Source organism: Streptomyces sp. NPDC048295, assembly GCF_040652135.1.
Lineage (GTDB): Bacteria > Actinomycetota > Actinomycetes > Streptomycetales > Streptomycetaceae > Streptomyces.
Genome location: NZ_JBEZLL010000017.1, coordinates 1 through 56,522 on the forward strand (window position 1 = coordinate 1; position 56,522 = coordinate 56,522).

52 protein-coding genes (1 of these 52 running past the window's edge) are annotated in these 56,522 nt (G+C 70.5%); 13 read left to right on the plus strand and 39 right to left on the minus strand.

Features of this window, described 5'->3' with window-relative positions; translation table 11 throughout:
* Positions 1–147: 147 nt before the first annotated feature.
* From AB0D53_RS24095 to AB0D53_RS24110, 4 genes are read right to left on the minus strand one after another with little or no spacing between them, the layout of a single operon-like run.
* Positions 148–813, minus strand: coding sequence for a response regulator transcription factor (locus AB0D53_RS24095; protein ID WP_362449874.1), 666 nt, complete (start codon positions 811–813; stop codon positions 148–150).
* The gene (locus AB0D53_RS24100; protein ID WP_362450239.1) at positions 810–2,090 is read right to left on the minus strand and encodes a histidine kinase; all 1,281 of its coding nucleotides are present in this window, start codon (positions 2,088–2,090) and stop codon (positions 810–812) included. Before AB0D53_RS24100 ends, AB0D53_RS24095 begins: the two co-directional genes overlap by 4 nt.
* Before the next feature lie 46 nt (positions 2,091–2,136).
* A complete protein-coding gene (locus tag AB0D53_RS24105) occupies positions 2,137–2,955 on the minus strand; it encodes an ABC transporter permease subunit (RefSeq protein ID WP_362449876.1) in 819 nt (272 codons plus the stop codon).
* The gene (locus tag AB0D53_RS24110; RefSeq protein ID WP_362449878.1) at positions 2,952–3,890 is read right to left on the minus strand and encodes an ATP-binding cassette domain-containing protein; all 939 of its coding nucleotides are present in this window, start codon (positions 3,888–3,890) and stop codon (positions 2,952–2,954) included. Before AB0D53_RS24110 ends, AB0D53_RS24105 begins: the two co-directional genes overlap by 4 nt.
* Before the next feature lie 150 nt (positions 3,891–4,040).
* Here AB0D53_RS24110 and AB0D53_RS24115 point away from each other — a divergent pair, with 150 nt between their 5' ends.
* Positions 4,041–4,607 (plus strand): GNAT family N-acetyltransferase, encoded by a 567-nt coding sequence (locus AB0D53_RS24115; RefSeq protein ID WP_329814487.1) that lies wholly within the window; start codon positions 4,041–4,043, stop codon positions 4,605–4,607.
* Here the strand turns inward: AB0D53_RS24115 and AB0D53_RS24120 are convergent.
* The 8 genes from AB0D53_RS24120 to AB0D53_RS24155 form a co-directional block, all read right to left on the minus strand.
* Complete coding sequence (locus AB0D53_RS24120) at positions 4,599–6,167, minus strand: type VI secretion protein (protein ID WP_362449881.1); 1,569 nt, start codon at positions 6,165–6,167, stop codon at positions 4,599–4,601. The genes AB0D53_RS24115 and AB0D53_RS24120 overlap by 9 nt on opposite strands.
* A 1-nt stretch (position 6,168) precedes the next feature.
* Positions 6,169–7,587, minus strand: coding sequence for an ATP-binding protein (locus AB0D53_RS24125; RefSeq protein WP_362449883.1), 1,419 nt, complete (start codon positions 7,585–7,587; stop codon positions 6,169–6,171).
* 52 nt (positions 7,588–7,639) lie between these two features.
* Positions 7,640–9,190, minus strand: a complete 1,551-nt coding sequence (locus AB0D53_RS24130; protein ID WP_362449887.1) for an SCO6880 family protein — start codon at positions 9,188–9,190, stop codon at positions 7,640–7,642.
* Positions 9,187–10,545, minus strand: coding sequence for a hypothetical protein (locus tag AB0D53_RS24135; protein ID WP_362449889.1), 1,359 nt, complete (start codon positions 10,543–10,545; stop codon positions 9,187–9,189). The genes AB0D53_RS24130 and AB0D53_RS24135 overlap by 4 nt, the downstream gene beginning before the upstream one ends.
* Positions 10,535–11,404 carry a hypothetical protein gene (locus AB0D53_RS24140; protein WP_362449891.1) on the minus strand — a complete coding sequence of 290 codons (870 nt, stop codon included), beginning with the start codon at positions 11,402–11,404 and terminating at the stop codon, positions 10,535–10,537. The genes AB0D53_RS24135 and AB0D53_RS24140 overlap by 11 nt, the downstream gene beginning before the upstream one ends.
* A gap of 179 nt (positions 11,405–11,583) precedes the next feature.
* On the minus strand, positions 11,584–11,892 hold the full coding sequence (locus AB0D53_RS24145) for a hypothetical protein (protein WP_018101695.1): 309 nt from the start codon (positions 11,890–11,892) through the stop codon (positions 11,584–11,586).
* 303 nt (positions 11,893–12,195) lie between these two features.
* On the minus strand, positions 12,196–12,822 hold the full coding sequence (locus AB0D53_RS24150) for a DUF402 domain-containing protein (protein ID WP_362449893.1): 627 nt from the start codon (positions 12,820–12,822) through the stop codon (positions 12,196–12,198).
* A gap of 91 nt (positions 12,823–12,913) precedes the next feature.
* Positions 12,914–13,348 (minus strand): hypothetical protein, encoded by a 435-nt coding sequence (locus AB0D53_RS24155; protein ID WP_362449895.1) that lies wholly within the window; start codon positions 13,346–13,348, stop codon positions 12,914–12,916.
* A gap of 176 nt (positions 13,349–13,524) precedes the next feature.
* Here AB0D53_RS24155 and AB0D53_RS24160 point away from each other — a divergent pair, with 176 nt between their 5' ends.
* Positions 13,525–17,622, plus strand: a complete 4,098-nt coding sequence (locus AB0D53_RS24160; RefSeq protein WP_362449897.1) for a hypothetical protein — start codon at positions 13,525–13,527, stop codon at positions 17,620–17,622.
* A 209-nt stretch (positions 17,623–17,831) separates the two neighbouring features.
* Here the strand turns inward: AB0D53_RS24160 and AB0D53_RS24165 are convergent, their stop codons facing one another.
* The 3 genes from AB0D53_RS24165 to AB0D53_RS24175 are packed head-to-tail and all read right to left on the minus strand — an operon-like array spanning position 17,832 to position 21,925.
* Positions 17,832–18,692: an immunity 49 family protein gene (locus AB0D53_RS24165; protein ID WP_362449899.1), complete on the minus strand. Its 861-nt coding sequence runs from the start codon at positions 18,690–18,692 to the stop codon at positions 17,832–17,834.
* An 18-nt stretch (positions 18,693–18,710) separates the two neighbouring features.
* Positions 18,711–21,503: a hypothetical protein gene (locus tag AB0D53_RS24170; RefSeq protein ID WP_362449901.1), complete on the minus strand. Its 2,793-nt coding sequence runs from the start codon at positions 21,501–21,503 to the stop codon at positions 18,711–18,713.
* Positions 21,500–21,925, minus strand: coding sequence for a DUF6507 family protein (locus tag AB0D53_RS24175; protein WP_362449903.1), 426 nt, complete (start codon positions 21,923–21,925; stop codon positions 21,500–21,502). The genes AB0D53_RS24170 and AB0D53_RS24175 overlap by 4 nt, the downstream gene beginning before the upstream one ends.
* A gap of 408 nt (positions 21,926–22,333) precedes the next feature.
* Here AB0D53_RS24175 and AB0D53_RS24180 point away from each other — a divergent pair, with 408 nt between their 5' ends.
* On the plus strand, positions 22,334–22,975 hold the full coding sequence (locus AB0D53_RS24180; RefSeq protein ID WP_362449905.1) for a hypothetical protein: 642 nt from the start codon (positions 22,334–22,336) through the stop codon (positions 22,973–22,975).
* 31 nt (positions 22,976–23,006) lie between these two features.
* On the opposite strand, the gene AB0D53_RS24185 is transcribed toward AB0D53_RS24180, so the two are convergent.
* The 4 genes from AB0D53_RS24185 to AB0D53_RS24200 form a co-directional block, all read right to left on the minus strand.
* Positions 23,007–23,240: a DUF397 domain-containing protein gene (locus AB0D53_RS24185; protein WP_362449907.1), complete on the minus strand. Its 234-nt coding sequence runs from the start codon at positions 23,238–23,240 to the stop codon at positions 23,007–23,009.
* Positions 23,233–23,424: a DUF397 domain-containing protein gene (locus tag AB0D53_RS24190; protein WP_362449909.1), complete on the minus strand. Its 192-nt coding sequence runs from the start codon at positions 23,422–23,424 to the stop codon at positions 23,233–23,235. The genes AB0D53_RS24185 and AB0D53_RS24190 overlap by 8 nt, the downstream gene beginning before the upstream one ends.
* Before the next feature lie 103 nt (positions 23,425–23,527).
* Positions 23,528–24,133, minus strand: a complete 606-nt coding sequence (locus AB0D53_RS24195; RefSeq protein ID WP_362449911.1) for a hypothetical protein — start codon at positions 24,131–24,133, stop codon at positions 23,528–23,530.
* Between the two features lie 8 nt (positions 24,134–24,141).
* Positions 24,142–26,238 (minus strand): polymorphic toxin-type HINT domain-containing protein, encoded by a 2,097-nt coding sequence (locus tag AB0D53_RS24200; RefSeq protein ID WP_362449913.1) that lies wholly within the window; start codon positions 26,236–26,238, stop codon positions 24,142–24,144.
* A gap of 310 nt (positions 26,239–26,548) precedes the next feature.
* Here AB0D53_RS24200 and AB0D53_RS24205 point away from each other — a divergent pair, with 310 nt between their 5' ends.
* Positions 26,549–27,139 (plus strand): TetR/AcrR family transcriptional regulator, encoded by a 591-nt coding sequence (locus AB0D53_RS24205; protein ID WP_362449915.1) that lies wholly within the window; start codon positions 26,549–26,551, stop codon positions 27,137–27,139.
* A 48-nt stretch (positions 27,140–27,187) separates the two neighbouring features.
* Here the strand turns inward: AB0D53_RS24205 and AB0D53_RS24210 are convergent, their stop codons facing one another.
* From AB0D53_RS24210 to AB0D53_RS24250, 9 genes are all read right to left on the minus strand, one after another.
* On the minus strand, positions 27,188–28,417 hold the full coding sequence (locus AB0D53_RS24210; RefSeq protein WP_362449917.1) for a DUF4185 domain-containing protein: 1,230 nt from the start codon (positions 28,415–28,417) through the stop codon (positions 27,188–27,190).
* A 90-nt stretch (positions 28,418–28,507) separates the two neighbouring features.
* Positions 28,508–29,497: an esterase family protein gene (locus AB0D53_RS24215; protein WP_362449919.1), complete on the minus strand. Its 990-nt coding sequence runs from the start codon at positions 29,495–29,497 to the stop codon at positions 28,508–28,510.
* 111 nt (positions 29,498–29,608) lie between these two features.
* On the minus strand, positions 29,609–30,604 hold the full coding sequence (locus AB0D53_RS24220; RefSeq protein ID WP_362450241.1) for a hypothetical protein: 996 nt from the start codon (positions 30,602–30,604) through the stop codon (positions 29,609–29,611).
* 106 nt (positions 30,605–30,710) lie between these two features.
* The gene (locus AB0D53_RS24225; protein ID WP_362449921.1) at positions 30,711–31,184 is read right to left on the minus strand and encodes an RICIN domain-containing protein; all 474 of its coding nucleotides are present in this window, start codon (positions 31,182–31,184) and stop codon (positions 30,711–30,713) included.
* Between the two features lie 114 nt (positions 31,185–31,298).
* Positions 31,299–32,684, minus strand: coding sequence for a serine/threonine-protein kinase (locus AB0D53_RS24230; RefSeq protein ID WP_362449923.1), 1,386 nt, complete (start codon positions 32,682–32,684; stop codon positions 31,299–31,301).
* Positions 32,653–33,498 carry a serine/threonine protein kinase gene (locus AB0D53_RS24235; RefSeq protein WP_362449925.1) on the minus strand — a complete coding sequence of 282 codons (846 nt, stop codon included), beginning with the start codon at positions 33,496–33,498 and terminating at the stop codon, positions 32,653–32,655. Before AB0D53_RS24235 ends, AB0D53_RS24230 begins: the two co-directional genes overlap by 32 nt.
* A gap of 295 nt (positions 33,499–33,793) precedes the next feature.
* On the minus strand, positions 33,794–34,066 hold the full coding sequence (locus tag AB0D53_RS24240; protein ID WP_362449927.1) for a hypothetical protein: 273 nt from the start codon (positions 34,064–34,066) through the stop codon (positions 33,794–33,796).
* 8 nt (positions 34,067–34,074) lie between these two features.
* Entirely contained in the window at positions 34,075–34,344 is a 270-nt protein-coding gene (locus AB0D53_RS24245) for a hypothetical protein (protein ID WP_362449929.1), read from the minus strand.
* Positions 34,345–34,588: 244 nt separating this feature from the next.
* The gene (locus AB0D53_RS24250; RefSeq protein WP_362449931.1) at positions 34,589–35,344 is read right to left on the minus strand and encodes a DUF4232 domain-containing protein; all 756 of its coding nucleotides are present in this window, start codon (positions 35,342–35,344) and stop codon (positions 34,589–34,591) included.
* Between the two features lie 1,378 nt (positions 35,345–36,722).
* Here AB0D53_RS24250 and AB0D53_RS24255 point away from each other — a divergent pair.
* From AB0D53_RS24255 to AB0D53_RS24275, 5 genes are all read left to right on the plus strand, one after another.
* Entirely contained in the window at positions 36,723–36,878 is a 156-nt protein-coding gene (locus AB0D53_RS24255) for a hypothetical protein (protein ID WP_362449933.1), read from the plus strand.
* A gap of 300 nt (positions 36,879–37,178) precedes the next feature.
* Positions 37,179–39,488, plus strand: coding sequence for an alpha/beta hydrolase (locus tag AB0D53_RS24260; RefSeq protein ID WP_362449935.1), 2,310 nt, complete (start codon positions 37,179–37,181; stop codon positions 39,486–39,488).
* On the plus strand, positions 39,485–40,087 hold the full coding sequence (locus AB0D53_RS24265) for a hypothetical protein (RefSeq protein WP_362449937.1): 603 nt from the start codon (positions 39,485–39,487) through the stop codon (positions 40,085–40,087). Before AB0D53_RS24260 ends, AB0D53_RS24265 begins: the two co-directional genes overlap by 4 nt.
* A gap of 216 nt (positions 40,088–40,303) precedes the next feature.
* Complete coding sequence (locus tag AB0D53_RS24270) at positions 40,304–41,266, plus strand: bifunctional lytic transglycosylase/C40 family peptidase (protein ID WP_362450244.1); 963 nt, start codon at positions 40,304–40,306, stop codon at positions 41,264–41,266.
* A 284-nt stretch (positions 41,267–41,550) separates the two neighbouring features.
* The gene (locus AB0D53_RS24275) at positions 41,551–42,282 is read left to right on the plus strand and encodes a phosphatase PAP2 family protein (protein ID WP_362449939.1); all 732 of its coding nucleotides are present in this window, start codon (positions 41,551–41,553) and stop codon (positions 42,280–42,282) included.
* A 63-nt stretch (positions 42,283–42,345) separates the two neighbouring features.
* Here AB0D53_RS24275 and AB0D53_RS24280 read toward each other — a convergent pair whose 3' ends face one another.
* On the minus strand, positions 42,346–43,974 hold the full coding sequence (locus tag AB0D53_RS24280) for an FAD-binding oxidoreductase (RefSeq protein WP_362449941.1): 1,629 nt from the start codon (positions 43,972–43,974) through the stop codon (positions 42,346–42,348).
* A gap of 111 nt (positions 43,975–44,085) precedes the next feature.
* Positions 44,086–44,319, minus strand: coding sequence for a hypothetical protein (locus AB0D53_RS24285; protein ID WP_362450261.1), 234 nt, complete (start codon positions 44,317–44,319; stop codon positions 44,086–44,088).
* A 132-nt stretch (positions 44,320–44,451) separates the two neighbouring features.
* On the opposite strand from AB0D53_RS24285, the gene AB0D53_RS24290 reads away from it, so the two are divergent.
* Positions 44,452–45,360, plus strand: a complete 909-nt coding sequence (locus AB0D53_RS24290; RefSeq protein WP_362449943.1) for a hypothetical protein — start codon at positions 44,452–44,454, stop codon at positions 45,358–45,360.
* A gap of 132 nt (positions 45,361–45,492) precedes the next feature.
* A complete protein-coding gene (locus tag AB0D53_RS24295) occupies positions 45,493–45,687 on the plus strand; it encodes a hypothetical protein (protein ID WP_362449945.1) in 195 nt (64 codons plus the stop codon).
* A gap of 31 nt (positions 45,688–45,718) precedes the next feature.
* Here the strand turns inward: AB0D53_RS24295 and AB0D53_RS24300 are convergent, their stop codons facing one another.
* The gene (locus AB0D53_RS24300) at positions 45,719–46,069 is read right to left on the minus strand and encodes a metal-sensitive transcriptional regulator (protein ID WP_329814405.1); all 351 of its coding nucleotides are present in this window, start codon (positions 46,067–46,069) and stop codon (positions 45,719–45,721) included.
* A 200-nt stretch (positions 46,070–46,269) separates the two neighbouring features.
* Between AB0D53_RS24300 and AB0D53_RS24305 the strand changes: the two genes are divergently transcribed.
* Together AB0D53_RS24305 and AB0D53_RS24310 are read left to right on the plus strand one after the other, a co-directional pair.
* Positions 46,270–46,890, plus strand: coding sequence for a DUF47 family protein (locus AB0D53_RS24305; RefSeq protein ID WP_072488031.1), 621 nt, complete (start codon positions 46,270–46,272; stop codon positions 46,888–46,890).
* Positions 46,891–46,895: 5 nt separating this feature from the next.
* A complete protein-coding gene (locus AB0D53_RS24310; RefSeq protein WP_362449948.1) occupies positions 46,896–47,894 on the plus strand; it encodes an inorganic phosphate transporter in 999 nt (332 codons plus the stop codon).
* Positions 47,895–48,052: 158 nt separating this feature from the next.
* Here the strand turns inward: AB0D53_RS24310 and pstB are convergent, their stop codons facing one another.
* The 8 genes from pstB to AB0D53_RS24350 form a co-directional block, all read right to left on the minus strand.
* Positions 48,053–48,829, minus strand: a complete 777-nt coding sequence (gene pstB, locus AB0D53_RS24315; RefSeq protein WP_072488029.1) for a phosphate ABC transporter ATP-binding protein PstB — start codon at positions 48,827–48,829, stop codon at positions 48,053–48,055.
* Positions 48,830–48,857: 28 nt separating this feature from the next.
* Positions 48,858–49,943 (minus strand): phosphate ABC transporter permease PstA, encoded by a 1,086-nt coding sequence (gene pstA, locus AB0D53_RS24320; RefSeq protein WP_362449950.1) that lies wholly within the window; start codon positions 49,941–49,943, stop codon positions 48,858–48,860.
* On the minus strand, positions 49,940–50,935 hold the full coding sequence (gene pstC, locus AB0D53_RS24325) for a phosphate ABC transporter permease subunit PstC (protein ID WP_362449952.1): 996 nt from the start codon (positions 50,933–50,935) through the stop codon (positions 49,940–49,942). The genes pstA and pstC overlap by 4 nt, the downstream gene beginning before the upstream one ends.
* Before the next feature lie 156 nt (positions 50,936–51,091).
* Complete coding sequence (gene pstS, locus AB0D53_RS24330) at positions 51,092–52,228, minus strand: phosphate ABC transporter substrate-binding protein PstS (RefSeq protein ID WP_362449954.1); 1,137 nt, start codon at positions 52,226–52,228, stop codon at positions 51,092–51,094.
* Positions 52,229–52,453: 225 nt separating this feature from the next.
* Positions 52,454–52,879, minus strand: coding sequence for an NUDIX hydrolase (locus AB0D53_RS24335; protein WP_362450246.1), 426 nt, complete (start codon positions 52,877–52,879; stop codon positions 52,454–52,456).
* A gap of 35 nt (positions 52,880–52,914) precedes the next feature.
* The gene (locus tag AB0D53_RS24340; protein ID WP_362449956.1) at positions 52,915–53,913 is read right to left on the minus strand and encodes a CHAD domain-containing protein; all 999 of its coding nucleotides are present in this window, start codon (positions 53,911–53,913) and stop codon (positions 52,915–52,917) included.
* Positions 53,900–56,155, minus strand: a complete 2,256-nt coding sequence (locus AB0D53_RS24345; protein ID WP_362449958.1) for an RNA degradosome polyphosphate kinase — start codon at positions 56,153–56,155, stop codon at positions 53,900–53,902. Before AB0D53_RS24345 ends, AB0D53_RS24340 begins: the two co-directional genes overlap by 14 nt.
* 271 nt (positions 56,156–56,426) lie before the next feature.
* Positions 56,427–56,522: the 3' end of an ABC transporter permease gene (locus AB0D53_RS24350; protein ID WP_362449960.1), read on the minus strand. The gene runs 873 nt beyond the window's last position; 96 of the gene's 969 nt are visible here — the last part of the coding sequence; the start codon falls outside the window, past its right edge; its stop codon occupies positions 56,427–56,429.

The window sequence follows — 56,522 nt, forward strand, 5'->3', positions numbered from 1 at the left end:
ACTGCAGGGGGGACCCTGTGGGAGAGTAGGACGCCGCCGAACTCCTTTTACGGGAAAGCCCCGTGCCCTTGTGGCACGGGGCTTTTCTGCGTTTACAGACATGTACCGGTCGCCCAGAAGACCGGTGCCTCCCGTTCTGCTGTGTTCTCAGGCGGCCGTGACCAGGTGGGTGTCATAGGCCAGGATGACCGCCTGGACGCGGTCACGGGATCCGGTCTTCGCGAGGATGCGCGTGACATGTGTCTTCACCGTCGACTCGGCGAGGTGGAGACGTTCGGCGATCTCCGTGTTGGACCAGCCCCGGCCGATGACGGTGAGGATTTCTCTCTCCCGCTCGGTGAGGGAAGCGATGCGTGCGTCCAGGGTGGCGGGGCCGCCGGGAACGGTCGGGAGATGCTGGACGTACGCGTCCAGCAGGCGGCGGGTGAGGCTGGGGGCCACCACCGCGTCGCCGCAGGCCACGGCACGGATGCCGGAAAGGAGTTCCTCCGGCAGCGCGTCCTTGATGAGGAAGCCGCTGGCGCCGGCGCGGAGGCCGTCGTACGCGTACCGGTCGAGGTCGAAGGTCGTGACGATGAGGACGCGGGTGCGGGCACCGGTCCTGACGATGCGGCGGGTGGCCTCGATGCCGTCCAGGAGCGGCATGCGGATGTCCATCAGCGCTACATCCGGGCGATGTTGCTGAACGAGGCTCAGGGCTTCGACGCCGTTGCCGGCCTCACCCACGACGGTCATGTCGTCCTGGCTCTCCAACAGCATGCGGAAGCCGAAGCGTTGCATCGGCTGGTCGTCCGCGATGAGCACGGTCGTCACGAGGGTGTGTCCTCCAGAGGAAGTCGGAGTCGTACCTGCCAGCCGCCCACGGAAGCGGATTCCGGCAGTGGGCCCGCGTCGAGCGTGCCGTCGTACAGGGACGCCCGCTCACGCATTCCGGTGATCCCCTGTCCGCCGCTCCCGGGACCGCGACGGCCGGTGGTGCCCGTGTCCGTGATCAGGGCCTCCAGTTCCGTCGGCCGGTAGGTCAGGGTGACCTCCGCGGTCGGTGACGGGTCCGTGCCGCCGTGCTTCAGGGTATTCGTCAGGGCCTCCTGCACCACCCGGTAGACCGTCAACTGCCGCCCCGCGGTGGGCGGGGCGGCCGGGGGCGTGCCGTGGGTGCGCAGGCGTACGGGGAGGCCCGCCGTCCGTACGCCGGTGAGGAGTTCGTCCATGTCGTCCAGGGTCGGCTGCGGGGCGCGGTCCGCCTCGGCGGGATGGTCGCGCAGGACGCCGAGCAGACGGCGGAGTTCGGTGAGGGCCTGGCGGCCCGTCGTGCCGATGGCCTCCAGGGCCTGGGCGGCCCGTTCCGGGCTCTTGGCCGCCGCGTAGGCGCCGCCGTCCGCGAGGCCCGTGATGACGGACAGGTTGTGGCCGATGATGTCGTGCATCTCCCGGGCGATGCGGGTCCGTTCGGCGGCGGCCGCGAGCCGGGCCTGCTGGTCGCGTTCCAGCTCCAGCCGGCGGGCCCGGTCGACGAGGGCTTCCGTGTACTCCTTGCGCGTACGGACCACGATCCCCAGCAGTGCCGAGAGCGCGAACGCCCAGAGGTGGGGGACGACCAGCGGGTCCCAGCTGTGCGGGCGGTGCACCGCGCCGGCCACCAGCGGGGCGGCCACCAGGGCACCCGCCCACGCCAGCGCCCTTCCGGGCAGCCGCAGCGCGATGTTGAAGACGACGATCTCCTGCAGGAAGGCGGCCTGGATGACGGCGCCGGACCAGGCGTTCACCAGGGAGACCGGTGCCATGAACGCCAGCACGGCCGCCGGATGGGTGCGCCGCCACAGCAGCGGGACGGAGAACGCCACGCTCATCAGCAGGACCAGCGTCCCGGACACGTTCGGATCGAGGGCCACGGTGCGCCAGCCGCCCGAGGTGACGTCGAGTACGGCGAAGAGCACCCAGGAGCCGGTCAGCAGCCCGTTCCAGACCAAGGGGCGGCGCAGATCGAATGCGCGGACGCGCTGGAGCAGGCGCTGGAGATGCCCGGTGATCCGGGTGGTGCCGGGAGTGATGTCCGGGCCGGGGGCCTTCGCTGCCGGAGCCCGGCTCATGTCGTCGTCCGTCACGCGTCCATCCTCGCCGTCGGCCGCCGTCGGGTCACGCGTCGCGTCGGCGCAGCAGCACGGCGGCCGCGCCCAGGCTCGCCGCGGCCCACAGGCACAGGGCCAGCAGGGCGCCGCCCGTGGAGACATCGCCTTCGAGCGGGGTGGCCGAACCGAGGACGCCGGCCGCCTGGGTCGGGAAGTACCTGATGGCGCGCTCCACCGCGTCGTACGGGAGCATGGACAGGACCTCGGGCAGGATCAGTACGCCGCCGATGTAGGCGCCGATGGCCCCCGGCACGGAGCGGAACAGGGCGCCGAGTCCGAGTGCGACCAGGCTGAGCAGGGTGATGCCCGCGGAGTTGCCGACGATCGCGCCGAACACGCCCGGGTCACCGAGCGAGGCCGCCTGGTCGGTGTCGTGGAGGAAGAACTGTGCGACGAGGAAGGTGACCAGGGCGGTGGTGAGCATCGCGGCGAAGACCGTGGCGGCGAAGACCGCCGCCTTCGCCCACAGGACCGGGAGTCTGCGGGGGACCGCGGCGAGCGAGGCGCGGATCAGGCCCGTCGAGTACTCGCCCGCGGTGACCAGGATGCCCAGGACCACGGTGCACAGGGTGCTGAGCACCGAGCCGTAGAGGACCAGGACCACGGTGTCGATGTCGGAGTCGCCGCCGTCGCTGGTGTACGTCGTGCCCATGACCACACCGACGGCGAGCATCAGGACGGCCGCCGACCCCAGGGTGATCCAGGAGGAGCGCAGGGAGCGGAGTTTGTGCCACTCGGAGCGCAGGACCCGGGCGGTGGTGACCCGGTACGGGTGCTGCTGTGCCGGGTGCGTCCGGCGGTCGGGGTGGGCGGCTGCGGTGCTCATGCGAGGGCTCCGGTCGGTTCGGCGGCGGTGATCCGGTACTCGACCGACTCCTGGGTCAGGTCCATGAAGGCCTGCTCCAGGGAGGCGGTACGCGGCGTGAGTTCGTACAGCGGGATGGCGTGGGCGGCGGCCGTGCGGCCGATGTGTGCCGCGTCCGTACCGCGGATGTCCAGCTCGTCGGGGGAGGCGGACCGGTCGGTGGTGATGTCGATGCCGGGGCCGGTGAGGAGGGCGCGCAGGGCGTCGGCCTGCGGGGTGACGACCTTGACCGAGGCGCCACCGGCCGTGGCGACGAATTCGGTGACCGTGGTGTCGGCGAGGAGCCGGCCGCGCCCGATGATGATCAGGTGGTCGGCGGTGAGCGCCGTCTCGCTCATCAGGTGCGAGGAGACCAGGACCGTACGTCCTTGTCGTGCCAGGGATCTGAGGAGGTTGCGGATCCACAGCACGCCCTCCGGGTCGAGGCCGTTGACGGGCTCGTCCAGGATGAGGGTCGCCGGGTCGCCGAGGAGCGCGGCTGCGATGCCGAGCCGTTGGCCCATGCCGAGCGAGAAGCCCTTGACGCGTCTGTGGGCGACCGCGGTCAGCCCTGCCAGGTCGAGTACGTGCTCGACGCGGTCGCGCGGGATGCCACGGGTGTGGGCGAGCGCCATGAGGTGGTTGAAGGCGGTGCGGCCGGGGTGGACGGAGCGGGCCTCCAGGAGCGCGCCGACCTCGGTGAGCGGTGCGCTGTGGGCGGTGTATGCCCGCCCGCCGATGGTGGAGCGGCCCCGGGTGGGCGCGTCCAGGCCGAGCAGCATGCGCATCGTCGTCGACTTCCCGGCGCCGTTGGGGCCGAGGAATCCGGTGACGGTGCCGGGCCGGACCGTGAAGTCGAGGTCCTGGACGACGGTGTTGTCCCCGTATTTCTTGGTGAGTTCGTATGCCCTGATCATGTGGTCGACGCTACGGAGCGGGCTCGCGGCCGGCGTCGGACCTGGGGCGGGACGTGGCGGTGCGCGTAGTACCGGGGTACGACGTCACGTGGTCGCGCGGTGCGGGAAATGGTGTTGGCGCAGGTCGGACGGTAGGGGCAGGATCGGTGGATGGAACATGTGATTCGAGCCGTGCGTGCCGACGAGTGGCCCCTGGTGAAGGAGTTGCGGCTGGCCGCGCTGCGGGATCCGGTCGCGCCCGTGGCCTTTCTGGAGACGTACGAGCAGGGCGCGGCCCATTCCGACGCGTTCTGGCAGGACCGGGCGCTCGGCGCGTCCGAGGCCGGGAGCGGTGAGGTGCGGCAGTTCGTCGCCGTCGCGCCGGACGGGCGGTGGGACGGCGGTGTCACCGTGCTGATCGAGCGGCCGGACGCGGAAGTGCGGTTCGGGGAGGCCGCGGGCGTCCACCAGGCGCATGTGGTCGGCGTGTACGTGCGGCCGGAGGCGCGGGGCGCGGGTCTGGCGGAGGAGCTGTTCCGGGCCGGGACGGAGTGGGCCTGGTCGTCGGCGGAGCCGCGGATCGAGCGGGTGCGGCTGTATGTGCACGAGGACAACGCGCGGGCGGCGGCGTTCTACCGGCGGATCGGGTTCGCGGCGACCGGGGGCTCGGTGCCCGTGCCGGGCGACCCGTCCGCGCGGGAGATCGAGTACGCGGTGGAGCGCGTTCCGTCAGGGTGAGGCGGGGAGCTCCTGGGACCAGCGGGCGCGGGCCTGCTCCTGGGAGCGGAGGAGCGCCAGGGCGGGCAGCCCCGTGTCCTGGCCCGTCGCCAGCAGTTCCGGGAGCCGGGGGAGGGGCGCCACCGCGGCGACGTCGTCGAGCACCAGCGTCATTGGTGGGTCGAGCCGGCCGGCGGATGACCGTGCGGCCATGCGGCGGCCGTGCTCGACCACGTGTGAGGCCAGTGCCGTGAGCAGGGGCATGGCTCCTGGTCCCGAGCGGGGGTCCTCGATCGGTTCACCGACCACATAGAGGGTGCCCCCTTCGGCCGCGAAAGATTCCAGCGCGAGCGAATCGGCCCGGTTCGGTGTGCAGGCCTCGCGGATGTGGACCGAGGACAGCGCGCCGAAGGCTCGTACCGTCAACTCCTGTGCCATTTCGCGTCGTTCGGGATGTGCGGTCAGTGCCGACTCCAGCAGCCCGGCGAGTCCGGAGGCCGCCTTGGGGTGGGTACGGAGCAGGCGCACGGGTTCGTGGGCGCTGCCGCCGAGTGCCCAGCGGTGGACCTGGCGGAAGGGTCGGCCGTCGATGGCGGCGGCGTGCAGCCAGCACCGCAGGAGTGTTTCCGCGGTGTCGGCGGTCGCCGCGTCCATACGGGCCTGCGGCCGGACCGGGGCCAGGAGCGCGGTGGAGCGGGCGGCGGCGGTGTCGGGCTGTTCGCAGCCCGCGGTGGGGGACCAGTGCAGGCGGGCCGGGGTGTCGCAGAGGTGGCCGGGGTCGTAGACGAGAACCGGGCCGAGCTTGGCGCGGGCGTCCTTCGTCTCGCCCCAGACGGTGGGGTCGGAGGTGACGACGAGCGCGGGGCCGCCGGCTTCGAGGATGGCCTGGACGACGGTGGGGCGACGCGTCGCGGCCGGTCCGTAGATGACGAGGGGGGCGCGGGGGGAGGGGAACGAGGGAGACGCGGGAGACGCGGGGAGGACGGGGGCGGGGGCCGCCGCTCCGGTTTCGACCTCGGTTACGACTCCGGGTCGGACTCCGGTTCCGGTCCCGGGATCGGCTTCGATGGGGGCGGTGGTCTCGGCCGGTGTGCGTTCCATGGGGGCGGTCGCGGTCGCAGCCAGGGGCTCGGCGGCGGGCGGTTGTGCCTGGCGGTGGGGTTGCCGCTGCCGGGGCGGTACGGGAACGTCCCCGTCGCCGTCCTCGTACCGCTGGTTCCGCTGCCGCGCCCGTACCTCCCGCCAGCGGGCCACCACGCCCAGCGCGAACACCGTCAGCACCACCAGCACCATCAGCTCGCCGATGAACAGGCCCCAGAAGAGCCCGTACCCGGACAGTTCGCCTGCCGGGGTGTTCGGCCAGGCGGCCGGGAGGTCGTGCGGTGCGGTGACGAGGCGGCGTATCGACAGGGGTGTCTCGGCGAGCGTGACCCCTTCCGGCCAGGCGCCGTGCGCGAACAGCCCGGCCAGACCGGTGGCCGTCCACGCCAGCAGCGTCAGTCCGAGCAGGAAGGCCAGCAGCCCGATCAGCAGGCCGTCCGGGATACCGCCGCCGGTACGTTCCTCAGCGCGCCCCGCCATGTCATGCCACCGTTGACTCGGACGACTCGTTCAGCCGTTGTTGGTGCTCGATCCGTGCGGCGCGCTCCTCCGCCTCCAGGTCCGCGGCGCGTACGTCCTCGGGGAGGAGCTCGGCGGTGGAGGACTCGGTCATCGCGCGGTCGGTGAAGACCAGGGGGCGCTCCGCCTCGGTGATCAGGTGTTTGACCACCTGGACGTTGCCGTTGACGTCCCAGACCGCGATGCCCGGGGTGAGCGTCGGGATGATCTCGACCGCCCATCGGGGCAGGCCGAGCACGCGCCCCGTCGCTCTGGCCTCGTCGGCCTTCTGGGCGTAGATCGTGCGGGTCGACGCCATCTTGAGGATCGCCGCGGCCTCGCGGGCCGCCGCTCCGTCGACGACGTCGCTGAGGTGGTGGACGACGGCCACGAACGACAGGCCGAGCCGGCGGCCGAACTTCAGCAGGCGCTGGAAGAGCTGTGCCACGAAGGGCGAGTTGATGATGTGCCAGGCCTCTTCCACCAGGAAGATGCGCTTCTTCCGGTCGGGCCTGATCCAGGTGTGCTCCAGCCAGACTCCGACGATCGCCATCAGGATCGGCATCGCGATCGAGTTGCGGTCGATGTGCGAGAGGTCGAAGACGATCAGCGGGGCGTCGAGGTCGATGCCGACGCTGGTCGGTCCGTCGAACATGCCGCGCAGGTCACCGTCGACCAGCCGGTCCAGGACGAGGGCGACGTCCAGGCCCCAGGCCCGTACGTCGTCTATGTCGACGTTCATCGCCTCGGCGGACTCGGGCTCGGGGTGGCGGAGCTGGTCGACGATGTCGGTCAGGACCGGCTGCCGGTCGGTGATCGAGTCGTTGACGTACGCGTGGGCGACCTTCAGCGCGAAGCCGGACCGCTCGTCCAGGCCGTGCCCCATCGCGACCTCGATGATCGTGCGGAGCAGCGCGAGCTGGCCGGTGGTGGTGATCGAGGGGTCGAGCGGGTTGAGCCGGATGCCGCCGTTGAGGGCGGCGGTCGGGTCGAGGCGGATCGGGGTGAGGCCGAGCTCCTGGGCGATGAGGTTCCACTCGCCGACGCCGTCCTCGCCCTGGGCGTCCAGGACGACGACCTGGCGGTCGCGGAAGCGGAGCTGGCGGAGCACGTACGTCTTCTCCAGCGCGGACTTGCCGTTGCCGGACTCGCCGAGCACCAGCCAGTGCGGGGCGGGCAGCTGCTGCCCGTACAGCTGGAAGGGGTCGTAGATGTAGCCCTTGCCGGAGTAGACCTCGCGGCCGATGATCACGCCGGAATCGCCGAGGCCGGGGGCGGCGGTGGGCAGATAGACGGCCTGGGCCTGTCCCGTGGACGTGCGGACGGGCAGCCTGGTCGTCTCCACCTTCCCGAAGAGGAAGGCGGTGAAGGCGTCCGACAGCGCGGACAGCGGATCTCGCATGGCGTGACCGACCTCCCTTTCGGTTCTCTCGGTTGTCTCGGTCGCTGTGCCGTCAGCGGCGGATGCCGGTGGCGAACGGCAGGGTGTTCACGAAGGCGCGGTGGTGCTCGCGGTCGCACCACTCCAGCTTGAGATACGACTTGCCGGCCGAGGCCCGGATCGTCCGCTTGTCGCGGGCGAGGGCCTCCGGCGAGCGCGACGACACGGTGATGTACCCCACGAGATTCACGCCCGCCGCGCCGCTCGCGAGATCTTCACCCCGCTGGTCGAGGCGGCCGTGCGCGGCGATGTCGCGCGGGTCGACGGTGCGGTTCATCTTGGCCTGACGGCTGGCTTCCGCCTCGTCGTTGGTCTTCTCGGTGAGCATCCGCTCGATGGCGACCTCGGTGGGTTCGAGGTCCATGCAGACCGCGACCGTACGGATCACATCGGGGGTGTGGACGAGGAGCGGGGCCAGGAAGTTGACGCCGACGGGGGTCATCGGCCATTCCTTCACCCAGGCCGTGGAGTGGCACCAGGGGGCGCGGGTGACCGACTCGCGGGTCTTGGCCTTGAGGAACGTGGGCTCGACCGCGTCGAGTTCGGCCGGCCAGGCGTTGCGCTTGGTCATGGCCTGGATGTGGTCGATGGGGTGGTCGGGGTCGTACATCGAGTGCACGAGGGAGGCGAGCCGGCTCTGGCCGAGCGGCTGGCGGACCCGGATGTCGGCCTCGGCGAGGCGGGCGCAGATGTCGGTGAGCTCGCGTGCCATGACGACGGCGAGGCCCGCGTCCCGGTCGAGCCTGCGGCCGGCCTGGGGGCGGGCGGCACGGGCCATGGCGTTGGCCTCGGCGGCCAGCTCGCGGGTGTAGTGCATGCAGGCCACGAGGTAGGCGCGGTGCTGCTCGCTGGAGGTGGAGACCATGGACTGGAGCTGGTCGTACGAATCCTGGAGCCAGCCCGGGGAGGTCTTGTCGCCGCGCTGGGCGACGTCCTTGGCGTGCGCGTCGGGGTCGGCGGGCAGGGTGCGGGCCAGCATCTGGATGCGGGTCACGAAGCCGTCCCCGTTGGCGACGTGCTTCAGCAGCGTGCCGAACCGGTCGACCAGGGCCTCCTGGTCCTCGCTGTCGCGCAGCCCGACGCCGGGACCCTCGATCTCGATCGCGGCGGTGACGGTGCGGCGGTCGGCGTGCAGGAGCACGGCGATCTCGTCCGGGCCGAAGGGGGCGGCGAGCCAGTTGATCCGGCCGATGCCGGGGGGCGGTCCGATCTCGACCTCGCGCCCATCGGCGCCGACGCCCGCCTCCATGGCGCCGGAGCGGTAGGTCGTACCGCGGCGCAGGGAGCGCTTGTAGCTGCGGTTGATCTCGAACCATTTGTAGAAGGTGCGGTGTTTGTACGGGACGTACACGATCGCCAGGGCGAGCAGGGGGAAGCCCACGAGCAGCACGATCCGCGGGCCCAGGTAGGGGACGGCCAGGCCGCTCATCATGCCGAGGAACGCGCCGACGATGATCAGGGCGATCTCGCCGGTCTCGCGGTTCTTGCCGACGATCGCGTTCGGCCGGGCGCGGCCGATGAGATACGTACGGCGGGGCGCGATCGTGTGGGACGGAGTCGTCAACGCCCTCCACCTCCCGTGCTGTTGTTACCTGAACTGCCTGATCCGCCACCTCGGTGGGAGCGGCTGCCGTGGGGGGTGCCGGAGGTCGGCCCCGATCCGCCGCGCGGTGGAGGCGCGGGAGAGGGGACGGATCCGCTTCCGCCGGGGTTGCGGGAGCTGTGCGCGGCGACACCGCCGCTGACCGCGTTGGGGGGCCTGCCTCCGCCGTTGCCACCGTCGCCGCCGCTCTGGCCGCCGCGGCTGCTGTGGGTCTTGATGCCCTGGGAGACGAGGGCGGCGGGGGAACTGACCAGCGCGGCGGCCTGGGAGCCGTCGGTGGCCTGCTTGCGGTTGGTGCGGGCGCCCTGGATCTCGTCGCCGAAGCCGGGGACGAACCGGTAGATCATCGCGGAGGCGAAGATCGCCAGCAGGATGATGGCGAGACCGGACACGACGGCGGAGAAGGCGTTCGGCCCGTCGTTCTGGGAGAGCGCACCGGCCAGCCCCAGGACGACGACGATGACCGGCTTCACCATGATCACCGCGATCATGATGCCTGCCCAGCGCCGGACGTGGCCCCACATGTTCTTGTCGACGAGCCCCGCGTAGACGACGGTGCCGAGCAGGGCGCCGACGTAGAGCAGGGCGGCACGGATGACGAGCTCCAGCCAGAGGACGCCCGCGGCGAGGATCGACACGAGCGAGACGACGATCAGCATGATCGGTCCGCCGCCGATGTCGGAGCCCTTCTTGAGGGCTTCGGCGAACGACCCGAAGAAGACGTCGCTCTGCCCGCCGGAGGACGTGGCGATGACATCGGTGACGCCGTCGGTCGCGGAGACCACCGTGTAGAGGATCAGCGGGGTGAACGCGGAGGCGAGGACCGTCAGCCAGAGGAACCCGACGGCCTCGGAGATCGCGGTGGTCAGCGGCACACCACGGATCGCCCGCTTGGCCACGGCGAGCAGCCACAGGACGAGCGTCAGGACGGTGGAGGCGGCGAAGACGATCGCGTACTGCTGGAGGAACTTGGTGTTCGTGAAGTCGACGTTCGCGGTGCCCTTCACGGCCTCGCTGAGCTTGCCGACGATCCATGCGGCGGCGTCGGCGCAGCCGCGGGCGAGGGAGGTGAGGGGGTCCTGGGAGCTGTCGAGGGTGGAGGGCGGGCTTTTGGAAGAGCCGGCGTCGCCTCTTTCGCAGTAGTCCTTGGCGAGCCCGACGATGAGGTCGCAGGCGTCGTCGCTCTTGCTGGGGGATGGTGTGGGCGACGGGGAAGGGGCTGCGGCGGCCTGCGAAGCCAGCAGGACCACTGTGGCCGGCAGGCTGCCGAGGATCGCCAGGAAGGGGCGCGCGCTCGGGTGGTGGCTAGCGGGCATAGGTGAAGCCTCCGTATCCCTGAACCGCACCAGCGATCTCGTCCGCGGTCGATGCCCTGTTGTCGCCGTTGACGGGCGTGGGGCCCTCGGTCTGGCTCGACGACTCGATGCGCCAGTCGCCCCCGACCCATCTGAGCTTCTCGGAAATGGTGAACCACGTTGCGGTGACAGGCTTAGTGGAGCCCTGCCCGGCCATTCCGACGAGACCTGTGCACCAGACTTCGACAGTGGCTGTGTCGTCGCCCTTCTCGACCACCTTCGTGCCGACCGGGACCGTCCGGGAGACGAAGGCCAGGCCACTGGGGGTGGTGCCGTCCTCGTTGAGACCGACGTTCTTGAGGAAGTCCGGCGAGTAGGCCTTCGTCAGGGCGGCCAGCAGATTGTCCACGACGGCCGGGTCGTGGGTGGACTGAATGATGCTCCGCCGAGTGTCTGTGTTGAACATTTCGGCGGACCCCAGCGCCACCGCGTAGTTGGACGCCGCGCTCTGCGCCCCCTGCTCGTCGTGGGCGAACCCTGACGGGATCGACCCGTTCTTCCCCGTCACCGGCTTCGTTCCCGTAGCAGCCGTGGACGACGACTCCGGCTTGCTCCCCCTGCTCCCCGAGCCGTCGCCGTCTTTCCCGGTGCCCCCACCCATGTTCGCGAACGCGATAGCCGCGATCAGGAGGACGACCACGCCGACCACCGTGACCAGGGAGCGGGACGTGCGGGCGGGGCGGCGGGGGGCGCCGTAGCCGTCGCCGCCTCCGCCGTCGGGGAGGCGGGTACGGGTCTGGCGCGTACCGCCGATGGTGCTGTATGCATCGTCGTTACGACCTGAGTCGTTGCCGTAGCCGCTCTCGTCGCCGTGGCTCATGCCGCGTACGCCCCCTCAACCGTTGCCTGAACCGGGTAGTACGACGGTAGCCGTGCGGGTTTCCGCGCGGGCGCGGTGTGGTGACTCGACATCAGGGAGACGCAACCTCTGCCGGTGGGCACGACGGACGGATGGTGTGGGAGTGGGCGGGACTGCCCCTGGCGTGGAATGACAGCCGGTCAGACGGCCATTCCGTAGACGATGGTGAACAGGGTTCCGAGGGACCCGATGATGAACACACCGGTCAGACCGGCAACGATCAGCCCCTTGCCCTGCTCCGCGCTGAATGTGTCGCGCAGTGCCGTCGCGCCGATGCGCTGCTTCGCCGCACCCCAGACCGCGATGCCGAGGCAGAGCAGGATGGCGATGGCCATCACGACCTCGATCATTACGCGGGCCTCGTTGCCCAAGGTCCCGAACGGCCCCCAGTTCGGGGCGATTCCGCCGATGATGGTGGTGATGTCGCCCTTTTCAGCTGCCAGGATCATGTAAGTCACCGCCCCTGTTGGGTAGTTCATTGCCCCTGCCAGACGGCACGGGTCGCTCTCTATCTTCGCTGATGAAACTGCTCTCGTACGACGGCTTGACAGCTCTCTTTACCCGGATCTCGCACATTTGGCCGGTCCGGCCGCCCTGACCTGCAGATCGAAATGGGGTGTGACCGAATATGTATGGTCACTCTGTGTATCACGGGGTGTGACCCCGGGCAATGATTGCCATCCCGCCACCCTGGCCGAGAATTTTGCACATGCCCTGGTCAGCGTGGCGATCCTGGTCGGAGCGGGCGGCGGTCAGAGCAGTGGGTGGCGGGGAACGGGCGGCCGGGGCGGTGTTGTCCAGGTGGGCGGTGGCCGGAAATCGCACCAGGTGCCGTCGAAGGGAAACGTTCCGGCCTCGGCAAGTCGGACAACCGAGGTGCCCTCGTCCCGGATCGCGGACGCCTCGTCGGCCGTCCAGTAGACGGGATGGCCGGTTTTCGCGGCGAAGGACTCCTCGTCCTTCCACTTCCAGGTCCGGTCCGGTGCCACGTTGATGTCGAGTTCGTGGTCGGTGATGTCGATGTCGTCACCGTGATGGATCCGGCGCTCCAGATTTACGTACCAGCCGCGGAACTTCCGTCCACGTCCGAAGAGCCAGAGGACCGCGTGGGCGGCGTCGGCCGGCTGGTAGAAGAGCGCGTTGCCCATCGGCCATCGGCCGGCGACCACCGGGTAGCCCCCGGCGGGACGGTCGTCCGGTGCGATGTCCCGCAGATGTCTCCCGCGCGGAAGCTTCGTGCGCCACATCGGTGTGCCGCTCTCCATCCACACCAGCTGGCCGGCGTCGGTGCGCTCGACGAGGCGTACGGGCACCGACGCGCTCAGGTGGCCGCCGATGAAGAAGTTCCAGCGGAGGATCCTGCCCGGCTCGTCGTTCATGCCGTTGATCATGCCCGCGCCGCGCCGACCGGACACGTTGTCCGATCACTTGACCCGGAGTCACCTAGCAGGAGTAGAACGTGCTTGCGCCTCAGTCGGCGACGATGCCCCGGGCCTCAAGGATTTCGGCCTTGAACGGGATGCCCGGGCCGCAATCGCGGGTGCCCACGACCCGCCGCAGGTTCGGCAGCAGGTCGAGGTCGTCGAGCGAGCCCACGTCGAACAGCTCGTCCTCGCCGTCCCAGACCGGAGAGCACTCGTAGTACACCTGGTGCCCGCCGTCGACGAGGAGGCTGTCCACCGTCGCGAGCAGTTCCTCACTGATCTCCAGAGCCTCGAAGTGGGCGCGGGCCTCTTCGAGCACCGTGTAGGCGAGGTCGTTGTCGAACGCGTAGAGCTGTGCGTCGCCGATTCCCTTGGCGCTCAGACATTCGTCGATGCTGAAGGCCGGGGTCAGCGTCTTGTCCTGGTACATGAGCTTCTCGATGACCAGCAGCTTGAAGTTGAAGTCGCGGAAAGCGGGCATGGCGGGGACCCTACACAGGCCCTCCGACAACAGGCCCTCCGACAACAGGCCCTCCGACATCGGGCTCTCCGACAACGGACCCTCCGGCTACGGATCGGTCGACAACAGGTCCGTCGACAACAGGTCGGTCGGCGAGGGGCGGTTCGTTGTCAGTACCGCCTGCCAGACTCGTACACATGACCAGCAGCACCGGAACTCCCGTTCCGCTCCCGGCCAATCACCGTATCTCCGAGACGTACGTCGACTGGGCGCGCGCCCGGGTCCCCGGTGCCGAGGCCGGTGCCCGTGACGTGCTGGAGCAGGCGGACCGGGGCCGGCACAGGGCCTGGGAGAAGCCGGGGCGGTTCGTGGACGACGCGGGGCGCCTGGCCCGGGGGCTGCCGGCCGCTCATCTGCCGTGGTTCTGGGACACCATCGGCCACTGGATGCTGGAGACGCACCGCCGCTCCGCCGCCCGTGCGTATGCGAACGCGCGCGCTGCGGAGCGGACCCACGGGCTGCCCGTCGACTCCGACTGGCGGTGGGCGAACCTTCAGCTGTTCGCCCGCTTCGGCGCGCTTCCCGCCACCGAGCTGGGCGGCGCCCCGGCCTGGCTGGCCGAGGTGTTCGAACCGGGCCACGCGCACCGCGAGTTCGTACGGCTGCTCGCCGTCTGGGCCGCGTCGCCGGGCGAGCTCCCCGCCGATCTGGCCCGCCGGGTCCGGGATTCCGCGCGTGCGGCCGGTCTCGGCGCCGGCGAGGAGGCGCGGGCGCTGGGCGAGGTGCTCGCCTCCGCCTGCGGAAAGGCCGTGCCGGACCGGCTGCTCGACGCGGCGCTCGGCCCGCTCGCCGCTCATCCGCCGGCCGACGACCGGGCCACCGCCCTGCTCGACCTGTTTCCCGAATCGAAGAACGACGCGGCCGCCTGGCTGCGGCTGCTCCTCGGCTGCGGGGTCGCCGACGCCGCCGCGGCCGGCCGGATCATCCCGGAGGGCGGCCTCGGCGAGTGGCTGCGGCGGTACGCCACCCAGTACTCCCATCGCAGGTCCGGCGGCGGGGTGTGCCGCCAGGCCATGCCCGCCGAGCTGTTCGACCTGGTCGCCCGGTTCGCGCCGCTGCTGAAGGAGGACGGCACTCCGGTCCGGCTCCACGAGGACCGCTACCGGTGGCCGCATCTGGACGCCGACCTGCTCGATGTCTGCCTCGCCGAGGGGATCCCCGTCCACGACCCCGGCCCCACCATCTCCCTGGAGTTCTGGGACAAGGAAGCGCGGCGCGACCTCAGGGCCCTCGCCGCCGACCCGGTGTTCGGTTCCCGGCTCGAAGGCACGGTGCACGCCGGGCTCCGGTCCGGCGGCGGTTCCGCCATCAGCCGGCTCCCGCACAATCCGGGCATCGCGGCCGAGGTGCACGGCCGGATCGAAAAGCTCCTCGACGCGCTGCGCGGCGGCGGGCTCGCCGCCGCCGACGAGGCCGTCGAGGAGCTGCACGGCCTCCTCGACCGGCCCACCGCCATCGCACTGGACGGCATCGAGGAGGCTCTCGAAGCGCTGGACCTCACCGGCCCGCTGGCCCGCGCCCTGCGTTCCGGCCTGCCCGAGGAGCTGGGCTGGGCCGCCCTGGAGGAGGCCCTCGCCGAATTCCGGCCGGACGAGACGGTGCACACCACCTGCACCTGGCCGGTGCTCACGGTGTACGGGGAGACCCGCGCGTTCGCCGTCGACCACGAAGGACGGCGTGGCGAGCACACCCTGGAGCTGCCGGAGGGCGCCGGCCGTCCCACGGTGCACTGGGTCGGCGGCCAGTTCCTCGTCGCCTGGACAGGCTCGGGCGACGAGAACGGGGTCAGTACGGCGTACTGGTCCGCCAGCCCCGCCGACACGTTCGAACCGGAGCAGTCGTACGGGCTGCGCCCCTACGGTGGCAGCATCCAGGGCGGCCTCGGCTACCAGTTCCAGACCCCGGACGGCGGCGGCCGGTTCGACGGCGAGCACGTCCTGCGCCCCGGCGACACCGCGGGCATCGGACACCGCGACTACCAGATGCACGACGGCCGGGACTTCTGGAGCACCGAGGTGTTCAGCGAGGACCGGGGCAGCAGGGGATGGGCCCGACTGGACCCCGCCACCGGTGTGCCCACCGCCGACCGCACCCTGCCCGACTTCCACCACTCCGACGCGTTCCCGGACGGCCTCAGGCCCTTCCCCGACCACCGCATCCTCGCCGAACTGCCGCCCGGCGCCCCGCCGTCCCCGCTCGGCCAGGACGGCCGCCTCACCGGCTGCCGGGTCCTCTACCGGACCCCGTACGCGGGCCCCTCGCCCCGCGCGTTCGTGCTGGAGTCCGCCGACGGCCGTACCGCGTCCTACCGCACCACCGTCTGGGGCCGCCGCCCCTGGGGCATTCTCGCCATGCCGGCCGGTGGTGAGGACGCCGTCGTGGTCGGCAGCACCACCGTCCGCTGCCATGCCGCCGAGGACAACTCGCTGCTGTGGCAGGTCCGGGGCTTCCCCGGCAGCCGCCACCGCGGACCGGTCCGGGCCACCCTCGGCGAGCAGGCCGGGCCCGTACCGCCGCCCGCCTTCTGGCACTTCCTCACCCCGCGCGACGAGCCCTCCTCCCGCACTCTGCGCGCGGTCACCGACGCGGCGGTACGCGAGCTGCTGTCGTCCGGTGCCGAGGACGCACTGCCCGGGGTGGCCGATCCCCGGATCCGGCAGGGCGTCGCGCGCGCCGCCGGTCTCGCCGCCGATGTGCTGCGACGCCGCGAGGAGCTGTCGCACCGGGTGGCCGTCATGCGCGCCGGACCGGTCGTCGAGCTGCCCGACCCGGTGCCCGACACGCGGCTCGTCCCGGCCCTGCACGGCCTGCTGGCCCAACTGCGGGGCTACGAGGAACGGCCGCCGCAGCCGCATCCAGCCCTCCTCACCGCGGTGGCCGCCGACGGCCGGTATCTGCGCGGCGAGATCGACGACGAGGTACGGGTGCTCGCCCCGCCCGCCCCGCCGTCCGAATGGGAGGTACTGACCGGCCGGACCGATGCCGTGGCCTGGCGGGCCGCCGTCGCCGCCACCCCGGACGAGCACCGGCAGGCACTGACCGCGCTGCTCGATGTGTGGAGCCGTCAGCCGTTCGCGGTACGGGGCACCACCTGGCGTACCGGCCGTGCTCCCGAGCCCGCGATCGCCGAACTCCGCGCGTCCGGCGTCCCGGTGGTCTACGGCCCGGTCCGCAGCGACCTCGTCCCCTTCCTCCAGCGCGCCAACGACCCGGCGCCCGCCGATCCCGAGGAGTGCGAGACCCGCACCGTCACGGGCGACGAGACCACCCGGATCCCGCGCCTGCTCGCCCTCCTCGCCGAACGGGGCCCGCTGCCGGTGCCCGAGGAGGCCGTGGACCTGTTCCGGTGGCGTACGGGGGTGCCGCGCGCCATCGCCGCCCTGGTCCTCGACGGTTTCGCAGGCAGCGACGACTACGCGGTCCACCTCAAGCTGTGCCGCGCCAAGCCGTACAAGGCCGACCGGTCCCTGGTGCACGAGTACGAGGTCGCGCGGATGAACCTCCGCCCCGAGGGCCGGCGCGCGGTGCTCGCCGCCGCCGTCCCCGCCGACCCGGCGGACCTCTGGGCTCCCGGCGGGATGGCCGCCGCCGCGGACCGGATGGCCGCCGAATGGGCCGAACGGCTCGCGGTCACCGCGTACGCCGACGACGGCAGCCATGCCGCCGCGCTGGCCAAGGACCACGGCCTGCCCGGGACCTGGGCCACCGCCCTGCTCACCGGACGCCTGGCGGAAGCGCCGCTGGACGCCGAGGGGATACGGTCCGCCGTCACCGCCCTCACCTGGGCGTTCACCGAGCGACCGGTGGGCGACCCGGCCGCGGAGGGCGCCCGCGCCCTGCTCGACCGGCTCACGGACGTCCCCGCCGACCAGCTCACGGCCCTGCGCGCGCTGGCGGACCGCTCGGCGGCCACCCCGGTCCCGCCGGGCCAGTACGAGGCCAACCCGCTCTTCAGCGTGCCGGCCCTGGTGGACGAGGTGGCCGTGTCTCTCGGTGTCGGCCGTGACGCGGCGGCGCTCCACCTCCAGCTGCACGCCTTCGACCGCCCGGCGGACCGTACCGTACGCCGCTGGAACACCTGGACCCTCGACCACCACCGCGCCGTCCGCAAGGAACTCACCGCGGCGAAGGCCCCGCGCCCCGCGTCGACGACCCCGGCTGCCGCAGTCCCGCCACCCGCGCACGAACGGTTCGCACGCACCTGGGCGGAGGCCGGATCGCCTGCTCGGCCATGACGGCCCGCCCGGCGCCGTCCCCGCCGACATCGCTGGTCAACTCGCAGGCTCGCAGCGAGGCGTCGAGGCCGTGCGCCATGCCTGGGCGCCCCGCTCGACGAAAAGGCATCCGTCGGCCGCCCGGATCCGGCTCCGCGGCGTCTCCGTGTTCCCCGTGGGGAAGGCAGGACGGGGAGCGGCCGAGTCCACTGCGTCGCTCCTTCTGGGGGCTACGCGTCGAATTCGCCGCGCCACGCGAAGTCCAGCAGGGCGTTCGGCAGGTAGCCGGACTCGACCTCGATCGGAATGCCGTTGGCCTTCGCCAGGCACGCCACTGCCAACGGGGCGATGGCCACGACCCCTTCGATGGTCTGGGCGCGGTCCTCGTTGGCGGTCCAGTACTCCTTGTGCCAGCGCAGGGCGTCGTTCAGCGCCTCGTTGAAGCCCGCGGAGTCGTTGCGCAGGTAGCGGTAGAACATCATGATCGGCGGGTACTCCAGCTTGCCCATGGTCTCGGCGTCGAGGATGTGGGTGGCCTCGGGAGCACTCAGGTCCACGGCCCGCACCAGGTGCTGGCTGACGTCGTCACGCCGCAGCCAGAAGCTCTGGAGGGTCTCCACCCAGGAGTAGACGTACTCGTCCAACACGCCACCGCAGTCGCGCAGCAGCGACAAGGGCACTCGCGCCAGCATGTCGAGGCGGGCCGTCTCCCGGCAGATCAGAGCCAGGAAGAAGGCGTTGAGCCAGGTCCCCGCATTGAGGTAGAACTGCGGACCGGTGGGTGCGAGATGCCGCTCCTCCTGACGGATTTTGCAGGTCACCGTCTCCTGGTCGGTGGACGCGGCCGCGAAGACCGCCGAGTACACCTGCATGGCCAACAGCCAGGACTCCCAGGTCTCCAGCATCACTGCATCAGGGTCCCCGACACAACGGATGCGCGCTACGTTCAGGGATGTCGTCAACGACGCACTCCTGGCGCCATGCGAGGTCTCGATGGTCTGCAGTGAACCGGCCAGGGACTTCTCCATGACGGGGACGACCGCCTCCATCGCAACCGTCGGATAGCTCTGCCGGGACACGCTCGTGACCACTGATCTCCCCTGTCGGATTCAGATCTTGAAGTATTCGAGGACCGCTCCAGCGTACGTACCCTTGCCCTCGACGGCCTTCACCATTGCATACTCCAGGTTTCCGATATCGAGTGCTGGCCTCAGCTCGGCCGCCAGATCGGCATTGGTCCATTTCCTCCCTGTGCTGTCGGTCACCGAAAGCGCAGGGCGGGCTTCCATTTCAGCGATGATGGTCTCCAGGTAGTGCCTGGTGCCTTGCTTCACCATCAAGTTCAGGGCGGCACCCTTGCCCCTGCGCCAGATGAGTCCCGAACCCGGCGCCTTCGCCTCGATAATCAAGAGCTTGCCGTCCGGCCGCCGGTACAACTGGTCGAACATGTTGGCGCCGTTGGGTGTCTTCGGTAGAGGCTGTTCCACCGCGTCCTTGAACCGCTCGGGCACCACGTGCAGCCGCGCGGCGTCCTCGCCCAGACGCTCGGAGTAACCGCTGTTGTTGGACGTCTGATCGTCGAAGTGATCAATGAACCGGTTCCGGGCACGCTCTACTTCCGCCAGCGTCTGCTCGGTCGGAGCGGCCTTGTGCGCACGCTCGGCGTTGGACAGGTCCACGGAGACCTTGCGGTCCTTCGCGACATCGTCGAAGTGGTCGATCTGGTCGACCGGGGTGCTCCCGCGGGCCAGTGGGTCACGACCGTACTTGGTTTCCGACGGGGCCGAGGGCAAGTCGTGCTTGGAGATCCAGGACCCGTCGCTGTCCTTCGCGAGGATGGGCAGGTCGACCCCATCGATCTGGGTGTGGATGCTGTGGCGATGGCCGTCCGACCGGTAGTACAGGTCGAACCAGGACTTGTCTGGGTCGTTCGCTCGCCGGACGAATTCGTCCTGCTTGACCTTGATCTCCTCGGAGGTCGGTTGCCGACTGCCCGATGGGTGCGCCGACTGCGCCGCATCACCCGCGCCATGCGCCGCGCCGCCCTGGCCACCTGAGCCCTGAGTCTCCCGGAGGTGGGCGTTGCCGCCCGTGGATGGAGGCTCGTGGTGACCACCGCCGCGGGGGCCGTCCGTGCCGGAAGGGCCGTCACCGTGGCCGGTACCCGAGGGGCCGTCGGGGTGGCTGCCTCCCGTGGAGGGGGTCTGGTCGCCCCGGTGCAGCGGGTCGTTGCCGTGGCCGCCGCCGCGGGCGGTGTTGTCCAGGTTGTTCGTGGGCATGTGGTCGCCCGCATGGCCACCGGAGGTGTGGCCACCCGGGGTGCCGTCGCCCCTGCGGAGCGGATCGGAGATGTCGGAGCCCAGGCGGATCGCGTCGTCGCCGCGGCCGCCGACGCCTACCAGTTCGTGCTCCGGGACCCCGACCGTGGCCGGGGAGTCCACGTTCGGGGCGTCGACGCGCGGGATGTCCGCGCCCGCGTCCGGCTTGCCCGTCGGGGCGTCCTTCGCGTGGTGGGTGATCGTGCCGTCCGCGTCGTAGATGTTGCCCTTGGGGTCCATGAACTGCGACGGGCCGTCCACCGGCAGCTTCATCGTGCCCGGCGGAAGGGCAGTGGTGCCCGCGGGGAGCCTGATGTTGCCGTCGGGGAGCTTGATCGCCCCGTCCGGGACGGCCGAGCTCGGCGGGAGATGGATCGTTCCGTCGGGGAGGCGGACGGCACCTTCGGGGAGAGCGATCGCACCGTCCACGTCGATGCTCGGAACCTCGAACTTGCCCATGCCCTTCAGCCCGGCCATCACGTCGCTGATCTTCGACAGTCCCGCGCCCGCGCCCTTGAAGACGTAGGTCATGGGGTCGACGATCCGGCCGGCCTTGCCTGCGAAGGACAGGGCCTTGGCCGCCATGCCGGCCTTGCCCGCGCCCGCTGCCGCGCTGCCGGTGCCGCCGGTGAAGACGGTGGTCAGCACGTTGAAGGTGACCGCTCCGGCGGCGCGGGAGGGGTTGCTGCCCCATTGGTCCCACGCCACGAGCGCCTTGCCGGTCTCCTTCATCGCGGTGCGCGAGTCCCTTACCCAGGAAGGGAGTTTGTCGTCGGGCAGTGCCCAGAAGACTGCGTTCACACCAGGGGTGATGGCGATCGTCACTCCGGTGGCGAGTTTGGCCAGACCGGTCCATGCCTGTTTCGTGGCGTCCCAGCCGTCGACGCCGACCAAGGTGCCCAGGCCCTTGATCGTGCCCCAGACGCCGTCGACGAGGAAGCCCTTGCCGAAGTCGTAGGCGTGCTCCCACACCTGCCACCAGGGTGTCGACTCCTCGACGGCCTCTCCCCAGGGCAGGCTCTTCGCCTGCTTGAGGGTTTCGGCGTCGTACCCGTAGGTGCCCTTCTTGCCGGAGCCGTCACCGGTTTTCAGGGCCGTGCCGCCGACCAGGGCGACGATTTTGGCATGACAGGCCCGTTCCACCTCCTGGAACGCGGCCCAGGCCTCGGCTATCTCGCCACGGCGCCGGTTGTTCTCCTCGACCAGGTCACCGTCCTCGCGCCACTTGTCGTCGCCGTCGACCTTGACCCGGAAGGCGACGGCGTCCCGCTTCAGTTCCTTGAGCTTCTCCACCAGCGGAAACGCGTCGTCCGAGTAGGTGCCCAGTGCACCGGCGATGACGCACAGGTCCGAACTCAACGTGAGACCGGTCGCCGCGACCGGGGAGGTCGTCGCGAACAACTGCTCCGCCTCGGGAGCCTTGTAGAAGGCACTCAGCCCGCCGAAGCTGCTGTGCACATCCCCGGCAGCCGTCGCGATCGCGGCCCCGTGGCCCGACAGCGCCGTCACCTTCGTGTCGAGCAGCGCCAGATCACCGGTGAAGACCGGTATGCCGACCGGATCGACCGGCCCGGGGCCGCTCATGGTCGGTTCCCGGTGTGGCGCAGGAGATCCAGACGCACGGCCCGTGCGGCGTTCTGCGCGTGCTCGGCCGCCTCCATATCGCCCCGGCAGTACGCGTTCGTGGCCTCCACCGCACCCAGCACCGAGGCCTCGGTGCGCTCGGCCATGGACCGGAAGTCCTTGTCGCGTTCGGTCAGGTACTCGCCCAGGGCCGCGGCCACCGGACCCATCGCCGCGCGTGACAGCGGGGCCTGCCCCACAGCCACCGGGCCCTGCAGAGGCGTGGCCGCCTGCGCACCCGGCACCGCCGTACCCGCAGCCTGCGCAGCCTCCGACACTGTCGCCATGAGCGCCGTCAGGGCCTTCTGCAGATCACCGGCATGCGTACCGACCACCCTCAACTGCCCCTGCACACCTTGCGGCCGGATGTCCCACCCCACCACGAAAAGTCCCCCTTGTTGCGCCGTGCTGAAGCCGGCCGATGACCCGCTCCAACGCCACAGCAGCTGACCCAGAACGGTGCGAACGACTGTTCGCGTGATCATCCCTATCAATCGGGCATCACTGGCGCAATCAGCAATTCGTCAATCGGCCGCTGCTGGGGCACTCATGACGTGGCGCTATGTGCCGATGACAGCCCTGACCGGTACCGGGAGAGGTGTTTGCAGCAATGGAAGAATGCAGAGTCGCCGCTGTCCGGGTGCGGGCGGTTGGGCGGTGAGGACTCACCGCGCGAAGGCCCCCGCGCCCCGCGCTGACGCCGGCGCACGAACGGTTCGCACGCACCTGGGCGGAGGTGCTGTAGCTGACGGATGATGGAGCCCGTCCCGTCGGAAGCGAGGCTCAACGCGATGAAGCGCAAGACCAGATTTCTCCTGGCGGGCCTGGCCACCGTCGGTGGCGCCGTCGCGGGAGCGGGCCTGCTGCACAACCGCCGTCCCGGACGCAGGGAACACCTCCACATCACGGTCTTCAGCGAGCCCGGCTACCGGGGCCGTAACAAGAGGCTGACCTGGAGCGGCGGCGAGCGCGAGGTCGTCCCTCTCACCCGGGTACAGCTGCCGTGCATCGGCTCGATCAGGCTGGAGCGGTTCGTGTACCGCTTCCAGGCCGAGGTACAGCCACCGGACATGTACATCCTGCGGCAGGCCCTCATCGAGCGACTGGACCGCACGGACCCGGAGGCCGGCATGTTCGGCTTCATCGCCGTGAACCAGCTCGCCGGCATGTTCTCGGTGGGCCTGTGGGAGCCGGTCCGCGAATCCGAGGCGCGGTCCGGAGTGCGGCTCTGGGCCGGACGCCCCGGCACTCCGCCGTCCGCACACGGCCCTGTGGTCCCTTCCGGCAAGGCTGCGACCTCCGGCGAGGCGGCCGTTCCCGGTGCCCGGCCCTGGCACGACATCCTGGCCGACACGCCCGACCTCGGCTCCTGGAGCACCCGCACCCGCTACCTCGAACTCGGCTACCACGACGGGAGCAGCCCCCACAGCTGAGCGGCCCGCCTGCCCGAACCCCGGGCAGGCCCTAGTCGGCGGGTTCGGCGAAGTGGTCGAACTCGCCCGCCATGACGCCCTTGGTGAAGGCCTCCCATTTCGTGCGGGTGGTCGTGACGATGCTGGTGGGGTCGCCGGTCTCGCGGAGGTAGACGAAGTCGTCCTGCCCGAAGGCGATCTCGATCCAGGGACCGGGGCCCTCCTCGCCCTCGGGGGCGGCGCGCACCCAGGTCAGGTCGGCGGGGATGCCGGGGGTGTCAGTCACGGGTGCGGTGCTCCTTGAGGGTGCGTACGAGGGCGGCCCAGGCGGTGGGGGTGGTGCGGAGTACGGCTCCGGTGGGGTCGCCGCTCTCGGTGAGGCCGATCGTGCCGGCTCCGGCTGCAGCCACGTGCATGCATGCTTCGCCCTGTGCGCAGTAGGACGACTTCTGCCAGATGTGTGCAGACACCTCGGCTCCATTCACAGGTCTCGGGCGATCTTGTGGATGAGTCCTTGGGACTGTAACGAACGGCCCGCGGCCCGAGGCGTGCGCGACAACCGCGGGCCGTGCGCTACCCCGTCACGAGATGTTCCAGCTTGGAAACCAGGAACTCCCCGTAACGGAGGCTCATGCCGATCCTTTCGAGCCTCTCGTATCGGCTCCGGTCGATTTGTTGTCCCTTGCACTCCAGAGCCTGGAGAAGGATTCGGAACGCCAGGTCCGGAGTGCAGCGGTCGGCACACAGGATGAGGTCTGAAGTCAGGTCCTCGCCGAGGTGGTCGGCTTCTTCCCGCAGCTCGCCCACGACGGCGTCCGCGTGGGCGAAGCCCTCCTCCTGATCGGCCTTCCCGAGAGGTACGGTCCTGTTCCGGGAGAGCCATGCATCGCACTCCCGGACGATCAGACGCATCCACAGAGTTCCCGAGGGAACGCGGGAGCCGAAGAAGCCGGGGAATTCCACGCCGGATTCCCACAGTCGCTCCACGGTCCCTGCTGGAAGCCGCTCCATGAGCGAGGCCGCGTCGCGGCGCAGTGACATGACCTGCCTGGGGTCGAGCTCGTCCCACAGCACCGGCCCGAGCGCCTCGGCCTCCGACCCGGCGCAGCTCGTCCAGTCCGCGTGGAACGAGTTCATCAACCACGTGAGACCGAAGTCGTCCTCCGTGAATCGCTGCATGCTCTTGCCTATCTCGGATACGCGGTGAGGACGAAGTATCCGCTCTGATGACCTCTCTGGCGCTGAAGCACCATCGTGTACTGATTGCCGGTCGAAGTGATTCGTCCGTCGGGGTGGGCGGCCCAGCCGATGGAGTTGTTCGCTCCGAAAGATCCCCTGATGGTCAACTGGCGCTCCGTGCCCCTGAGCCAGTTCTTGATCCTCTGCGCGTTCCCGGCGAGTCCGTAGTCCACCACCTGCTGGGCCGTCTGTGCGTCGTGGAACACACCGTTGGGCGCGTTCTTACGAGCGGCAAGTGCGGCCGCCTGCTGCCGGGACACATTGACGTGCTCGTCGAGAGTGTGGGCCAGCCCGGGGAATTTCGCCGCGTCGGCAGCGAGGTTGTTGCAGTTGTGGACGAGGACCGGAGTGGTCCCCGCCAGCACGTAGTACGTGTGGAGGCCGCCGACCGTGAGGTCGTAGGTGCGTCGCGGGCCCCGCTGGCCGAGGACTCCGGCAACCCGGAGCGGGGCTCCTGTGGGGCTGCGGAGCTCGTCGCCGATCCGGATGTCCGCGGCGTCGGCCCACCGCCCGGCGTTGGTGAGCCAGAAGGGGTGGTTGTCGGTTGCGGTGAGGGCGGCGGGGCCCTGGGGGGTGGTGAGGGTGAGGCGGGTGAAGTCCTTGTCGTTGTCGGTGGTGATGGTGTCGGTGACCGGACGCGCGGCGGTGAGGCCCCTGTCGGGGTCGGTGGCGGTCACTCGGTCGCCGGTGCGGATGTCCTCGATGGGCCGGTGCGCTCCGTCGGCGAGGAGGACCTGCGTACCGGACGGGAAGCTGTGGGGTTTGGCGCAGTCGGCGACGCCCCGTTCCCCGTTCACACGGTCGACGAGCGCCTTGGCCTCGACCGCGGCCAGGGCGCTGGCGTCGACGAGGGTGCTGGCGCGGAGCGGGATGCTGTAGTGGACGACCCTGCCGCCACTGGCCCGCGACTGGGCCTCGGCCTGGGACTTGTAGCGGGCGGCCACCGAGGAGTAGACGGAGCCGGCGCCGGGGTTGGAGCACCGCAGGGTGCCGGCGGCGCTGTTACCGGTGAGGCGGAAGGTGCTGCGCGGACTGGTGCACTTGCCCGCCGCTTGTCCGCCGATGGAGAAGGTGGCCGTCAGGATCGCGGAGACCTGCCCCTTGCTGACGCGTTCATCCCGGGCCTTGGAAGTGACCTCGCCGGTGAACTTCTGGGTGACCGAGCATCCCGACGAGCTGCAGCTGATGTCTCCCGAGCCGTCGATGGTGAAGTTGATGCCGCGGTCGCCCGCGTTCTTGAGCTGCTTGGTGTAGTCCAGCAAGGTGTCGAACATCGCGTCGACGGCGTCCCCGATGACCGGGGTGAAGTCCATTCCCTCGGGGTTGCCGACCGTGAGCGGCCCGGTGGTCACCTCCGGGATCGTCTCCGGCGCCTCCCCCTTCTTGAGCCGCTCGGCGAACTCGTGGAAGTCATAAGGCTCCAGGCGGAGAACCCGGTGGGGCTTCTGCTCGGTCACCAGCAGCCGGCCGGCCGATGTGTCGATGCCGAGGGCGGGTGTCCCGTGCACGCTGAGAGGCTTCTCGTCCGCGCGTTTCGCCGGGGGCGGAGCCTTCTCCAGGTCGTCGAGGGCCTTGGTGAGGACGCCCGCCAACTCGGGCGGCGGCAGGGTCCGTCGGAGCGCTTCCTGTACGAGCGAGTCCTTGTCCTCGTGCTCGGCCATCCACTTACCGGGCTTGTCCGACGCGGCGCCCGGTGGTGGCGCGGGGTCCTGGGACCACCGCATGAAGGTCTTGCCGCCGACGTTCAGCAGCCCCTGCTCAAGTTTCTTCCCGCCGGAGGTGGTCGTGCCGTACTTGCTTCCGCCGGCGGTGACCGTGATCTCGTTCTCGGTGACGCCGAAGGCGGAAGTGTCCTGGTACCGCAGCCCCTGCGCGACGCCGAGTTCCTCGACCGCCTGCCGGAACGGCTGGAGGTTCGCCTTCGCCACCGCCTTGCCGTCGTCGGACCCGACCGTGCCGGTCACCGCCAGCAGCGTTCCGGCCACCAGCGCCAGGACCAGAACCCCGACCCCGCCGAAGAGCCACAGTCTTTGGCGCCCCGTCATGCGTTGCCACCAGGGAGCCCCGGTGCCGGGCAGCGGAACCGGCATCGGTGGGTACGCGGGCGGCGGGGGTGGGAAGGGCGGCTCACTTGGCTGCCGGCCCCGGGAATCACTCGGTTCGGTCATGCCGTCTCCCTCGACGACTCGGTGCGCACGGCCACGGCGCCAATACCTGACACGAGATCAGTTTGGTTGTCGTGAACCGGAAGTGGAGTGGTTTTCTGGAAAAAATTCCAGAATCCTTCGCCTACACTGGCGGTGGAATGGGCCGAGAAGTCCTCCGTGTTCAGATCAGACCGAGGACGTCCGCTCGATGAGTCCGAAACAGCAGCGCGGGGAAGCCACCGCCGAGCAGGTCCTGGACTCCGCACTGGGTATCTACGCCGTGTCCGGTGAGGCCGGCCTCACCGTCGGCGCGATCACCAGGGCCAGCAGGGTCAGCGCCGGAAGCGTCTACCACCATTTCGGCAGCCTTCAGGGTGTGCACAACGCCCTCGCCCTGCGCTGTCTGGGCAGACTTCTGGACGCGGTCGTCGCGGATCTGGGACGCACCACGGATGCCCGCTCCGGGGTCCGGGCGATCGTCCGGACCTACCTGGACTTCGTGCAGACCCGCCCGGACGAAGCCCGGCTCCTGCATTCCGCCACCGCCGACCACGAGTCCATGGCGCAGGCCGGGCGGATCCGCGACTCCCAGGAAGCGCGGCTGGCACCCCTCGCGCTCTGGGTGCGAGGGCGCCGGGAGGCCGGTGAGATCACCTCGCTCCCGGCGCCCGTGATCGAAGCGCTCGTCCTCGGCCCGGTCATCGCCGTGGCCCGGCGGTGGCTGTCCGTCGGGGACGTGGACATGAAGGAAGCCGCCCGGGTCCTGCCCGATCGCATCTGGTGTTCGATCAGCCCCTGACCGGGTGGTGGCGGCCGTGGCTCCCGGAGCGGGGGCCGCCGTGAGACGTCAGGGCTGGATGCCGTCGTACTGGAGGACGCGGTAGGGCGTCTTCCCCTGGTTGACCGACTGCCACTGCGAGGCGATCAGGGTCAGGGACGTGGCGCTCGCGCTGCCGGGGTGGATGTATCCGCCGTAGAGGAACGGAAGTTGGGGCTTGCCCCAGTGGTGCGGCGGCAGGCCGTCGCCGACGATCTGGGGCTTGGGAGCGGTCCAGACGGCGTCCGGGCGGGGCGCGGTGCGGGTGCAGATCGCGTAGTCGTCCACGTCGAAGTAGCTCATGCAGTACGTGCCGCCGATCCGCTTGACGGAGAACTCCCCGATCCTGTTCCCGGACAGCATGACCGACGGCCCCACCGCCCGCGTCCACTGCCAACGGCCGTCCAGGTAGGCCCAGTTCTCCTGCGCTCCGAAGTTGCCCGCGCGGAACTCGTCAGGCTGGATGCGGAACAGCTGGATCGCGCCGCCGTCGGCGGTGTTGGAGTGTGTGCCGTTCCAGCGCTTGGAGAAGATGTACAGCCAGCCGTCGGGGTCGATGCCCGCGAACGACCACATCCCGTACATGGACTGGTTCGTCCCCTGGGTGTCGCCGGCCCAGTGGTACGGGTAGTCCTGCCAGGTCACGCCGTAGTCGTCGGAGTACGCGACCCCCGACATCAGCGAGCCGTCGTACCCGGCGGGGATGTTGTCCCACAGGGCCACCGAGGTGTACTGGATGTAGGTGCGTCCGCCGAACTCGATGCAGTCGTTGGGGATGCGGGAGATCTCGAAGCCGTGGCCGTTGTCCGCCCGGTGCGCGTAGTCGAAGCACTGGTTGGCGGCACCGCCGGTGGGCATCGCCCAGGAGAACGAGATCGGGGTCGCGCCGGAGGCGTCGAAGTCCGCCTGGTTCAGGATCACCGGAGATCCCAGGTAGGGGTCGGCCTGGGCGATCCCGCCGAACGCGTCGCCGAACACATAGCCCCAGGTGTTGTCGTGCTCCCGGTAGTACGGGATGGCCAGGTCACCGGAGCCGAGGCCCTGCGCGCTCGCCGAGTCGCCGGGCTGCTCGCACAGCGGGGTGCCGGTCTGGAGCAGTCGCGCGGTGGGGCGCCCGGCTGCCGCCCGGCCCGACCGCTCGTCGGCGGCCGCACCGCTTGCGGCGCCCAGCAGGCCGGCGCCCAGGGCGAAGCCCATGCCTGCCTTGAGCGCCGAGCGCCGGGTGGCGGCGCGGCGCTCCGGCTGCGAGGGGGTGGACATGGTCGGATCCTCCGTGTGTCTGGGAGCGGTGGGGGATGCGGGTGGGGATGCGGGTGGGAGTGGGGTACGGGGTCGGGGTACGGCGCCTGGTCACGCCTTGCGGAGGCGGGCGATGACACCGTCGAGGTCGCGCTGGAACAGATCGGGGCGCACGAAGTGCCCGCCGGGCACCTCGTGCCACTCGTGCGGGATGCCCGCCGCGCCGAGCCGGTCCCGGAACTCCCGCTGTCCGGCGAGCACCTGGGTCTCGTTGACCGTGTCGAACCAGTTGACCGGGTCGGGACTCGTACCGGCGACCAGGAAGACCCGCTTGTTCCGGTAGCTCTCGATGCGCTCGACCGGGTTGTCGGCGGTGACCCTCGCCTCGTCCCACAGCGGCGCCCCGTAGACCGTGCCGCCGCCCAGATCCAGGGCCGCGGAGGACGCGTTGGCCCAGTGAGCGACCAGGCCGAAGTCGCGGCGCAGGCTGGCCGGGCCGGAGTGGGCGCTCACCGAGGCGAAGTGGCCGTAGTACTTCGCCGCGTACTTCAGCGCGCCGAAGCCGCCCATCGAGAACCCGGCGACGGCGCGGCCGTCGTACTCGGCGTACGTACGGAAGTTCGCGTCGATCCACGGGACCAGCTGGGCGATGTGGAAGGTCTCCCAGTTCCGGGGGCCGGTGTTGGAGCTGACCGGGTTGGAGTACCAGCCCGCGTGGCCGCCGTCGGGCATCACGACGATGACCGGCTTGCCGGCGGTCCAGGCGCGGATGCCCAGGCGGTCGAAGGTGATGAAGTCCTGGTCCGTGCCGCCGCCGTGGAACACGTAGAGCACCGGGTAGGTGCGGCCGCTGGTGGCGTAGTCGTCGGGGAGCAGGACGTTGACGCCGGGGTTCCAGCCGATCGCGTCGGTCTGGAACCGGTAGTACTTCATGCGGGGATCGCTCTCGTTGCGGTCCACGATGTGCAGCCCGAAGCCGTCGCCGGCGGCGCTCGCCGCCGTGGCCGTCGCGAGGACGCCACCGGCGCCCAGCGCCAGTGCGGCGGAGAGGCCGCCCGCGGTCTTGAGGACGTTCCTGCGGGTGGGACGGTGCTGGCTCAACACGACCTCCTGGTCGGAAGTGGCAGTGGGGAGGGGAGTCACCGGCTGTGGGGATCACCGGCCTCCGGTGAATCGCTGGTCGTCGGTGATTCGCCGGTTGTCGGGGAATCGCTAGTTGTCGGTGATCCAGGTGCCGCGGTCGGCGTTCCAGTGGATGGTGGCCTTCTGGAATTTCTGGGCCTTGCCGCCGCCTGTTTCGTCGGTTTCGTCGGTGAGGGGGTAGCCGAGTGCGGTTTCGTGTCCGGCGGCGTGGAAGGCGTCGTAGATGGCGCCGTGGACGGTGTGTGCTCCGGTCTGGGGGGACCAGAGGAAGAGGCCGTGTTCGAAGAACTGGTAGCGGCCGCGGGTTCCGTCGGGTGCCTGTGCGGCGTCGGCTTCGTCGGTGGTGGGGAAGCCCCAGCGGCGTTCGGCGTCCGTGTCCCAGAACTTGGTGAGGATGTCGCCGTAGATCGCGTGGGCCTCGTCCGGGTGCCAGAGGATGATCCCGTTGCGGAAGAGCTGGAACCGTCCGCCGAGCGAGGAGTTCTCCTCGGCGCGGACCGGCGGGCCGAGCGGACCGCCGGGGCCGCCCAGGGCGGCGTACTTCGTCCCGATCGTCCCGTACGGCTGGAACGCCTCGGCCATCAGCTCCCGCGCGTAGCCCTCCGCCTGGGGGTAGCGCTCCGGGTAGGCGGAGCGCTGGACGGCCTGGGCCAGTTCGCCCGCGGTGTCCCAGTCGGGCTCCATCTGCTGGGCGACCTCGAAGAACTTGTTCGCCGCGAAGTCGACGTCGAGGCACTGGGCGGGTTCGCACCAGCCCATCGAGGGCCGCTGCTGGAAGACGCCGAGCGAGTCCCGGTCCCCGCACGCCAGGTTGTTCATGCGGGACTCGACCCAGCCCGTCTCGAAGCCGGCGAGCATCACCTTGTCGGACACGCCGCGGCGCTGCCCGACCTCGTACACCTTGCGGGTCACGGCGATGTCCCGGTCCGGCGGGATGTCGCAGAACAGGGTGGCCGGGGCGGAGTTCCCGAGCGGGCCCGGCACGTCGCCGGCGCCCTTGGCGAAGGCAGGGTTGCCGAGGCCGGTCACGGTCACCACGACCAGCAGGACCGCTGATCTCCACATCGCACGTCGTCGTTCGGTCGAGCCACGCACCTGACTGCTCCTTCGCGTCGCAATAGCCTTGCGGGAAAGGGGTGATCGGGGAGTCCGCGTCGCGGGGACGCGGGTATCAGAACCAGCTCTGGTACGGGGTGTCGTTGCAGGGCCAGGTGCGGAAGCCCAGGGAGCTGTCGTCGATGCACCGCAGGGTCGCCTGGTTCTGGAAGCGGACGGTGCCGTCGTCCCAGACCTTGATCCACCAGCTCTGCTCCGGGCCGGAGCCGCAGGTGCCGACGGTGCGGAACCCGTTGTCGCTGTCCTCGACGCAGCGGTTCGTGTTGACGTTGCGCAGCTGGCGCGTTCCGTCGGCCCAGACCTTCACGTCCCACAGCTGTGGATTGCTGCCGTTGCAGCTCCAGGTGCGGAAGCCGTTGTCGGTGTCGTCCATGCAACGGCCCGTGGCCTGATTGCGGAAGCTCTGGGTGGCGTCGGCGACCCGTGCGGGGGACGCGGAGCCGTTCTCGGCGGCCAGGGCGCCGGGCGGCGCGGCCAGGGAGGCGAGGACGAAGACCCCGCCGAGCAGGAGCGAGCGCGTGCCGCGCATGGGCTGTTCCCTCTTCCTTCACGGTGGCTGTGGGTCCGCAAGGTAGCCGTCGGGCCGCCGGGCAGGACATCCGGAACGATCCGGAGTGACAGCCCGCGACGCGAGGACCGACACTCAATGAACGGGCGTGGGCCGAGGGCAGTCGGGAACCCGGGGGTGGTCCGCGGTGCGCACGGCGGGCAGCCAGGCCGAGGAGGCGGCGGAGCCCGCCGGCAGCCGGACGCGGTACCACTCCGTGGAACTGGCGTCCGACTCGTCGATGATGGGCACCCCCTGGGGGAGGCGGCAGTCGACGGCGAGGACGTCACCGTGCCACACCCGTGACGGTACGACGTTGTCGACGGTGTACGGCCGGAGCGGGTCGATCGCCAGGCCGAGACTGCACTGCGGGCTGCGGTCCGTACGTTCCCGGCAGACGTCGTCGGCGTTGAACACCTTGAGCCACCCCGGTGGTTCGTCCCTGGCGCCGGACGCGGTGCCGCCGGCCACCTGCGACCAGACCGTCGCGGCGACCGCGCACACCGCGACCGTCACCAGGGCGGCGCGCATCCCCCACCGGCGGGGTGCCGGGCGGGGCGGCGACGACCGTGCGGTGATGCGCGCCAGGAGGCTCTCGGCGCTGTGCGCGGCGCGGTCGGCATGGGTCGGGGCCAGGCAGTCCATGGCCAGGGCGCGCCAGAACGGCGGCACCGCGCCGTCGATCCGCAGCGGCGCGCGCCCGGCGGCGTACTCCTGTACCGCCGCGCCGCGCGCCACCGGTGTCGCACCGGGGAACGGCGAGGCGCCGGAGGCGAACACCTCGTGGACCATGATGCCCAGGGCCCAGATGTCGGCGCTGGGCCGGATCTCCACGCCGTGCTCGCCGAGCGGGGCCTGCCAGCGCTCGGGCGGGAGGTAGTCCAGGGTGCCCATCGGCGGGGCGTACCCATGGGTGCCGTCGGTGCCGGTCAGTTCGGTGGCGAGCCCGAAGTCCGAGAGCTTGAGCGCACCGTCGGCCATCAGCAGGATGTTCTCCGGCTTGAGGTCGCCGTGCACCCAGCCGCTGCCGTGCAGATGGACCAGGCCCTCGCAGATCCCGGCGAACAGCCGGGGCACGTCCGCCTCCGCGGCCCCGGCGTCGAACAGGTCCCGCAGACTGCGCTCGGCCCGCTCCATCACCAGCACGATCGCACCGTCCAGGAACGCCCGGTCCGGATCGCTGACCACGGCGGAGTCCAGCAGGCGGATCAGCCTGGGGTGGCCGGCCCGGCGGTCCAGTTCGACCTCCCGCCGGGCGGTCTCCGCGACCTTCCGGGCCTGGCGCGGTGCGAGCCCCGAGGTCGGCAGGATCTTCAGCGCGACCTCCGCCGGTCCCTTCGCCGGGTCTGCCGGGCGGCCCGCGTACACCGTCGCCCAGCCGCCGGACGCGATCGGCCCGGTGACCTCCCAGCCGCCGATCCGGTAGCCGTGCGGCAGCGGCTCCGTACGGTCACTTCCCGATGTGTCGCCCCGGCCGCGCACCGTCCCCCCCTCCGGTCCGGTCCGTCTCCCGGTCCCCGGGGCCCGTGACGGCCCGGGGCGGCAGCAGCGCCAGATGCTCCTCCCGTACGAGACCGAACCGCAGCGCGGTCCCGACCAGGGCCTCCCGCTTCCCGTTGCGGCGCGCTCCGCCGCATCCGTGCTCGGGCGGAGCGCTGATTCGCATCTTCTCCTCGGCGAGGTAGTCGATGTGCGAGCTGACCGCCCGGGCCTTCAGCCCGCCGCACGCGGCGTGTCCCCCGAGCCGTTCGACGATCTGCGGGGTGGTCGGCACCGCGACCGGCGACTCGTCGCGCAGCCGCGGCTCGCAGAGCGCGACCAGGACCAGGAAGTAGAGCGCGGTCTCGTCCAGTGAGTACGCCATGACGGTGCGGCTGCCCCACTGGCCCGCCATACCGTCGGGATCCAGATAGACGTGGTCGGGCGCGAACACCTGGAAGGCGACGGTGGTGCCGCGGCGGGCGGGCAGCACGACCCGGGAGAACTCGAAGGGGATGGGGGCGCCGGCCCGCCGGGGCGGGACCCGCAGATACTCTCCCGCCCCCTCCGGGTTCTCCACCAGGTAGCTCTGGGTCGCGCTGTGGTTGCTGAGCTGCCAGTGGTCGTCGGTCACCCGGATCTCGCCGGCCAGCCGGGAGACGGCCTCGTCGTCGAGGCGCAGCTCCACCGGGACCGTCGCCGAGCCCCGCCCGAAACGCGCCACTTCCCCCGGGCCGAGCCTCAGGGTCACCGGGGCACCGCCCGGCGGCCCCGCGACACCGCCCATTCGTGGCAGATGGACAACAATGCCGCTCACTGCCCTCACCTCGTCCCCCGTGGCAACGACTACCGCACCGGTCGAACGTTACCCATCCCGGAGGGCGCTCCCCGTCCGGATTCTGGTCGTTTTCGGACTGTCGTCAGGTCGTCCGCGGCGGTGCGGAGCTGATTCCGGACCGGTCGTCAGGGGGTGCGCGCGCCGGGCGCCCAGCTTCGGGTTCTTGTGCGGTGGGGACAGTGCGGGACGGTGCCGGCGGGGGCGCAACCCGGCGCACGAGAGGGGGCATTCGGCCCGGAGCGCAAGGTTGCCTGCTGCGACGAACTGGCTCGATTTAGCGCCCGTGCGGTGTACGCGGTGTACGCGGTGCAAGCGGTGCAAGCGGTGTACGGGGCCTGCGGGCGACTCCGGTGGCCGCGTGGCGGCGGCGACGGTAGTAGGAGACGGCGACTGCGGCGACCAGCGGCCCCCAGAGAACGAGCGGCTGGTGGAGGATGCCGACGAGTACGTGGCCGGTGTGTGTCATGTCCTCGTGCGGGAACGTCCACCACCACGGCATCGGGGCCCACAGGGCGGTGAGGACGACGGAGCCGAGGAGGGCCGGCACGACGGCGGTCAGCGGACGGTGCGCCCGCCGATGCGCGGTATCCGGCGCGGCAGCACTTCGCCCCGGGGACGTACCAGGCCGATGGTCAGGAGGGCCACCAACTCGCAGGCCACGCTCAGAAACAGCATCCACGCCTTCGCGCCCGGGGTCTCGAAGCCCGCGAACCCCTCGGCGGTGCAGCCGGACGGGAATCCGAGGACGAGCGCGATGCGCCACAGGCCGGTCGGCAGCACGACGAGGGCGGTGAGTTGGGCGGCCCCGACCGCCCAACGAGGCACGGGAGGAGCGGAGTCGGCATGGGGATCGGCCGGCCGGTGCGGTCCGCTTGGTTTCCATGGCAACGGCGTGTCGTGCCGCCCGGCGCCGTTCGTCGTCCCCCGAGGCGGTTCCGTGCTTCCAGGAGGAGGACGTGGGGCGGGGTCTTCTCCTCCGCGCGGCGTAGGAGGCCGCCGCCCACGGTCGACGCGAAGAGCCCGGATCACGTCGGATCCGGGCCCTCGGGTGTCGGGTGGTTCAGGGAGGTCAGGACTTGCCCGCCGACTGCATGGAGGCCACGGCTTCGGCGACCGTGCCCCGGTACAGGCCGAGCTTCGCGTCGCCCACCTTGACGTCGGGGCCGAGCGGGAAGTTCTGCGTCTCCGCGTTGGCCATGTGGTCGCCGTCGGGCAGCACGTTCATCTCGTCGACCCAGGTCACGCCGTTCTTGCCGCCCGGGTTGAGGTCGATCACCGCGATGGCGGCCGTCTTCGGCTTGACCGGGTACGCGGGCGCGCCGCCCAGGCCGCCGGGGACCGCCGGGATGATGTCACCGCTGTGGTCCGAGGCCTTCGCGGCGCCCAGGCTGACCCGCGGGAAGTAGCTCAGGCCGCAGGAGTTCGCGCCGGTGTTGTTGATCTCGATCACGTGCTGGGTGGCCGAGCCCTCGCGGGGGTACACGCGCACCGAGAGGTCCGAGCTCTTGCACGGGTGCTTGTAGGCGTAGCTGTCGCTGGTGTTGCCGCCCGCGTTCGCGGTGCCGCCGGACGTGCCCGTCTTCGAGGTGCCCGCCTTGGTGGCTCCGGTGTTCTGCGCGGCGGTGCCGGACTTCGAGCCGTCCGTGGTCTTCGAGGCGTCGGTGGACTTGGAGTCGGTTGATGCGGCGGCCGATGCGGCGTCGCCCGCCGGGCCGGCGGACTTCGTGCCGGTGTCGTCACCGCCGCAGGCGGTGAGGGACAGGGCGAGCACCGCGGTGACGGCGCCGAGAGCAGCGGTGTGCTTGCGGGTGCGGAGCTTACGCATGAGTTTCTCCCAGGATGAGGGTGAGGAAAGGCCCGGATCCTGCGGCGAGCCGCTCTCTCTGACCTCTTGACATCCAAAGCATCCTGTGGATCGCTCACGTTCCGCTGATGCCTCACTGACGTCCTGCTGACGTCCTCGAAATGCCCCTCCAACGGACTCGTGGGAGGGCCGCGTGCGGTCTGCCGCCCGGTGGACGGCAGGGTGGCGGGCGGGGCGTCGCACAGGGAAAGGCCCTGGCGGGCGGTGTGTGACGCCTGCCGGACTCCGGGCATGACTCATGGATTCGAGATCCGTCCCGCCCGTTGAGTGCCCCGGCGGGGCGCGGGGCGCTCACTCCCGGACTCCCGCTTCGAGGCCGCCGCGTACGACGCCGGGATCGCGTGCGCCGGTCACGACCACTCGTGGACGTGACCGGCCCGCAGGACCGCGCGGATCGTCGCGGCGGGCCTGCGGGCGACCGGCCGGATCCGCTGACCCGCTGGGACGCGGAGCCGGGCTGGGCCGGCACCGATTTTCGAGACCGGGACGTCCCCGCCGTATCCCTCCGGTACCGCCCGGCGCCGACCGCCGGGCAGAGCAGCGACAACACCCCCTGACAGCACGGCATGCGGCGTGTCGCGGGCCCCGGATTTAGCACAGCGCCGCTCCGCGATCAAGGAAGGGGGGGTGCGATGGCAGAGGTGGGACGGCCCGGGGACCGGCAGCGGCTGAACGACCTGGCGGGCGGCGGCGGGGACGTGCTGAAGCACAGCGACGGTGCGTGGCTGCGGGCCGCCGGCGGGGCGGAGGACATGTGCACACACCTCGGCCCGGTGAAGTCGGAACTGGAGACCGCGCACGCGGGCCTCCTAGCCGGGACTGGTGGGCTGACCGCGCCGGCGGAGCTGGGCGCCGTACGGGAGTCGTGGACGCGGAGGTTCGAGGCGGCGCGCGGGGAGTGCCGGAGATCTCGATCAAGGAGTATCGGTGAAGTGGCTTCAGTGTGTTGTGGTGGCGATATTGATCGGCGGGGATTCCGGCTGTGAAAGCGATCGGGGCTTGAATGGTAGGGGTTCGGTGAGCAGAGGCAGCTTGCAGGCTGCCGCGGAGAAGGCGGATGCAATTGTGTTTGACGCGATTTCATCTGTGCAGCCCACGTTGGAGTGGGTGCATGACGTGTCTTCGGGCGGCAGGCGCGATTCGTACTCGATCGATGGTCGGGAGGCAGGGTCGGTAACGCGTCGTGCCGCGGTGATGACCAGCGTTTTCGGAGGGCAGGCGGGGCAGTCTGCTATGTGTGGTCGAGCGGGCCTGGAAGAGGAGTGGGTACACCATTACCGGCGTGGACCGCGACAGAACCATGCCGGCGCTCTGTGTGCGAAGTTCTGAAGGATTTCGGGTGAGTCTGTCCGTGGGCTACAAGGGGCGATTTCATGTCAGTGTGACCACTCCCTGCTTCATCGCGGAGGAGGTCGGTCCCCCGCAGGCCCGGGCCAACGGCCAACCCTTCGCAGGGGAGTTGGTGCCTGTCCCCGACATCCACTCCGGCTTCTAGTCGGCCGCAGCCTCCTGACGCATCGTCATCGCCCTCAATGACCCGTAACAGGGCGATCGGTGGGGGTAAAGGGGCTGGTGGGGCAGGGCCCGGATATTGAGTCCGGCATTGGGCCCTGGGGCCCATGCCGGGCCCCGCTTTGTTGTGGTCGCATACGAGTACCGGGGGGAACTGTCGCTGCACCCACTCACAAAGCTGGGGAGACTCGCCGTGTCGGGCATACGAGAACTAGCGGTACCGGGCGGTGCTGATTTGAGCGCCGTCGAGGTCCCTCCGGGCAGACAACCACTGTCGCGCCCCTTGCAGGCGGTACTGATTCTCGTCCGATTGCTCTTCGTCCTCACGGTCGTCGGTGCGTTCGACGTGCTGGTCGTGGCCTCGTCCGTCGACGCGGCGGACGGCCGGCTGCTGGGCATGGTGCTGTACGCGTCGCTCCCCGGGATCGCCGGGTTCGTGCTGTCGCTGTACCTGCGGACCGGTGGCGTCTGGATCTGGCGCGGGCTCCTGGCCGTGCACGCCTGGCTCACGCTCGGGGCGCTGGCGACGCTGAACGACGCGGACAACGGGCGGGGCGTGACGCAGCTGGTGCTGCCCGTCACCGTCATCGTCCTGCTGACCCGGGCCAGTTCGCGTTCCTGGTTCCGGCTCGCTCCCGAACAGCGCGTCGAGCACCACCCGTTCAGCGTCCTCAAGCGGATGATCAAGTGGCGCCGGGACAACGGTCAGACCGCGATGGAGTACCTGGGCATGATCCTCGTGGTCGTGGCCCTCATCGGCGGGCTCGTGGCCACCGGGATCGGCGGGCAGGTGTCCGGCCAACTCCGCAACGCCATCTGCCAGCTGACCGGAAGCGCCTGCCCGCCGCCCGGCGCCATCGCCGGCGGCAGCAACGGGAACGGCAACGGGAGCGGCGGTGCCGACTCCGGCGGCGCCGGGACCGAAGGCGCCACCGTGACCGGTGGTACGGGCACCGGCGGGGCGGATGCGACCGGCGGCAGTGGAACCGGCGGCAGTGGAACCGGTGGCAGTGGGTCCGGCGGCAGTGGGTCCGGCGGTACCGGAACCGGCGGCAGTGGGTCCGGCGGCAGTGGGTCCGGCGGATCCGAGGCCTCGGGCGGTGCCGGTGGTGCTGGTGGTTCGGATGGAACCGGTGGTTCTTCTGTAGGAGTCAACGCGGGTAGACAAGACCCGATCACGGCTTCCACCCCCCGCTCGAAAGGCAACTTCCTCACCGGCGTCGTCGGCGACGACGGCCTGCTGGGCGACGTCACCGGGGCCATCGACACGATCGCGCATCCCGTCGACACCGCGAAGAACGTCGTCGACCAGTACGCGCAGGCCGCGAACAAGGCCGGTGACAAGTGGGACAAGGGCAAGTACGTGGCCGCCGCCTGGGACATCACCAAGGGTTCCGGCGGAGGCGGCAGCGCGCTCACCGGGCTGCCCGGCTCCGGCACCCGTGTCGAGTCGGCGGTACGGGACGGGGAGCGGCAGTACCTCAACGACCGCATCCCGCGCGGTTCCAGCGCGGCCGGTCGCGAGGCCTGGTGGAAAGGGCTGACGCAGGAGCAGCGTGACCGGTACCTGGAGCTCTCGCCGGACCAGATCGGCAGCCTGGACGGGATTCCGGTGGCGGACCGGGACACGGCCAACCGCCGCAACCTGCCGGACCTGATCTCGAAGCTGGAGGGCCAGACCGACAAGAAGTCGAAGGAGCAGCTGGCCGGGCTGCGGGAGATCGACCGCCAGCTGAAGGAGGGCAGCCAGCCCCCGATGTACCTCATCGGTATCAGCGACGAGGGCAACGGCCGGGCGATCGTCTCCTACGGGAACCCCGACACCTCGAAGAACGTGTCGGCCTACGTGCCGGGACTGAACACCTCCCTCGACGAGGAGTTCGCGAAGAGCGGCCTCAAGCGGGCCCGTGACACGGCGATCGGAGCCCAGGGGTACGACCCGTCCAGCGCGGCGATCGTCTGGCTCGGGTACGACGCTCCGCAGACGCCGGACGGGCTGCACAGCCTGGCGGTCGCCGGCACCGCGCGGGCGGAGAAGGGCGGCGCGGCGTACAACGACTTCATGAGCGGTATCGTCGCGACCAACCAGAACAAGGACCCGCACATCACGGCCATCGGGCACTCCTACGGCTCGCGCACCGTCGGTGCCGCGACCCAGCGCCTCGGCGGGATTCCGGGGGTGGACGACATCATCCTGGTCGGCAGCCCCGGCGTGGGCGTGGACCGTGCCGTGGACCTCGGCGTCGGTGCCGAGCACGTCTTCGTCGGCGCCGCGGCCAATGACCCGGTGACCAAGCTCCCGTCCAAGACGCAGGTCGTCGTGGGCGCGATCGGGATGGCCCTGGGCGGACCGGCCGGCGCCTACATCGCCGGCGACCTGGCCGACCCGGGCGACGACGACCTCTGGTTCGGCAAGGACCCGGCGAGCAAGGCGTTCGGGGCCAGGCGGTTCCCGGTGGATCCCGGCAAGCCCATGAGCTTCGATTCGCACTCCAACTACTTCACCCCGTCACGGGACGCCGTGTCCGCCGACAGCATTGCTCTTATCGTGTCGGGGCACGCCGACCGGCTCAAGATGGAGGAATACCGATGAGCCGAAGGTTCCAGATCGTCGCGGTGGCCCTGGCCGTCGGCTTCACGTTGTCCGCCTGTGGCAGCGAGAAGGCCCACCCGGGCGCCGACGCGAACACCGCGACCACCGCGAGCGCGGGCTCCGAAGGCACCAAGGAGAACAACATGGACATGCAGGAGGCCGCCGAACGGGCCGACAGCATGCTCGACGCCGTGCTGAAGAAGATCGACCCCGAGGTGCAGTGGGCACACGGCCTGACGACCAAGGGCAGTTGCGACGTGACGCGCAGGCGCACCGTCATGACCATCGTGTCCGCGGACCGCAGGCAGGGGTTCCTGGACCAGGTCGAGGAGTTCTGGCGGACGAGCGACTACCGCATCAGGGCGAAGAACACGGACGCGGAGTTCCCGGCGGTCTACGCGGTGACGAAGGACGGCTTCGCCATCAGCGTGAGCGTGCGCGCCAAGGGGCAGGTCTTCTTCGAGGCGGACACCCCCTGCGTGAAGGAGTCGAAGGTCGCCGACTCCACGTCCGAGCCGAACGGACCGGCCTACAAGGGCGTCTACCCGCTGCCGAGCCCCAATGTCCGCTCCGGCCACTGGTCCGCCGGGGCGTCCTGACGGCCGCTCTTTGTCCGGGTGCGCCGGTTGATCCGGCCGGTGCACCCGGTGCGCCCGTCCCGTGGCTCCGTGCGCCGGAACGGCGGGCCGATGACCCCGTATGACCCGGAAGACTCGCACACACCGTCGAAAACGCCCATGAACACGTCCTCGATGGGGGATGGTTGAGGGGTGCGGAAATTCTGGGTGGTCGGTGGCATCGGTGTCGGCATGGCCATGTGCTTCGTGGCGTTGCTCGTCGTCGGTACGTACTCCGCCGCCGCCGGACTCGCGGGTTCCGGCGGCGGCGCCGTCGCGCTGGCCAAGGGGGCCGTGCCCGCGAAGTACCAGTCGCTGGTGCAGAAGTGGGGCAACCTCTGCCCCGCCATCAACCCGGCCCTGCTCGCCGCCCAGCTGTACCAGGAGAGCGGCTGGAACCCCCGGGCCGAGAGTCCCGCCGCCGCGCAGGGCATCGCCCAGTTCATCCCGGGCACCTGGGCCGGACACGGGATCGACGGGGACGGCGACGGCGACCGGGACGTATGGGATCCGGCCGACGCGATCCCGTCGGCCGCCTCGTACGACTGCGAACTGGCCGGGTATGTCAAGAAGGTGCCGGGGGATCAGACCGACAACATGCTGGCCGCGTACAACGCCGGCGCGTACCGGGTCATCCGGGCCGGCGGGATTCCCGACATCTCGGAGACACAGAACTACGTCACCATCATCCGCTCCCTGGAGAAGAGCTTCGCCAGGCCCGTCGGCCGCGTACAGCCCTCGGAGCAGGCGGCCGGGGCGATCTACTTCGCGCAGAAGAAGCTCGGTACGCCGTACCTCTGGGGCGGCAACGGCACGCCCGAGCAGAACGGGCGGTTCGACTGTTCGGGGCTGACCCAGGCCGCGTACCGGACCGTGGACATCGAGCTGCCCCGGGTGGCGAACGACCAGTACAACGCCGGGCCGCACCCCTCCCGCGACGAGCTGCTCCCGGGCGACCTGGTGTTCTTCTCGAACGACCTGGGCAACTCGCGGGCCATCCATCACGTGGGGATCTACGTCGGCGGCGGGTACATGATCAACGCTCCGTACACCGGGGCCGTGATCCGCTTCGACAAGATCGACGCGCCCGACTACTTCGGCGCGACGCGTGTGACCAAGGACGGGGCCGCGGCCCTTCCGACGGCCCGGCCGGCGGCATGACGGGGTGACGGCGGTGGCCGGAACTCTCCGTGAAGCCTGGGCCCTGAGCTGCGACGATGAGTCACTCTTCGATAACGTCATGGTGATCATTCGGTGGAGAGCGGAACGCCCGCACAGGAGACGTCGTTCCCTGGGGGGACCGTGACGACGGCGCATCGACCATGCGGCGCGGCACCGACTCGCGCAGTAGTGATCCACGCAGTGATCGAACCGACACGGGGGTTCGTCAAAGCGGTGCACACCGGTGTGCCCGCGGCAGCAGACAAGGCAAGGGGCCGCAGCAGATGGCTGGACTCGCACTGGATGGGTCGAACCCCGACGTCAGCCTGCTCTACGACATCAACGGACTCGCGAAGTCCGCTCCCACCTGGTTCGACCGGGTCATGGAGTTCGTCGGTGAGTACGGAATCATGCTCGGCATGGTCCTGGTGGTCCTGTGGTGCTGGTGGAGCGTGCGCAGGCGCGGTACGGCCGACGACTCGGTGGCGGCGGTCTCCGGGATCGTCTGGGCACCGCTCGCCGCCGGGATCGCGCTCCTGATCAACATTCCGATCCGTGGATTCGTGCACCGGCCCCGCCCGTTCAGGGACCACCAGGGGCTGGAGGTCCTGGTGTCCGGGAAGAACGACTTCTCCTTCGTGAGCGACCACGCCACGATGGCCATGGCGCTGGCCGTCGGGATCTTCGTGGCCAACCGGAAGTTCGGCATCGCCGCGATCGCGCTCGCCCTCCTGGAGGGCTTCTGCCGGATCTACATGGGTGTCCACTACCCGACCGATGTCATCGGCGGATTCGCGCTCGGCACGGCCGTCGCCCTGCTGCTCGCCCCGCTGGCGATGATGCTGCTGACCCCGCTGACGGCGGCCGTCTCGCGGTCGGACCGGCTCGGCCGGCTCGTACGCTCGCGCCGCCCGGTTCCGCAGGCGCCGGCCGGGAACCCGGCCGGGGCGTTCGGGATCCCCGAGCCGCGGCCGGGCACCGGCGGCGGGGACGGCGAGAAGGACCTGGCCGCTTAGGGCCGGCCTGCCGACGCGGCCGCGCGGGGCCCGGCCGGGTTGCCACGGGGACGCGACCGTGCGTCAGAGCGCCTGCGGGTAGTCGAAGAGGCGCTCGGGGTCGTACTGCTTCTTCAGGTCGGCGAGCCGGTCGGACGCCGAGCCGTAGTAGGCCCGGCGCCAGTCGGTCAGTGCCGGGTCCGTGTAGTTCTGGTACGCCGCTCCGGACGCGTGCCGCCGCATCGCCGCATGAGTGTTTTTCAGCCAGTCCTGCTGGGCGCTGCCGGCCGTACCGGGGTTCCAGGAACCGATGTACTGGGCGAGCACGCGCGAGCCCCGGTGGACGAACGCGGTCGACTGCGGGGAGACCCGGTTGATCGCCCCGCCGAGCGCGGTGAGCGCGATGGAGCCGCCACCGCCGCCCTGCGTCACCGGAATCCGGGTGAACGCCTCGGTCCGGTCGAGCAGGGCCTGCACACCCGCCGGGGACAGGGAACGGTCGTAGAAGTCGGAGGCGGCGGCGTAGGTCTCGCGCGGAAGCGTGCCCTGGGCGGTGCGGCCGGGCGTCGTCCCCGGCAGATGGCACTGCGCGTCGGTGATGCCCGAGCAGCCCGCGTACACGAGCATCGACTCCTGGTAGCTGCGGCGGCGCAGCGATACGGAGGAGGCGGGGGCGCCGATCCGGTCGGCGAGGAGGTCCACGGCGTTCTGCAGGTCCCCGTACGTACCGAGGCTGAAAGCGGCGACCGAGACGGTCGGGTTGCCGCCCCCGGGGCCGGCGGCGAGGTGTGCGGAGGACCAGATCTCGTCGGGCTGGGACGGGCCCCACTCCTGCCAGGCCGTGACGACGGACCGGGCGCGGGACCACGGCCACGACATGTACGCGGTGACGGTCTGCGGGGCCGGGCGGGTGCGGAAGGTCAGCTCGGTGACCACGCCGAAGTTGCCGTTGCCCGCGCCGCGCAGCGCCCAGAAGAGGTCCGGGTGGTGCTTGGCGTCCACGGTGAGGGTCTTGCCGTCGGCCGTGACGAGGGTCGCCGCGGTCAGGCTGTCGCAGGTCAGGCCGTATGCGCGGGAGGCGACGCCGTGGCCGCCGCCGAGGGTGAGACCGGAGATGCCGACGGTGGGGCAGGAGCCGCCGGGGATCGTCAGGCCGCTGCGGGCGAGGCCCTGGTAGACGTCGATGAGCTTGGCACCCGCGCCGATCGTGCCGTTCCGCTCGACGCGGGACAGCGACGAGACGTCGAGGACGAGGCGCCCGTCCCCGCTCGACCAGCCCGCGTACGAGTGGCCGCCGCTGCGGATGGAGACGGGGGTGCCCGTGCGGCGGGCGAAGGACAGGCACTCGCGGATGTCCGCCTCGTGCCGTACATAGGCGACGGCTGCGGGCTTCAGACCGTCGAAGCGGGTGTTGTAGAGCTGACGGGCGGTCGGATAGGAGGCGTCCTGGGGCCGTATGACAGCGCCGTCGAGGCTCCTGGCCAGGGCGGACCAGTCCGCCGGCCCGGCGGGGGAGGGCTTCGGCGGGGCCGATGAGGCCGGTGGGGCCGACGTGGCGGGAGAGCTTCCGGTGTTTCCCGTGCTGCCCTTGTCGTTCGCGCCGCCGGAGCTGCCGGAACCGCCGCTGCACGCGGTGGTGGTGACGCCGGTGAGTGCGGCCGCGGCGCCCGCGGTGAGCAGGGTGCGCCGGGCGGGCAGGGACGGCAGGTTCATCGGATCTCCGAGTCTTGGCGCTGACGTGCCGGACGGTGGGGGGTGGCGGAGGCCGGGTGCGGAGGGGCGGGGCGTGCGGGAGGCCGGGTGCGGGGGGTTCGGCCGGAGAGGTCAGGGGGCCGCGAGGTGCTCCGCGGCGTCCGTACGGGCCCGGTCCCTGGAGCGGCGGGCCGGGCCGGACCAGCCGCAGGCACAGCGTGCGGTGCAGAAGGAGCCGCGCTCCACGGTCGTGGCTTCGTGCCCGGAGTGGCCGGAGTGGCCGGAGCGCCCGGAGTGTCCCGAGTGCCAGGTGGGTGCGGCGGCGGGGGCGGTCGGCGGGAGCTCGTCGGTGTGTCGCTCATGCACCCGTCCACGGTACTGGGCAGGGCCACCCGGCGGTGTGGCCGACGGGGGCGGCGTGACGGGGGACACGGGGCGTCGTTATGCGGAACGGATGGGCCTCTCGGCAGGTGTTACGGCGTTGGGGGTTGGCAGGCGATGGTGGTGCGGCAGCACAGGTCCGGAAGCGGGGCGCGCGCTGTCTGCGCCCTCGCCGTGGTGGGCGTGATGGCGGCGACCGCCGGATGTTCGGGCAGCGGTGGCGGCGGTGACCGTGCCGTGGCCGACGACCGGGGTGGGGCCGACGCCCTCGACGCGGTCCGCCGTGCGGCCGCGGTCCTCGCGGGGACGGTGAGCGGGACCGGAACGGCCGCGGCCGGGATCGCCCCCGCCTCCGGGGCCCCCGCCGGAACCGCCGAGGTGCGTACCGCGATGGAGACCGCGGCGGGCGGGACGCGGGTGACCGTCAGGGGCCGGGGTTCGTACGACTTCCGCAGCGGCAGGGGCCGGCTCACGGTCGTGCTGCCCAAGGACGCCGCCGGTGAGGACGAGCACCGCCCCATCACCGAACTGCTGGTCCCCGGCGCGCTCTACATGATGAACCGCGGCGCCGGAGTGCCAGCGGGCAAATGGGTCAGGGTCGACACGACGGCCCTGGAGGACGGCAATCTCGTCACCGGCGGGGTGACCGATCCGATGGCCGCCGCCGAACTGCTGCGCGGGGCGCGGCAGGTGACGTACGTGGAGAAGACGGTGCTCGCCGGGGTCCCCGTGCGGCACTACCGGGGGACGGCGGACATCGGGCTGGCCGCGCGCGAGGCCGCGCCCGGGTCGCGCGGGGCGCTGGCCGCGGCAGCGAAAGGGTTCCGCACAAAGACGGTGCCGTTCGACGCGTACCTCGACGAGCAGGGGCGGCTGCGCAAGGTGCGCCACCGGTTCAGTTTCGCCAACGAGGGACCGGAGGTGGAAGTGGTGTCGACCACACTGCTGTACGGGTTCGGGGTGGAGGTCTCCGTACGCCTGCCGGACGACCGCGAGATCTATACGGGGCAGATCCGACAGCGATAGCCGAAGGGCGGGCGGGTGCGGGCCCGGGCATAGGCAGGCCGGCGGCGGCGAAATGGTCCGTCCGTGCCATGCGCGGCGTGTGCTCCGCTCCCTACGCTAGGAAGCCGGCGACGGCAGTGAGAGGTGAGTGACGTGGTGACGCTCGGCGCGCGGACGGTATCCGACCATGTGGCCCTCGCCGAGATCGAGCTCTGTGGTGAGCTGATGATCGCCGCGTCGGCCGCGATCGGGGAACGGCTCAGCGCGGACCGCATCGACGAGGTGCTCAACGTCCGGGCGATCACCGAGCGCACCACCGTCCCCCGGCAGGGAGAGCACCGGGGGTGAGCGTGGCCCCGCGGCCCGGGGTCCCCCGCCATCAGGTGCGGAGCAGCCGGGCGATCGCCTTCGTGGCTTCCTCGACCTTCGCGTCGATCTCCTCGCCGCCCTTGACCGCCGCGTCCGCGACGCAGTGCCGCAGGTGCTCCTCCAGCAGCTGGAGGGCGAACGACTGGAGCGCCTTCGTGGACGCCGAGACCTGGGTCAGTATGTCGATGCAGTAGACGTCCTCGTCGACCATGCGCTGGAGGCCGCGGATCTGGCCCTCGATCCGGCGCAGCCGCTTGAGGTGTTCTGCCTTCTGATGGTGATAACCGTGTATGCCCCGGTCGTGATCGGTGACGGTGGATTCCGTCTCCGCGGTGGTCCCGGCGGTCTCGGTGGTGGTCATTACTGCCTCCCGTTTTCCCTTTACCCTGGCGTTTATATACCCCTGGTGGGTATATCCTAACGAATTCAGCTGAAACGTGACCGGGGGTCCGTGCTGATCACTGTGCCCGATGCGCGACACTGAAGAACGCCGGTTAGCCGTGGCCGGATGATGCGCCTAGCATCAGCCTGACCGAATCCAAAGCACCCCGAGGACCCCACGTGCGCTTTCGTCTGACCCCCAGGGAGACGAGCTTCTACGACATGTTCTCCGCGTCCGCGGACAACATCGTCACGGGCTCGAAACTCCTGATGGAACTGCTCGGGGCGGACTCTGCCTCCCGAGTCGAGATCGCGGAGCGCATGCGGGCAGCGGAGCACGCGGGGGACGATGCCACCCACGCGATCTTCCACCAGCTGAACTCCTCTTTCATTACGCCGTTCGACCGTGAGGACATTTACAACCTCGCGTCGTCGCTCGACGACATCATGGACTTCATGGAGGAGGCCGTCGACCTGGTCGTGCTGTATCAGGTCGAGGAACTCCCCAATGGCATTGCCCAGCAGATCGAGGTGCTGGCCCGCGCGGCCGAGCTGACCGCCGAGGCGATGCCGGGTCTGCGGACGATGGACAACCTCACCGAGTACTGGATCGAGGTCAACCGTCTGGAGAACCAGGCCGACCAGATCCACCGCAAACTGCTCGCTCATCTCTTCAACGGCAAGTACGACGCCATCGAGGTGCTGAAGCTCAAGCAGATCGTGGACGTGCTGGAAGAGGCGGCCGACGCGTTCGAGCACGTCGCCAACACGGTGGAGACCATCGCGGTCAAGGAGTCCTGAACCACGTGGACACCTTTGCGCTGATCGTGACCATCGGTGTCGCGCTCGGCTTCACCTATACGAACGGCTTCCACGACTCGGCGAACGCCATCGCCACCTCCGTCTCCACCCGGGCACTCACCCCCCGCGCGGCGCTGGCGATGGCCGCGGTGATGAACCTCGCCGGTGCGTTCCTGGGCAGCGGGGTCGCCAAGACCGTCAGCGAGGGGCTGATCGCGACGCCCGAGGGCCACAAGGGGATGGGAATCCTCTTCGCCGCACTCGTCGGCGCGATCATCTGGAACCTCGTCACCTGGTACTTCGGGCTGCCGTCCTCGTCCTCGCACGCCCTGTTCGGCGGCATGGTCGGCGCGGCGCTGGCCGGCGGGACGCTGGTGCACTGGGACGGGGTGCTCGACAAGGTCGTCATCCCGATGTTCGTCTCGCCGGTCATCGGCCTGGTCGTCGGCTACCTGGTGATGGTCGCGATCATGTGGATGTTCCGGAAGGCCAACCCGCACAAGGCCAAGCGCGGCTTCCGGATCGCCCAGACGGTCTCGGCCGCGGGCATGGCGCTCGGCCACGGTCTGCAGGACGCGCAGAAGACCATGGGCATCGTGGTGATGGCGCTGGTCATCGCCGATGTCGAGAGCCCGAGCGACCCGATCCCGGTCTGGGTGAAGCTGGTCTGCGCGCTGATGCTCTCGCTGGGTACGTACGCGGGTGGCTGGCGCATCATGCGGACGCTCGGCCGGAAGATCATCGAGCTGGACCCGCCGCAGGGGTTCGCGGCGGAGACCACGGGCGCGTCGATCATGTTCGGCTCGGCGTTCCTGTTCCACGCGCCGATCTCCACGACGCACGTCATCACCTCCGCGATCATGGGTGTGGGCGCCACGAAGCGGGTGAACGCCGTGCGCTGGGGTGTCGCCAAGAACATCATCCTGGGCTGGTTCATCACCATGCCGGCCGCGGCGCTGGTCGCCGCCGCGAGCTACGGGGTCGTGGTCCTGCTCTTCGGCTGACGGCCGTCGGCCGTGGTCACGGCGGTACGGAAACGGGGCCGCCCCCACTCCCTTCGAGGGGAGTGGGGGCGGCCCCTTCGCCTTGCGGTGGCACCGCCATGCAGCACCTCAAGGCAGTCTGGGGACGAGGCCGGTCCGCCGGCCTCGTTGCCGGGCGACTATCCGAAGCGTCCCGAGATGTAGTCCTCGGTGGCCTGGACGGACGGGTTGGAGAAGATGCGTTCCGTCTCGTCGATCTCGATGAGCTTGCCGGGCTTGCCGACCGCCGCGAGGTTGAAGAACGCCGTGCGGTCCGAGACCCGGGCCGCCTGCTGCATGTTGTGCGTCACGATGACGATCGTGAAGCGCTCCTTCAGCTCGCCGATCAGGTCCTCGATGGCGAGGGTGGAGATCGGGTCCAGGGCGGAGCACGGCTCGTCCATCAGCAGCACCTCCGGCTCGACCGCGATCGCGCGGGCGATGCACAGACGCTGCTGCTGACCGCCGGAGAGACCGGAGCCGGGCTTGTTCAGCCGGTCCTTGACCTCGTTCCAGAGGTTGGCGCCGCGCAGCGACTTCTCGACGATGTCGGACAGCTCGCTCTTCTTGTACGAGCCGTTCAGCCTCAGGCCGGCGGCGACGTTGTCGAAGATCGACATGGTCGGGAACGGGTTCGGGCGCTGGAAGACCATGCCGACCGTGCGGCGCACGGTGACCGGGTCGACGTTCGCCCCGTACAGGTTCTCGTCGTCCAGCAGCACCTTGCCCTCGACGCGGCCACCGGGGGTGACCTCGTGCATGCGGTTCAGGGTGCGCAGGAAGGTGGACTTGCCGCAGCCGGACGGGCCGATGAAGGCGGTCACGGAGCGGGGCTCCACGGTCATCGAGATGTCCTCGATGGCAAGGTGGGAGCCGTAGTAGGCGGACAGGCCGCTGACGTCGATGCGCTTGGCCATCTGAATCACTGCTTCTTTCGTGCCGCGGTCAGCGGCCGGTCTTCGGGGCCTTCCAGCGGGCGATGCCGCGGGCCACCAGGTTGAGGATCATGACGAAGGCGATCAGGACCAGCGCGGCGGCCCAGGCACGGTCGTACGACTGGTCGGTGCCGACCTTGTACTGCTCCCAGATATAGAAGGGGAGCGAGGACTGTGCGCCCTGGAACGGGTTGGGGTTGATCAGCTGGCTGCCGAAGACCAGCAGCATGATCGGCGCGGTCTCACCGGCGATGCGGGCGATCGCGAGCATCACACCGGTGGTGATGCCGCCGATCGCGGTCGGGAGGACCACCTTCAGGATGGTGCGCCACTTCGGGACGCCGAGGGCGAGCGATGCCTCGCGGAGCTCGTTCGGGACGAGCTTGAGCATCTCCTCGGTGGAGCGGACGACGACCGGCATCATCAGGATCGTGAGCGCCAGCGCGCCCATCAGACCGGACGGCTGGGTCTTCGTCATCAGCATGATCGAGAGGATGAAGAGACCCGCGACGATGGACGGGATGCCCGTCATGACGTCGACGAAGAAGGTCACGGCCCTGGCCAGGGCGCCCTTGCCGTACTCCACCAGGTAGACGGCGGTCAGCATGCCGATCGGGGCGGCGATCAGGGTGGCGATGCCGACCTGCTCCAGCGTGCCGATCAGTGCGTGGTAGACACCGCCGGTCGGCTCGGAGCCGAGCACACCCGCCATGGAGTGGGTCAGGAAGTAGCCGTCCAGGCGCTCCGCGCCGCGGCTGATCGTCGTCCACAGCAGCGAGGCGAGCGGTACGACGGCCAGCAGGAAACAGACCCAGACGATGCTGGTGGCGAGCCGGTCCTTGGCCTGGCGCCGGTTCTCGACGACCGAGGTCGTGATGTACGAGATGACGACGAAGAGGAGGGCGGAGACCAGCCCCCACTGCGTGCGGCTCTGCCAGCCCGCCGCCATGCCGGTGCCCACGCCCAGCACGATCGCGACGGCCGCGAACGCGAAGGGGGCCCAGCGGGGCAGGGCCCGGCTGCTCAGACTCGTCGAACGCTCGGGCGCCGTCGGGACGGGGCGCTCCTGTATGCCGGTGTTGGCTGCCTGGCTCATGCGTTGGCCCCCGAATATTCCTTGCGGCGGGCGATGATCAGCCGGGCCGCGCCGTTGACCAGCAGGGTGAGGACGAAGAGCACGAGGCCCGAGGCGATCAGGGCGTCCCGCCCGAACTCGTTGGCCTCGTCGAACTTCGCGGCGATGTTCTGGGCGAAGGTGCCGCCGCCCGGGTTGAGCAGGTGCCCGGAGATGACGAAGCTCGGCGACAGGACCGTGGCGACGGCCATCGTCTCGCCGAGCGCGCGGCCCAGGCCCAGCATCGAGGCGGAGATCACGCCGGAGCGGCCGAAGGGGAGCACCGAGAGGCGGATGACCTCCCAGCGGGTGGCGCCCAGCGCGAGGGCGGCTTCCTCGTTCATCCTCGGGACCTGGAGGAAGACCTCGCGGCTGACGCTGGTCACGATCGGCAGGATCATGATCGCGAGCAGGATGCCGACGGTGAAGAGCGAGCGGGCGACGCCGACCTCGGTCTTCTCGAAGAGGTACGTCCAGCCGAAGAACTGGTCGAGCCAGAGGTTCGGGCCCTCCAGGTACGGGACGAGCACGAGGGCGCCCCAGATGCCGTACACGATGCTCGGCACTGCGGCGAGCAGATCGACGACGTACGCGAGGGGTGCGGCCAGCTTGCGCGGCGCGTAGTGCGAGATGAACAGGGCGATGCCGACGGCGACCGGGACGGCGATGGCCATCGCGATGACCGAGCTGACGATCGTGCCGAAGAGGAGGACCGCGATGCCGAAGACCGGCGGGTCACCGGCCGGGTTCCAGTCGAAGGTGGTGAAGAAGTTGCCTTCGTCCTTGGAGACGGCGAGCGAGGCGCGGTAGGTCAGGAACACGGCGATCGAGGCCATGAGTACGAGCAGCAGGATGCCCGAGCCCCTGGAGAGGCCCAGGAAGACCTTGTCGCCCGCGCGGCCGGACTTGATCCCGGCGCGCTTGAGCGCCACCGGCGGGGCCGGAGGCTTGTCTGTCGGTGTGGTGGAAGCCATGGTCTTTCCGGTCTGTGTGGGGGAGCGGTCCAGCTCCCCTGGCGGCGGTGCACCGGATGGGTGGTGGCGGACCGGTCCGGAGGGGTGCACCGGACCGGTCCGCCGGATGTTGCCTGTGTTGTTGAAGGTGTTGCTGGTGGCGCTTGCGCGTCCCGGTTACGAGAGGGAGGCGATGGTCTCGCGGACCTTGCTGTTGATCTCGGTCGGGATCGGCGCGTAGCCGGCGTCGGTGAGGAGCTTCTGGCCCTCGTCACCGGCGGTGTAGTTCAGGAAGGACTTGACCGTGGAGAGGGTCTCGGCCTTGTTGCCCTTGTCGCAGACGATCTCGTACGTCACCAGGACGATCGGGTAGGCACCCTCGGCCTTGGTCGTGTAGTCGAGGTCCAGCGCCAGGTCCTTGCCGGTGCCCTTGATCTTGGCGGCGGCGATGGCCTTGGAGGCGTTCTCCGGGGTGGCCTTGACCGGGGTGGCGCCACCGGTGTTGATGTCGACGGTGGAGATCGACTGCGAGGTGGCGTAGCTCAGCTCGAAGTAGCCGATCGAGCCGTCGACCTGCTTCACCTGGGCGGCGACACCGGAGGAGCCGGACGCGGCCTGGCCACCGGGGGCCGGCCACTTCTTCTCGGCCTCGTACTTCCAGTCGCTCGGGGCGGCCGCGCCGAGGTACTTGCCGAGGTTCTGCGTGGTGCCGGAGTCCTCGGAGCGGTGGAAGGCCTGGATGGCCTTGTCCGGGAGCTTCGCGCCGCTGTTGAGCTTGGCGATCGCCTGGTCGTTCCACTTCTTGATCTTGCCGTCGAAGATCTTGGCGAGCGTGGGGGCGTCCAGCGTGAGGCTGTCGACACCCTCCAGGTGGAAGCCGATGGCGATCGGGCCGCCGACCATCGGGAGGTTGATGCCCTGGCCGCCCTTGCAGATCTTCTTCGAGTCGGCGACCTCTTCGGGCTTCAGCGCCGAGTCGGAGCCGGCGAAGCCGACCGTGCCCTGGTTGAAGGCGACGATGCCCTCGCCGGAGGAGGACGACTTGTAGTTGATCTCGACGCCGGAGCAGCCGGCCATGTAGTTCTTGGCCCAGAGGTCCATGGCGTTCTTCTGCGCGCTGGAGCCGGAGGCGGGCAGCTGGCCCTTGGCGTCGTCGCACTTGATGTTCGACGCGGCGCTCGTCTTGCCGCCGTTGCCGCCGGTCGAGCCGCCGCTGTTGTCGTCCGAACCGCACGCCGTGAGGACCAGGGCGCCGGAGACGGCGAGGGCACCGAGCGCGGTGGCACGAAGCCGGTTCTTGCGCTGAAGCTTCACTTTTCGGGTGTTCCTTCCAGGAGCCGCCGAGGTCTTTTTCGTTCTACGACGGCGTGCGATGTGTTGGGTGCTCCGGCGGTTGCGCCGCGCACCGTGCACTGCCGAAGTTAGGCAGAACAGGTGAAGCGGCCTACGGGGGAGAGTGAACGGAAGGTGAACCGTGTCGTACGGTGCGGTTCCGGCCCTGGATTGGGCGCCGGTTCCGGCCCCGGACCGGGCGCCGGGTCAGGCCCCGGGCCGGGCGCCGCCCGGCAGGACCGCGAGCAGGGCGTCCAGCAGGTCCCGGTCTCGGGGCTGGGTGAGGCGGGTCCGGGCCGCCGCCGGGGAGAGCCAGCTCACCCGGTCGACCTCGGAACCGGGCACGAAGGCGCCGCCGGTCGCCTCGGCCGCCCAGTAGGCGACCTCCTTGGGCCGGCCGTTCGCGAGATAGCGGACCGTGGGGAGCGGGGCGCCGGGGGCGCAGTGGTGACCGGTCTCCTCCAGCACCTCGCGCCGGGCGGCGTCCAGCGCGGGCTCGCCGCGCTTCAGCTTCCCCTTGGGGTGCGACCAGTCGTCGTAACGGGGCCGGTGGACCAGACAGATCTCCAGCTCGCCGGAGCGCTCCGAGCGGCGCCACAGCACGCACCCCGCGGCGAGCACCGGCCCGTTCATGGCGCGCTTTCCGCCGTCGGCGCCCACCGCCCCGCTCATGGCGCGGTCACCGCCGCGGCGGTGTACGGCCAGCTCGCCCGGAACACACCGCGGGCCGCCTCCACCGCATGGCGCTGATCGGCGTGGAGCACCCCCAGGGCGTACGCGGTCGCGGGCGCGATGCGGGGGGTGCGGGCCGCCGAGGACGCCGCCGCGGCCGCCTCCGAGGCATCCCGGTGCAGGTCGAGCGCGCGGCCCGGCGCGGCCAGGACCGGATCGGGGGCACCCCGCACCACCTCGTGGGCGTACCGGTGCAGCCGGAGCAGCAGCCGGGTGCGGTGCCAGGGCGCGTCCTGCGCCTCGTTGTACGGCTCGACCGCCTGGTCGGAGGGGAGCGCCGCCACCGAGGTGAGCAGCTGCTGTTCGGCCCGGTCGGCGGGCCCGTGCAGCATCTCCTCGGCCGGGGCCGCGGCCGCCGGGGCGAGCGGGACCTCCGAGGCGAGCAGTGCGACGCCGTCGGCCACCGCGTGGAAGCGGGAGGAGCCGAGCGCCTGGAGCGCGGCGGAGTGGGCGCGGGTCCGGGCGAGGGTCAGCTGCCGTTCGAGGAGGGCGCCGGCGCGGGCCGCGCCGACGCCGAGGGCGGCGCGTTCCTTGTCGGCGGCGCTGTCGGCGCCGGCCCCGTTGCGGGCGGCGGGCAGCGAGGTGCCGGACAGGGCGTGCAGTGCTTCGAGGAGCCGGCTCAGCCGGGTCGCGTAGGCGTGTTCTCTGGCCAGGGTGCCCGAGAGCCAGGCCAGTTCGGTACGGAGCTGCTCGGCCCAGGTGGCGTCCAGCGCCCCGCGGAAGGTGTGCAGCGTGCCGCTGATCCGGCGCGAGGAGCGGCGCAGCGCGTCGGCGGCCTCCTCGGCCCCGTGGGTCCCGGCGTCCGTGGGGGCGCTGTTCTCGCGGTGCAGGCGCAGGCTGCGGAGGAATTCGGCGGCCTGTTCCTGAAGGTAGGGCGCGAGCACCGCGCCTGCCGTAAGGTCCGCCTGCGTCGTCTGGTGGTCATGGCGTCGCACGCCGGCGCCTCCGGGCGTCAATGAGCATTTCCTGTACGTGCCGCAGCGGCTGGCCGTCCGCGTCCGTGGAGTGCCGGGTCCAGTTCCCGTCGGGACCCAGGTGCCAGGAGGAGGTGGTGTCGGCCATGCCGGTCTCCAGGAGACGGCTGAGCGCGGCGCGATGGGCGGGATCGGTGACCCGGACCAGTGCTTCGATCCGGCGGTCGAGGTTGCGGTGCATCATGTCGGCGCTGCCGAACCACACTTCGGGTTCGCCGCCGTTGCCGAAGGCGAAGACCCGGGAGTGTTCGAGGAAGCGGCCCAGTATCGAGCGGACCCGGATGTTCTCGGAGAGGCCGGCGACCCCCGGGCGGATCGCGCAGATGCCGCGTACCCAGATGTCCACCGGCACACCCGCTATCGCGGCCCGGTAGCAGGCGTCGATGACCGCCTCGTCGACCATCGAGTTGACCTTGATGCGGACGTAGGCGGTCCGCCCGGCCCGCTGGTGCGTGATCTCCTTGTTGATCCGGGCGATCAGCCCGTCCCGCAGGGATTTCGGGGCGACCAGGAGACGGCGGTAGGTCTCGCGGCGGGAGTAGCCGGAGAGCCGGTTGAAGAGGTCGGAGAGGTCCGCGCCGACCTGCGGGTCCGCGGTCAGCAGGCCGAGGTCCTCGTACAGCCGGGCCGTCTTCGGGTGGTAGTTGCCGGTCCCGACGTGGGAGTAGCGGCGCAGGGTGTCGCCCTCCTGCCGGACCACGAGCGACAGCTTGCAGTGCGTCTTCAGCCCGACGAGTCCGTAGACGACGTGGCAGCCCGACTCCTCCAGCTTCCGCGCCCACTTGATGTTGGCCTGCTCGTCGAAGCGGGCCTTGATCTCCACGAGCACCAGGACCTGCTTGCCGGACTCGGCGGCGTCGATGAGGGCGTCCACTATCGGCGAGTCGCCCGAGGTCCGGTACAGGGTCTGCTTGATGGCGAGGACGTCGGGGTCACCGGCGGCCTGCTCCAGGAAGGCCTGTACGGAGGTGGAGAACGAGTCGTACGGGTGGTGCAGGAGCACGTCGCGTTCGCGCAGCGCGGCGAAGACGTCGGGCGCGGAGGCGGATTCGACCTCGGCGAGATCGCGGTGGGTGCCGGCGATGAACCTGGGGAACTTCAGCTCGGGCCGGTCCAGCGAGGCTATGCCGAAGAGCCCGGTCAGATCGAGCGGTCCGGGCAGCGGGTAGACCTCGGCGTCGGACACCTTCAGCTCGCGCACCAGCAGGTCCAGCACGTACGGGTCGATGGACTCCTCGACCTCCAGGCGGACCGGCGGGCCGAAGCGGCGCCGCATCAGTTCCTTCTCCAGGGCCTTGAGGAGGTTCTCGGCGTCGTCCTCCTCGACCTCCAGGTCCTCGTTCCTGGTGACCCGGAACATGTGGTGGGCGAGGACCTCCATGCCCGGGAAGAGCTCTTCGAGGTGGGCGGCGATGACGTCCTCTATGGGCACGTACCGCTGCGGCGACGCCTCCAGGAAGCGGGTCAGCAGCGGCGGCACCTTGACCCGGGCGAAGTGGCGGTGGCCGCTGACCGGGTTGCGCACGACGACGGCGAGGTTGAGCGAGAGCCCCGAGATGTACGGGAAGGGGTGCGCCGGGTCGACGGCGAGGGGGGTCAGCACGGGGAAGACGCGCTGCCGGAAGAAGGTGAACAGCCGGGCCTGTTCCTTCTCGGTCAGCTCGGGCCAGCGGATCAGCTGGATGCCCTCGTCGGAGAGGGCGGGAGCCACGTCCTGCTGGTAGCAGGCGGCGTGCCGGGCCATGAGTTCGCGCGAGCGGGTCCAGATCAGGTCCAGGACCTCGCGGGGCTGGAGCCCGGAGGCGGAACGGGTCGCGACGCCGGTGGCGATACGGCGCTTGAGACCGGCCACCCGGACCATGAAGAACTCGTCCAGGTTCGAGGCGAAGATGGCGAGGAAATTAGCCCGTTCGAGTAGGGGGGTCGCCGGGTCCTCGGCCAGTTCCAGCACTCGTTCGTTGAACGCGAGCCAACTGCGCTCACGGTCCAGGAAGCGCCCCTGGGGCAGCTCGTCGCCGTCGACATCGGGCTCGTACGCGTCGACATCGGCGTCGATATCGGGGTCCAGGTCGGCCGCGGTCGACAGCGCGGCGCCGTTGGACGCCGCATTGGCTACGGCGTGCGGCCGGTGCGCGGCGAGTGAGCCGACCGACGGCTGCACGGTGGAGTGGACCGGTACCTCGGAGCTGGGCTGCTGGCTCATGGACCTATTGTTCCGCGCAGAAGGCTCCGGAGGCGCGCCGGAAGGCGCGGAGATCGCGGGGAACGCACGGTTGACGTCGTTCGTGCGGTCTCCGCCGGGATTTCTCCCGTTGCGGGGGGTCGGCACAGCTGGCTGCATTCCGAGAGCGTCGCAAGCGCTTCTGAATGGCTGGTAACGGCGACATGACGTGCAGGAAGCGGTGTGCGGTGCGCGGATAGGTCATACAAACCGATTCCGGGCCCCGGGGAGGGGGCCGGAACCGGTTCGGACGTCAGCCGTGGCGACGGCGCAGCACCCGGAAGGCGAGGGCGACGGCGAGGGCGGCCAGGACGAGCAGGATGCCGGTCTCGACGAGCTGGAGGGGCCA

What these genes read in the sequence shown, in the direction of transcription:
- AB0D53_RS24270 (WP_362450244.1), top strand. Translation starts at nt 40,304, where the DNA reads ATGTGCTTCGTGGCGTTGCTCGTCGTCGGTACGTACTCCGCCGCCGCC.
- AB0D53_RS24150 (WP_362449893.1), bottom strand. Translation starts at nt 12,822, where the DNA reads ATGAACGACGAGCCGGGCAGGATCCTCCGCTGGAACTTCTTCATCGGC.
- AB0D53_RS24140 (WP_362449891.1), bottom strand. Translation starts at nt 11,404, where the DNA reads ATGAGCCACGGCGACGAGAGCGGCTACGGCAACGACTCAGGTCGTAAC.
- AB0D53_RS24115 (WP_329814487.1), top strand. Translation starts at nt 4,041, where the DNA reads ATGGAACATGTGATTCGAGCCGTGCGTGCCGACGAGTGGCCCCTGGTG.
- AB0D53_RS24125 (WP_362449883.1), bottom strand. Translation starts at nt 7,587, where the DNA reads ATGCGAGATCCGCTGTCCGCGCTGTCGGACGCCTTCACCGCCTTCCTC.
- AB0D53_RS24170 (WP_362449901.1), bottom strand. Translation starts at nt 21,503, where the DNA reads ATGAGCGGCCCCGGGCCGGTCGATCCGGTCGGCATACCGGTCTTCACC.
- pstB (WP_072488029.1), bottom strand. Translation starts at nt 48,829, where the DNA reads ATGGCCAAGCGCATCGACGTCAGCGGCCTGTCCGCCTACTACGGCTCC.
- AB0D53_RS24180 (WP_362449905.1), top strand. Translation starts at nt 22,334, where the DNA reads ATGAAGCGCAAGACCAGATTTCTCCTGGCGGGCCTGGCCACCGTCGGT.
- AB0D53_RS24105 (WP_362449876.1), bottom strand. Translation starts at nt 2,955, where the DNA reads ATGAGCACCGCAGCCGCCCACCCCGACCGCCGGACGCACCCGGCACAG.
- AB0D53_RS24335 (WP_362450246.1), bottom strand. Translation starts at nt 52,879, where the DNA reads ATGAACGGGCCGGTGCTCGCCGCGGGGTGCGTGCTGTGGCGCCGCTCG.
- pstA (WP_362449950.1), bottom strand. Translation starts at nt 49,943, where the DNA reads ATGAGCCAGGCAGCCAACACCGGCATACAGGAGCGCCCCGTCCCGACG.
- AB0D53_RS24160 (WP_362449897.1), top strand. Translation starts at nt 13,525, where the DNA reads ATGACCAGCAGCACCGGAACTCCCGTTCCGCTCCCGGCCAATCACCGT.
- AB0D53_RS24250 (WP_362449931.1), bottom strand. Translation starts at nt 35,344, where the DNA reads ATGCGTAAGCTCCGCACCCGCAAGCACACCGCTGCTCTCGGCGCCGTC.
- AB0D53_RS24120 (WP_362449881.1), bottom strand. Translation starts at nt 6,167, where the DNA reads ATGGCGGGGCGCGCTGAGGAACGTACCGGCGGCGGTATCCCGGACGGC.
- AB0D53_RS24225 (WP_362449921.1), bottom strand. Translation starts at nt 31,184, where the DNA reads ATGCGCGGCACGCGCTCGCTCCTGCTCGGCGGGGTCTTCGTCCTCGCC.
- AB0D53_RS24300 (WP_329814405.1), bottom strand. Translation starts at nt 46,069, where the DNA reads ATGACCACCACCGAGACCGCCGGGACCACCGCGGAGACGGAATCCACC.
- AB0D53_RS24210 (WP_362449917.1), bottom strand. Translation starts at nt 28,417, where the DNA reads ATGTCCACCCCCTCGCAGCCGGAGCGCCGCGCCGCCACCCGGCGCTCG.
- AB0D53_RS24205 (WP_362449915.1), top strand. Translation starts at nt 26,549, where the DNA reads ATGAGTCCGAAACAGCAGCGCGGGGAAGCCACCGCCGAGCAGGTCCTG.
- pstC (WP_362449952.1), bottom strand. Translation starts at nt 50,935, where the DNA reads ATGGCTTCCACCACACCGACAGACAAGCCTCCGGCCCCGCCGGTGGCG.
- AB0D53_RS24110 (WP_362449878.1), bottom strand. Translation starts at nt 3,890, where the DNA reads ATGATCAGGGCATACGAACTCACCAAGAAATACGGGGACAACACCGTC.
- AB0D53_RS24275 (WP_362449939.1), top strand. Translation starts at nt 41,551, where the DNA reads ATGGCTGGACTCGCACTGGATGGGTCGAACCCCGACGTCAGCCTGCTC.
- AB0D53_RS24280 (WP_362449941.1), bottom strand. Translation starts at nt 43,974, where the DNA reads ATGAACCTGCCGTCCCTGCCCGCCCGGCGCACCCTGCTCACCGCGGGC.
- AB0D53_RS24345 (WP_362449958.1), bottom strand. Translation starts at nt 56,155, where the DNA reads ATGAGCCAGCAGCCCAGCTCCGAGGTACCGGTCCACTCCACCGTGCAG.
- AB0D53_RS24290 (WP_362449943.1), top strand. Translation starts at nt 44,452, where the DNA reads ATGGTGGTGCGGCAGCACAGGTCCGGAAGCGGGGCGCGCGCTGTCTGC.
- AB0D53_RS24265 (WP_362449937.1), top strand. Translation starts at nt 39,485, where the DNA reads ATGAGCCGAAGGTTCCAGATCGTCGCGGTGGCCCTGGCCGTCGGCTTC.
- AB0D53_RS24200 (WP_362449913.1), bottom strand. Translation starts at nt 26,238, where the DNA reads ATGACGGGGCGCCAAAGACTGTGGCTCTTCGGCGGGGTCGGGGTTCTG.
- AB0D53_RS24135 (WP_362449889.1), bottom strand. Translation starts at nt 10,545, where the DNA reads ATGCCCGCTAGCCACCACCCGAGCGCGCGCCCCTTCCTGGCGATCCTC.
- AB0D53_RS24220 (WP_362450241.1), bottom strand. Translation starts at nt 30,604, where the DNA reads ATGTGGAGATCAGCGGTCCTGCTGGTCGTGGTGACCGTGACCGGCCTC.
- AB0D53_RS24195 (WP_362449911.1), bottom strand. Translation starts at nt 24,133, where the DNA reads ATGCAGCGATTCACGGAGGACGACTTCGGTCTCACGTGGTTGATGAAC.
- AB0D53_RS24145 (WP_018101695.1), bottom strand. Translation starts at nt 11,892, where the DNA reads ATGATCCTGGCAGCTGAAAAGGGCGACATCACCACCATCATCGGCGGA.
- AB0D53_RS24100 (WP_362450239.1), bottom strand. Translation starts at nt 2,090, where the DNA reads ATGAGCCGGGCTCCGGCAGCGAAGGCCCCCGGCCCGGACATCACTCCC.
- AB0D53_RS24155 (WP_362449895.1), bottom strand. Translation starts at nt 13,348, where the DNA reads ATGCCCGCTTTCCGCGACTTCAACTTCAAGCTGCTGGTCATCGAGAAG.